This is a genomic window from Canicola haemoglobinophilus (assembly GCF_002015075.1).
GTDB classification, from domain to species: Bacteria; Pseudomonadota; Gammaproteobacteria; order Enterobacterales; family Pasteurellaceae; genus Canicola; species Canicola haemoglobinophilus.
Genome location: NZ_MUXZ01000016.1, coordinates 1 through 57,671 on the forward strand (window position 1 = coordinate 1; position 57,671 = coordinate 57,671).

General features: G+C 36.7%; 59 protein-coding genes, 4 tRNA genes and 1 pseudogene (1 of these 64 running past the window's edge). 23 read left to right on the forward strand and 41 right to left on the reverse strand.

What is annotated here, in order from left to right:
* From B0186_RS05475 to B0186_RS05510, 9 genes are all read right to left on the reverse strand, one after another.
* A partial coding sequence (locus B0186_RS05475; protein WP_211272421.1) for a phage tail-collar fiber domain-containing protein occupies positions 1–1,052 on the reverse strand: 1,052 nt, incomplete at its 3' end.
* Positions 1,053–1,069: 17 nt separating this feature from the next.
* Positions 1,070–1,624: a phage tail protein I gene (locus tag B0186_RS05480; protein ID WP_078218374.1), complete on the reverse strand. Its 555-nt coding sequence runs from the start codon at positions 1,622–1,624 to the stop codon at positions 1,070–1,072.
* Positions 1,614–2,528 (reverse strand): baseplate assembly protein, encoded by a 915-nt coding sequence (locus tag B0186_RS05485; protein ID WP_078218375.1) that lies wholly within the window; start codon positions 2,526–2,528, stop codon positions 1,614–1,616. The genes B0186_RS05480 and B0186_RS05485 overlap by 11 nt, the downstream gene beginning before the upstream one ends.
* On the reverse strand, positions 2,512–2,868 hold the full coding sequence (locus B0186_RS05490; protein WP_078218376.1) for a GPW/gp25 family protein: 357 nt from the start codon (positions 2,866–2,868) through the stop codon (positions 2,512–2,514). Before B0186_RS05490 ends, B0186_RS05485 begins: the two co-directional genes overlap by 17 nt.
* Entirely contained in the window at positions 2,861–3,475 is a 615-nt protein-coding gene (locus tag B0186_RS05495; protein WP_078218377.1) for a phage baseplate assembly protein V, read from the reverse strand. The genes B0186_RS05490 and B0186_RS05495 overlap by 8 nt, the downstream gene beginning before the upstream one ends.
* Positions 3,476–3,659: 184 nt before the next feature.
* The gene (locus tag B0186_RS11780; protein ID WP_169832918.1) at positions 3,660–3,827 is read right to left on the reverse strand and encodes a hypothetical protein; all 168 of its coding nucleotides are present in this window, start codon (positions 3,825–3,827) and stop codon (positions 3,660–3,662) included.
* A gap of 365 nt (positions 3,828–4,192) precedes the next feature.
* A complete protein-coding gene (locus B0186_RS11990) occupies positions 4,193–4,330 on the reverse strand; it encodes a hypothetical protein (RefSeq protein WP_235817185.1) in 138 nt (45 codons plus the stop codon).
* Between the two features lie 5 nt (positions 4,331–4,335).
* Entirely contained in the window at positions 4,336–4,917 is a 582-nt protein-coding gene (locus tag B0186_RS05505) for a hypothetical protein (protein WP_078218378.1), read from the reverse strand.
* 118 nt (positions 4,918–5,035) lie between these two features.
* Positions 5,036–7,684: a phage tail tape measure protein gene (locus tag B0186_RS05510; RefSeq protein WP_078218379.1), complete on the reverse strand. Its 2,649-nt coding sequence runs from the start codon at positions 7,682–7,684 to the stop codon at positions 5,036–5,038.
* A gap of 558 nt (positions 7,685–8,242) precedes the next feature.
* Here B0186_RS05510 and B0186_RS05515 point away from each other — a divergent pair.
* The gene (locus B0186_RS05515; RefSeq protein WP_078218380.1) at positions 8,243–8,635 is read left to right on the forward strand and encodes a hypothetical protein; all 393 of its coding nucleotides are present in this window, start codon (positions 8,243–8,245) and stop codon (positions 8,633–8,635) included.
* Between the two features lie 36 nt (positions 8,636–8,671).
* On the opposite strand, the gene B0186_RS11995 is transcribed toward B0186_RS05515, so the two are convergent.
* From B0186_RS11995 to B0186_RS05575, 13 genes are all read right to left on the reverse strand, one after another.
* A complete protein-coding gene (locus B0186_RS11995) occupies positions 8,672–8,875 on the reverse strand; it encodes a phage virion morphogenesis protein (RefSeq protein WP_328587431.1) in 204 nt (67 codons plus the stop codon).
* Positions 8,876–9,112: 237 nt separating this feature from the next.
* Entirely contained in the window at positions 9,113–9,574 is a 462-nt protein-coding gene (locus B0186_RS05525) for a phage virion morphogenesis protein (protein WP_169832920.1), read from the reverse strand.
* Positions 9,571–10,059 (reverse strand): phage tail protein, encoded by a 489-nt coding sequence (locus tag B0186_RS05530; RefSeq protein ID WP_078218383.1) that lies wholly within the window; start codon positions 10,057–10,059, stop codon positions 9,571–9,573. The genes B0186_RS05525 and B0186_RS05530 overlap by 4 nt, the downstream gene beginning before the upstream one ends.
* A gap of 22 nt (positions 10,060–10,081) precedes the next feature.
* The gene (locus B0186_RS05535; protein ID WP_078218384.1) at positions 10,082–10,297 is read right to left on the reverse strand and encodes a TraR/DksA family transcriptional regulator; all 216 of its coding nucleotides are present in this window, start codon (positions 10,295–10,297) and stop codon (positions 10,082–10,084) included.
* Complete coding sequence (gene lysC, locus B0186_RS11650) at positions 10,290–10,496, reverse strand: Rz1-like lysis system protein LysC (protein ID WP_235817186.1); 207 nt, start codon at positions 10,494–10,496, stop codon at positions 10,290–10,292. Before lysC ends, B0186_RS05535 begins: the two co-directional genes overlap by 8 nt.
* Positions 10,417–10,869 (reverse strand): hypothetical protein, encoded by a 453-nt coding sequence (locus B0186_RS05540; protein ID WP_078218385.1) that lies wholly within the window; start codon positions 10,867–10,869, stop codon positions 10,417–10,419. The genes lysC and B0186_RS05540 overlap by 80 nt, the downstream gene beginning before the upstream one ends.
* A gap of 10 nt (positions 10,870–10,879) precedes the next feature.
* Positions 10,880–11,407 (reverse strand): lysozyme, encoded by a 528-nt coding sequence (locus B0186_RS05545; RefSeq protein ID WP_078218386.1) that lies wholly within the window; start codon positions 11,405–11,407, stop codon positions 10,880–10,882.
* Positions 11,400–11,612, reverse strand: coding sequence for a phage holin family protein (locus B0186_RS05550; RefSeq protein ID WP_115073106.1), 213 nt, complete (start codon positions 11,610–11,612; stop codon positions 11,400–11,402). The genes B0186_RS05545 and B0186_RS05550 overlap by 8 nt, the downstream gene beginning before the upstream one ends.
* A 15-nt stretch (positions 11,613–11,627) precedes the next feature.
* Positions 11,628–11,843 carry a tail protein X gene (locus B0186_RS05555; protein WP_078218388.1) on the reverse strand — a complete coding sequence of 72 codons (216 nt, stop codon included), beginning with the start codon at positions 11,841–11,843 and terminating at the stop codon, positions 11,628–11,630.
* Positions 11,843–12,355, reverse strand: coding sequence for a head completion/stabilization protein (locus B0186_RS05560; protein WP_078218389.1), 513 nt, complete (start codon positions 12,353–12,355; stop codon positions 11,843–11,845). Before B0186_RS05560 ends, B0186_RS05555 begins: the two co-directional genes overlap by 1 nt.
* 97 nt (positions 12,356–12,452) lie before the next feature.
* The gene (locus tag B0186_RS05565; RefSeq protein WP_078218390.1) at positions 12,453–13,115 is read right to left on the reverse strand and encodes a phage terminase small subunit; all 663 of its coding nucleotides are present in this window, start codon (positions 13,113–13,115) and stop codon (positions 12,453–12,455) included.
* A complete protein-coding gene (locus B0186_RS05570) occupies positions 13,115–14,152 on the reverse strand; it encodes a phage major capsid protein, P2 family (protein ID WP_078218391.1) in 1,038 nt (345 codons plus the stop codon). Before B0186_RS05570 ends, B0186_RS05565 begins: the two co-directional genes overlap by 1 nt.
* Before the next feature lie 23 nt (positions 14,153–14,175).
* Positions 14,176–15,006, reverse strand: coding sequence for a GPO family capsid scaffolding protein (locus tag B0186_RS05575; protein ID WP_078218392.1), 831 nt, complete (start codon positions 15,004–15,006; stop codon positions 14,176–14,178).
* Between the two features lie 163 nt (positions 15,007–15,169).
* Between B0186_RS05575 and B0186_RS05580 the strand changes: the two genes are divergently transcribed.
* Positions 15,170–16,918 carry a terminase large subunit domain-containing protein gene (locus B0186_RS05580; protein WP_078218393.1) on the forward strand — a complete coding sequence of 583 codons (1,749 nt, stop codon included), beginning with the start codon at positions 15,170–15,172 and terminating at the stop codon, positions 16,916–16,918.
* A 13-nt stretch (positions 16,919–16,931) separates the two neighbouring features.
* A complete protein-coding gene (locus B0186_RS05585; RefSeq protein WP_078218394.1) occupies positions 16,932–17,918 on the forward strand; it encodes a phage portal protein in 987 nt (328 codons plus the stop codon).
* Between the two features lie 640 nt (positions 17,919–18,558).
* Here B0186_RS05585 and B0186_RS05590 read toward each other — a convergent pair.
* The 3 genes from B0186_RS05590 to rbsK are packed head-to-tail and all read right to left on the reverse strand — an operon-like array spanning position 18,559 to position 21,820.
* Positions 18,559–19,575, reverse strand: a complete 1,017-nt coding sequence (locus B0186_RS05590; protein WP_078218395.1) for an aldose 1-epimerase family protein — start codon at positions 19,573–19,575, stop codon at positions 18,559–18,561.
* Between the two features lie 9 nt (positions 19,576–19,584).
* A complete protein-coding gene (gene fucP, locus B0186_RS05595; protein ID WP_078218396.1) occupies positions 19,585–20,886 on the reverse strand; it encodes an L-fucose:H+ symporter permease in 1,302 nt (433 codons plus the stop codon).
* Positions 20,887–20,896: 10 nt separating this feature from the next.
* Complete coding sequence (gene rbsK, locus B0186_RS05600) at positions 20,897–21,820, reverse strand: ribokinase (protein WP_078218397.1); 924 nt, start codon at positions 21,818–21,820, stop codon at positions 20,897–20,899.
* 156 nt (positions 21,821–21,976) lie between these two features.
* Here rbsK and deoC point away from each other — a divergent pair, with 156 nt between their 5' ends.
* From deoC to ansB, 6 genes are all read left to right on the forward strand, one after another.
* Positions 21,977–22,642 (forward strand): deoxyribose-phosphate aldolase, encoded by a 666-nt coding sequence (gene deoC / locus B0186_RS05605; protein WP_078218398.1) that lies wholly within the window; start codon positions 21,977–21,979, stop codon positions 22,640–22,642.
* 28 nt (positions 22,643–22,670) lie between these two features.
* On the forward strand, positions 22,671–23,357 hold the full coding sequence (gene deoR, locus B0186_RS05610; protein WP_078218399.1) for a DNA-binding transcriptional repressor DeoR: 687 nt from the start codon (positions 22,671–22,673) through the stop codon (positions 23,355–23,357).
* Positions 23,358–23,566: 209 nt separating this feature from the next.
* The gene (gene nagB, locus B0186_RS05615) at positions 23,567–24,373 is read left to right on the forward strand and encodes a glucosamine-6-phosphate deaminase (protein WP_078218400.1); all 807 of its coding nucleotides are present in this window, start codon (positions 23,567–23,569) and stop codon (positions 24,371–24,373) included.
* A 13-nt stretch (positions 24,374–24,386) separates the two neighbouring features.
* Complete coding sequence (gene nagA / locus B0186_RS05620; RefSeq protein ID WP_078218401.1) at positions 24,387–25,526, forward strand: N-acetylglucosamine-6-phosphate deacetylase; 1,140 nt, start codon at positions 24,387–24,389, stop codon at positions 25,524–25,526.
* 112 nt (positions 25,527–25,638) lie between these two features.
* Positions 25,639–26,388, forward strand: a complete 750-nt coding sequence (locus B0186_RS05625; protein ID WP_078218402.1) for an SDR family oxidoreductase — start codon at positions 25,639–25,641, stop codon at positions 26,386–26,388.
* A gap of 109 nt (positions 26,389–26,497) precedes the next feature.
* Entirely contained in the window at positions 26,498–27,547 is a 1,050-nt protein-coding gene (ansB, locus tag B0186_RS05630; RefSeq protein ID WP_078218403.1) for an L-asparaginase 2, read from the forward strand.
* Between the two features lie 54 nt (positions 27,548–27,601).
* Here the strand turns inward: ansB and folK are convergent, their stop codons facing one another.
* The 3 genes from folK to dksA all read right to left on the reverse strand — a co-directional run bounded on the left by folK (position 27,602) and on the right by dksA (position 30,100).
* On the reverse strand, positions 27,602–28,078 hold the full coding sequence (gene folK, locus B0186_RS05635) for a 2-amino-4-hydroxy-6-hydroxymethyldihydropteridine diphosphokinase (protein ID WP_078218440.1): 477 nt from the start codon (positions 28,076–28,078) through the stop codon (positions 27,602–27,604).
* Positions 28,078–29,433 carry a polynucleotide adenylyltransferase PcnB gene (gene pcnB, locus B0186_RS05640; protein WP_235817190.1) on the reverse strand — a complete coding sequence of 452 codons (1,356 nt, stop codon included), beginning with the start codon at positions 29,431–29,433 and terminating at the stop codon, positions 28,078–28,080. Before pcnB ends, folK begins: the two co-directional genes overlap by 1 nt.
* A 229-nt stretch (positions 29,434–29,662) precedes the next feature.
* The gene (gene dksA / locus B0186_RS05645; protein WP_078218405.1) at positions 29,663–30,100 is read right to left on the reverse strand and encodes an RNA polymerase-binding protein DksA; all 438 of its coding nucleotides are present in this window, start codon (positions 30,098–30,100) and stop codon (positions 29,663–29,665) included.
* Positions 30,101–30,403: 303 nt separating this feature from the next.
* Here dksA and B0186_RS05650 point away from each other — a divergent pair, with 303 nt between their 5' ends.
* The 10 genes and pseudogenes from B0186_RS05650 (at position 30,404) to qseC (ending at position 41,124) form a co-directional block, all read left to right on the forward strand.
* Complete coding sequence (locus B0186_RS05650; protein WP_078218406.1) at positions 30,404–32,824, forward strand: DNA internalization-related competence protein ComEC/Rec2; 2,421 nt, start codon at positions 30,404–30,406, stop codon at positions 32,822–32,824.
* 50 nt (positions 32,825–32,874) lie between these two features.
* The gene (msbA, locus tag B0186_RS05655; protein WP_078218407.1) at positions 32,875–34,623 is read left to right on the forward strand and encodes a lipid A ABC transporter ATP-binding protein/permease MsbA; all 1,749 of its coding nucleotides are present in this window, start codon (positions 32,875–32,877) and stop codon (positions 34,621–34,623) included.
* Between the two features lie 46 nt (positions 34,624–34,669).
* The gene (gene rlmKL / locus B0186_RS05660) at positions 34,670–36,823 is read left to right on the forward strand and encodes a bifunctional 23S rRNA (guanine(2069)-N(7))-methyltransferase RlmK/23S rRNA (guanine(2445)-N(2))-methyltransferase RlmL (RefSeq protein WP_078218408.1); all 2,154 of its coding nucleotides are present in this window, start codon (positions 34,670–34,672) and stop codon (positions 36,821–36,823) included.
* Between the two features lie 168 nt (positions 36,824–36,991).
* Positions 36,992–37,068, forward strand: a tRNA-Met gene (locus tag B0186_RS05665).
* Positions 37,069–37,073: 5 nt separating this feature from the next.
* Positions 37,074–37,158 (forward strand) — tRNA-Leu (locus B0186_RS05670).
* Positions 37,159–37,185: 27 nt separating this feature from the next.
* Positions 37,186–37,260: transfer RNA gene (locus B0186_RS05675), tRNA-Gln, on the forward strand.
* Positions 37,261–37,306: 46 nt separating this feature from the next.
* Positions 37,307–37,381 (forward strand) — tRNA-Gln (locus B0186_RS05680).
* Between the two features lie 314 nt (positions 37,382–37,695).
* Positions 37,696–38,961: an NRAMP family divalent metal transporter gene (locus tag B0186_RS05685; RefSeq protein ID WP_078218409.1), complete on the forward strand. Its 1,266-nt coding sequence runs from the start codon at positions 37,696–37,698 to the stop codon at positions 38,959–38,961.
* A 99-nt stretch (positions 38,962–39,060) separates the two neighbouring features.
* On the forward strand, positions 39,061–39,729 hold the full coding sequence (locus B0186_RS05690; protein ID WP_078218410.1) for a response regulator: 669 nt from the start codon (positions 39,061–39,063) through the stop codon (positions 39,727–39,729).
* A pseudogene (qseC, locus tag B0186_RS05695) lies at positions 39,726–41,124 on the forward strand (quorum sensing histidine kinase QseC). Before B0186_RS05690 ends, qseC begins: the two are co-directional and overlap by 4 nt.
* 63 nt (positions 41,125–41,187) lie before the next feature.
* Here qseC and B0186_RS05700 read toward each other — a convergent pair.
* Together B0186_RS05700 and msrP are read right to left on the reverse strand one after the other, a co-directional pair.
* Positions 41,188–41,787, reverse strand: coding sequence for a protein-methionine-sulfoxide reductase heme-binding subunit MsrQ (locus tag B0186_RS05700; RefSeq protein WP_078218411.1), 600 nt, complete (start codon positions 41,785–41,787; stop codon positions 41,188–41,190).
* A complete protein-coding gene (msrP, locus tag B0186_RS05705) occupies positions 41,787–42,740 on the reverse strand; it encodes a protein-methionine-sulfoxide reductase catalytic subunit MsrP (protein WP_078218412.1) in 954 nt (317 codons plus the stop codon). The genes B0186_RS05700 and msrP overlap by 1 nt, the downstream gene beginning before the upstream one ends.
* Before the next feature lie 79 nt (positions 42,741–42,819).
* Here msrP and B0186_RS05710 point away from each other — a divergent pair, with 79 nt between their 5' ends.
* Positions 42,820–43,401, forward strand: coding sequence for a sigma-70 family RNA polymerase sigma factor (locus B0186_RS05710; protein WP_115073095.1), 582 nt, complete (start codon positions 42,820–42,822; stop codon positions 43,399–43,401).
* Positions 43,398–43,571, forward strand: a complete 174-nt coding sequence (locus B0186_RS11510) for an anti-sigma factor family protein (RefSeq protein WP_115073094.1) — start codon at positions 43,398–43,400, stop codon at positions 43,569–43,571. Before B0186_RS05710 ends, B0186_RS11510 begins: the two co-directional genes overlap by 4 nt.
* 32 nt (positions 43,572–43,603) lie before the next feature.
* Here the strand turns inward: B0186_RS11510 and priC are convergent, their stop codons facing one another.
* Both priC and B0186_RS05720 read right to left on the reverse strand, forming a co-directional pair.
* Positions 43,604–44,185, reverse strand: coding sequence for a primosomal replication protein PriC (gene priC, locus B0186_RS05715; protein WP_078218413.1), 582 nt, complete (start codon positions 44,183–44,185; stop codon positions 43,604–43,606).
* 40 nt (positions 44,186–44,225) lie between these two features.
* On the reverse strand, positions 44,226–45,584 hold the full coding sequence (locus B0186_RS05720) for a Na+/H+ antiporter family protein (RefSeq protein ID WP_078218414.1): 1,359 nt from the start codon (positions 45,582–45,584) through the stop codon (positions 44,226–44,228).
* 192 nt (positions 45,585–45,776) lie between these two features.
* On the opposite strand from B0186_RS05720, the gene B0186_RS05725 reads away from it, so the two are divergent.
* Positions 45,777–46,364 carry a DNA glycosylase gene (locus B0186_RS05725; protein ID WP_078218415.1) on the forward strand — a complete coding sequence of 196 codons (588 nt, stop codon included), beginning with the start codon at positions 45,777–45,779 and terminating at the stop codon, positions 46,362–46,364.
* Positions 46,365–46,422: 58 nt separating this feature from the next.
* On the opposite strand, the gene fumC is transcribed toward B0186_RS05725, so the two are convergent.
* The 5 genes from fumC to frdA form a co-directional block, all read right to left on the reverse strand.
* On the reverse strand, positions 46,423–47,817 hold the full coding sequence (gene fumC / locus B0186_RS05730; protein ID WP_078218416.1) for a class II fumarate hydratase: 1,395 nt from the start codon (positions 47,815–47,817) through the stop codon (positions 46,423–46,425).
* A 390-nt stretch (positions 47,818–48,207) separates the two neighbouring features.
* On the reverse strand, positions 48,208–48,555 hold the full coding sequence (frdD, locus tag B0186_RS05735; protein WP_078218417.1) for a fumarate reductase subunit FrdD: 348 nt from the start codon (positions 48,553–48,555) through the stop codon (positions 48,208–48,210).
* A gap of 10 nt (positions 48,556–48,565) precedes the next feature.
* Positions 48,566–48,967 (reverse strand): fumarate reductase subunit FrdC, encoded by a 402-nt coding sequence (gene frdC, locus B0186_RS05740; RefSeq protein WP_078218418.1) that lies wholly within the window; start codon positions 48,965–48,967, stop codon positions 48,566–48,568.
* Positions 48,968–48,977: 10 nt separating this feature from the next.
* The gene (locus tag B0186_RS05745; RefSeq protein ID WP_078218419.1) at positions 48,978–49,748 is read right to left on the reverse strand and encodes a succinate dehydrogenase/fumarate reductase iron-sulfur subunit; all 771 of its coding nucleotides are present in this window, start codon (positions 49,746–49,748) and stop codon (positions 48,978–48,980) included.
* The gene (gene frdA / locus B0186_RS05750) at positions 49,741–51,540 is read right to left on the reverse strand and encodes a fumarate reductase (quinol) flavoprotein subunit (RefSeq protein WP_078218420.1); all 1,800 of its coding nucleotides are present in this window, start codon (positions 51,538–51,540) and stop codon (positions 49,741–49,743) included. Before frdA ends, B0186_RS05745 begins: the two co-directional genes overlap by 8 nt.
* Before the next feature lie 317 nt (positions 51,541–51,857).
* Between frdA and epmA the strand changes: the two genes are divergently transcribed.
* On the forward strand, positions 51,858–52,829 hold the full coding sequence (gene epmA / locus B0186_RS05755; protein ID WP_078218421.1) for an elongation factor P--(R)-beta-lysine ligase: 972 nt from the start codon (positions 51,858–51,860) through the stop codon (positions 52,827–52,829).
* A gap of 80 nt (positions 52,830–52,909) precedes the next feature.
* On the opposite strand, the gene B0186_RS05760 is transcribed toward epmA, so the two are convergent.
* The 4 genes from B0186_RS05760 to acnB all read right to left on the reverse strand — a co-directional run.
* Positions 52,910–53,947 (reverse strand): ABC transporter substrate-binding protein, encoded by a 1,038-nt coding sequence (locus tag B0186_RS05760; RefSeq protein ID WP_078218422.1) that lies wholly within the window; start codon positions 53,945–53,947, stop codon positions 52,910–52,912.
* Positions 53,948–53,980: 33 nt separating this feature from the next.
* On the reverse strand, positions 53,981–54,232 hold the full coding sequence (locus B0186_RS05765) for a hypothetical protein (protein ID WP_078218423.1): 252 nt from the start codon (positions 54,230–54,232) through the stop codon (positions 53,981–53,983).
* A gap of 299 nt (positions 54,233–54,531) precedes the next feature.
* Positions 54,532–55,638: a class I SAM-dependent methyltransferase gene (locus B0186_RS05770; RefSeq protein ID WP_078218424.1), complete on the reverse strand. Its 1,107-nt coding sequence runs from the start codon at positions 55,636–55,638 to the stop codon at positions 54,532–54,534.
* Between the two features lie 111 nt (positions 55,639–55,749).
* Positions 55,750–57,671: the 3' portion of a bifunctional aconitate hydratase 2/2-methylisocitrate dehydratase gene (gene acnB / locus B0186_RS05775; protein WP_078218425.1), read on the reverse strand. It continues 685 nt past the right edge of the window; 1,922 of the gene's 2,607 nt are visible here — the last part of the coding sequence; the start codon falls outside the window, past its right edge — the gene reads right to left on this strand; it ends in the stop codon at positions 55,750–55,752.

The following is a 57,671-nucleotide window of genomic DNA, read 5'->3' on the forward strand; positions in this document are numbered from 1 at the left end:
TCACCGCCAGTATCTTTCCCAGTATCTTTCCAAGAGCTCCAACTTGAGCCATTAAAAAAGCGGGTTTTGATTTTTGTGTCATTAGCTTTTCTGGCGATTTGTCGCACGGCATTAGCCTGTCCACCGCTTACCACTTCAATATGCCAAGCATTGCTATCTGGCAAATTTTGACCGCTAGCAAAATAATAATTACCGTCAGTTTTATAGTCATTGGCATTGCCTGTACTTTGTTCGATTTTAAAATTAGCAATGCCGTAGCCAGCTAATGTATCTGCTGGGGATTGTTTGCTTTCAGCGATTTCTTTAACCTCTTTGACAGCTTTTGATGTAGCGACCGTATCTGAGCTATTGCTATCGGTTGCATCGGATTTTTTGCTGTTAGGGATGTAATTATTTAACGCAAGCCTTAATGCGGCTATCCCTTGGGCTAAAATCTTACCCGCTTTTGCGGTTAAGCCTAGGTTTTCGCTGTCTAAGCCTGTGTCGTTAGTGAGTTGCACAATTCCTTTTTCACTTGTGCTAGCTTGTGCAATGGCGTGAGCATGCCCATTATCATCAACGGTATTTTGGCTGGTCGCATCAATTTTTTTCGGGCTAACCTGTCCTGTTTTGGCAAAGATAACCGTATTATCTACACTTAATTCAAAAGCATCAGATGATGATACGGCTAAAATTAAGCGAATAACTTGCACCTTACCACTACCGCTTGATACCGTGGGTTTAAAACTTTCTGGGCAATTTGCATAAGCAACAAGTCTATTTTGATTATCTAAAAGCCCAATTTCTCTAATCCAGAAACCGCCTTCTGTTTCTGGAATGGTTAATTCAAAGATGACTTGTTTGTTATTTCTTGGATCAACCGAGATTGCACTAACATTATTGCTATAAACTTGTCGTGCTAATCTTGTAGCACTGGGTTCTGGCGTGATAGCTTGTCCATTTCCATCACCAATTGCCATTTTTAATAATTGCAAAGGCTGTTTTTGGGCAATAGCGGAGGTAATCAGCTGTGTACCATATTGTGTTAATACAGAATAATAGGTTTTTGCCATGTTCTTTCCTTGGTTCTCTATGGATAGATTGTGATAATTTCGCCACTATATTGCCCAATAAAATGATTTAAATTGCCTGTTGGCGATATAGCAATGGCGAGTTGAGTTAAGTGGCGTGATACAGGTTTCGCATCATCAATAAGTCGCACTAATTCGTTATAGGTTTGTTCATTTAATCCGCTTTCAGATACCTCAACTGTGATACTAAATGCTCCCGGAGTGCCTTGCGGTTGCATATTGAACCATTCTTTTAATTCCACTAAATAGCCGATTGGCTCAACGACTCGTCTAATGGCGCTAATCGTGCCTTTGTATTTATGAATTAAAAAAGCCTGCTTAATGGCAATGCGTTTAACTTCTTCTGTCCAATGTTCGTCCCATTTATCTACGCTAAATGCCCAAGCTAAATAAGGTAAAAGATTAACAGGGCAACGTTCTGGATTAATTAAATCTGCAATAATAATGGGATTGCGGACAGCGAACTGTAAAACTTCGGCTGCCTTACGCTCTAATTCACTACTGCCTAAAGGCAAAAGTGCGGTTACTTTTGGGATAGTTTCATCAATAATCATCTGCGGTTACCAGTTCAATGTTGATGTTATTGCAAAAGCCCGCTTTATTATTCGGTAAGACAATATCTGCTTGTGGTTGTAATAATTCCACTCGTTGTACCCCTTCGATATGTAAGGCGGCATAGATACCCGATAAGGTAATATCTCGCCCCAATCTGCGCTTATCTTCGGTATATTTTTGGATTTTTGCTTGCGCCTCTTTTTTTATGGGTTCATATTCTGGACCACGATAAATATGTAATTTGGCATGAATTTGGTAATTATGAATAGTTGCACTTTGCACCATGACACGATCTGCAATAGGGCGAATGCTTTCATCATTTAGCCGTTTAGTAACTGCGTTTAATACGTCTTCATTGGCGGTACCATTGCCTTGTTTGGCTAAAATTGTCACTGTCACATTAGCTGGCGAGGGCGATACAACAGAAACATCGGCAACATCAGCATGGGCAGATAACGCATGAAATACATAAGCAGAACGAGGGCCAGCAACAGATAAGCCTTCAAATGCCAATTGGCAACGTAAACGTAAGTCAGTATCACTTTCCAGTTCTTGTTCTATTGGCGGATTAACACTGTAATCTGCCTCCTGTATGACCAAGCGTTTCACGTTAAAATTAGCGGCAATAACGTCAAGATCTGAGCCTGTTGCATAAGCTAGCATGGTTGCTTTTGCTGCCTCATTAATACGTTTGCGCTCCAATAACTGTAAATAACAATTTTCTTGCAATAGTTTGTTAATTGGTTCGCTCTCGAGAGATAACACTGTTTGCCAATAGGCTTGTTTATCCGCTGGATAGAGGGCGATAAATTGCGCCTTGCGTTGCGCAAGAAGTTGTTCAAAATCCAGATTTTCTAGGACTTTTGGCGCATCTAACCTAGATAAATCAACGAGTTCGCTCATTTCTTGTCCCTAATACAATTTGATTAAAGTTTATTTTTTCTTTGTCTTCTTTGCGGATAAAGTCCATATTCGCCGTTATCTTGGCCTGTTCTGGTTCAATATCGACATAAAAGCGAGTCACTTCTATGCGAGGTTCCCATTTTTTTAAGGCAATGACAGATGCCACTGCCAGTTGCAACATTAAGGCTTTTGAAATAGGGCGGTCGATAAGCTCAAAAATATAACTGCCATAATCACGTCGCTGAATACGTGATCCAATGGGCGTAAGTAAAATATCTGAAATGGATTGCCGTAGGTGTGCATTTTCGTTATCGCAATAACGCCCTGTATTTTTATCCATTTGGCGCTCCTGTTATGCCGCCACTATCGCCTTGATGAGTATGGTTTTTAAGCGATACTGTGCCTGCGGTTATGTCGCCTTGTGCTTGAATGTCACCTTGTACATTAACAGAGCCTTGTACTGTCGCTGAACCTTGTGCAGAAACAGAACCTTTAATATTGACATTACCGTCAACATTTACATCTTGCGTGCAATGAACTAATGGCGTTTTGAGGGTTACACTGGTGCTAGCCTCAATAAGTGCGGTTTTTATTCCTCTGACTTTTAGTTCGCCTGTGGCTTGGTTATATTGAATTGTTGCATTATCAGCAAATTGAATAACATGTTCATCGGGTGAATAGCTCGGCGTATCAAATTCAAAAGTATAGAGAGCGGATAAAATAAAACCGCTATTAATTTCGCCAGCTGGGGAGATAAGAATAACTTGTTCGCCTTTTGTTACTGGTGACCAGATTTGAGTGGTTCCAGCACGCCATGCGCACCAAGGCAACCAATCTGTTAATATATTGCCCGTTTTTACTTTTGCACGTCGTTTTTCATGATCCACTTCCGCTACGACACCGTAGCGCACAATATTTTCTAATTTTCGGTTAAATTCCGCTTGCATCGCAATTACCGTTTCTCAATATGAAATAAAGAGCATTTTGAGAAATTTAACCGCACTTGAGTAGTATGGGGAATTGTTAAAATGGAGATAACAAAAAAGCGAGTAAATCTCGCTTTATGGTTGAAGGTAAATTCGGCTGCTATGGATAACAGTTAGGATAAAAATATGATTTGCTTTAATTTCATTAATTTGATTTAAGGCTTTCTACTTCTTTTACTTTACGTTCAATCAGTTTACGTGAATTTTCTTTTGCCTGTTCTAGACTAACACCTAGTCCTGCATCTAATTCATCACGCCCTTTTTGTACGCAATCTTTGACAAAATCATCATAGCCTTTTTCTTTCAGCAACATATAAACCTCCGCTTTAATTTTCACAATCCTAACACTATTTGATTGAGCAGACAAATATGAATCTATTTTAATCTTTGTAATAATGGATTAGGTATATCACTTTCTTTAGGAAAAGGCTCATGCTGTGGCGAATAAGCTAATATAAAGATATGGTTATCACTTATTTTTTGATAATGAATAACTGCGCTTGATGTTTCTCCATTCAAATTAAATTTTAAATGGCGGATTTGGTTTAAGCGAGTGCTTTCAGGATAAGGACCACAATGATAATGCCAAATGTTATGTTGTTCATAAAATTCAGTATTAGGAAGTCTATCAAGGTTATCATTGAGCCAAGATGGTTTATTTTTACCCCGTAATGGTTTTCATGTCCCCACATCTTGCATAAATTGGAAAAGGATTTTTAATTCATCCTCATTCATATACTGAACGTCTTTAAAAAAAGGCGTATTCAAACGCCCTTCCTTAAATTCTCCAGATAAGTCAATTATCATCTCAGCCATAATTGCTACGCTAATATCAATTTTTTGAACTCATCAAAATTATGTTCGGCATTAAATCTATAACCGATACTTTCTTCTCCCTGATAAATGCGAGTAGAAACAACTTTATCTGATATGGCTTTATACTTTACACTTTTAACAACTTGAGAGAATATTGTCATTTTTTGGCTAAGAGACATCAACTTTTCAACAAAGATTTTATTTTTTTCAATAGATTGTGGCATATTCACTTTTATTTGTTGTGTAATTTGATTAAAGTCTTTTAATCTTTGTTCCAACTCAATTAAATCTTGGTCGGTAATTAATGCCCCCATTTCATAGGCAATTTGGGTAGTAAAATCAATAAAAGGATTAATGGTATTAATTAACCCAATCATATTATCAATAAACTGATTTAATTCAGTATTGGTATGTTGCGATATTGCATTAATGCCACGAATTTGAATAGGTTTATTTTCAACAACGTTGCTTTGAGTGGCACTAAATGCCACTGGAGAGAGAATAAAAACGGACATCACGGCTATTTTGCATTGTGCAAATATCGGCTTTAATCCATCAAAAATAGGATTTAATGAAAAATTTGTCATTGTTCCCCCAAAAATTTGCACAATATTATAGCTTTTCGGCTCCTTGAGCAACAAATTACTTGATTTTTTCTATGAAATAAAGACTTTTTTCAATAAAAAAGGGCTTTCGCCCTTTTAATTAATCTCTATCTCTTAAACTGGATCTTACACGAGCTTGTTTTTGTTGCTCAATACGCACTAAGGCTTTTTCCACTTCTCTTGCAATATCTACAGCACTTTGTCCTGTCGTTGCATTGATATTAATAGTCACTTGCATCGGTTGGCTTGTGCTTTGTGGATTATGCGTGGCGCTTGGATTTAATGGCGGTCTGTTATCAATAACAAAAGGTTGTGCCGTGGCAACCGTCATTCCCACGCCAGCCGTCAGCATGGCTTTTTTACCGTAGTTAAGAGCATTAAGTAGAGGTACACCAAGGCGTGATGTTGTTTCTTTGGTCATGACATATTCGCCTTTATGTACGATACCAGCTGGGGCGTATTTGCCACCGTTGCCAGTATAACCACCCGAGCTAAAACTAAAAAAATCTTTAGTTCTTTGCCATTTGTCACGAGCCCAATTACCTGCCTGAGTCGCTTTTTCATCAGCATAGTTTTTGATGTTATTGCCAAGGTCTTTTGCACCTTGCTTAATGCCGTCCCATGAAATTTTACTGAGATTATCTATAAGCCATTGCACACCACTTTTTAGACTTTCAAGCGGTTTTAAGGCATCTGCAAACCAATTTTTAATATTTGTCCATACCTCACTTGCTTTGGTTTTGAGTTTTTCCCAAGCACCGCTGATTGCATTACTTACTGTATCAACAATTACCCCCCAATTTTGAATTACCCAGATAATACCTTTAATAAGTGGCACAATTGGGAATAACACATTTAAAATCGGATTTTGTTCAAAGATTTGGCTAAGCCAATTCCAACCAGCAATTAAGGCTTTTTTGACTTTGTCCCAATGTTTCCAAAGTAAATATAATCCAGCGATTAAGGCAACAATTCCCGCAATAACCCAAAAGATTGGATTAGTGAAGAGAGCGGCACTAAATGCCATAATTTTAGGTATCACGCTAATTAAGGTTTTGCCAAAGAGTAGGATATATTTAACGAAATTTTGTCCAAGCATTACCACAAATTTCCATGCGGTAGAAAATACTTTAGGAACCGCTTTCCAAACTCGCCCTAATAAATTGCCCGCTTTTGCAAATAAGCCTGCTTTCTTTGAACCATCTGCTAGGGTTTTGCCGAATAATAATACCTTACCAAATGTCCATGCCTCGCTTAATTTGCTTAAAAGTAAAATCATCCGCCAAACAGGATAAAACAAATAACTCAATGCTAAGTTTAAAGCACCAATTACAACTAGCCCTAAGCCTAATCCAGCAAACCATTTCATAATAGTTGCGGTAAGTTTGGGATTTTGCTTTATCCATTCATTGATCTCCCTTAAGGCTCCACTTAACAGCTGGATCATTTCTCTAATTTCGCTATTTGTTTCATCAAAAATAGAAATTGAGATAGACTCAGCTACACTTTGTAAATTTTTTAAATCACCAATGACATTATCTGACATTGTTTTAGCTACTTTTTCTGCTGTTCCAGACGCATTTTTTAATTGTTCTGCAAATTCTTGAATTCCTTTTGTCCCTGCTTGATTTACTAATTCAACCATTGCCGTGGCTGCTTCAGCTCCAAAAATGGCTTTGTAGTACTCCATTTTTTTAGCACTACCCATTTTTTCGGTTTTTTTGCTGACATCAATTAAAATATCCGTCATTGAACGCATATTACCTTTTGCATCTTTAGCGGATACACCTAACTTATCTAATGCCTCTTTAGCCTGTTTAGGAGGACCCGCCAATCGCAACATTGCCGCTCTCAACGATGTACCAGCTTGAGAACCTTTTATCCCCACATTACCCAGTAATCCAACCATAGCAGACATCGTTTCAAAATCTTGTCCTGTTGATGATGCGATTGGGCCGAGATATTTCATTGTCTCACCCAATAATTCAAGATTTGTATTCGATGACGTAAAAGTTAAAGTTAGCACATCAGCAACTCTATTCATTTCTTCTGCTGGTATCTTAAATCCAGAAGATATATCAGAACTAATATCAGATACTCGTCCCATTTCCATTCCAGCAGCTTTAGTCATATTTAGTATTGACGGCATAGAATCTAAAATTTGACGTTGGTTAAACCCAGCCATTGCTAAATAACTTTGTCCTGCTGCCACATCACCAGAAGTAAAAGATGTTGTTGCACCTAAGTGCTTAGCTTGGTCGCGTAGTTGTTTTATTTTTTCTGCGTCTTTTGTTTTATCGAGTCTAGTCAGCGACTGCACTCTGGAAAATTCTTCTTCAAAATTTAAAGCTGGTTTCATTGCAAATGAACCACCTCCTAATACCGCTGCGCCATGCATCATTGAACTCTGTCCAAAGTTAGAAGTAAATTGGTTCGCCTTTTTTAGTAATTTTACATTTGCATCATATTGAGCTTGCTTTTTGGCTTGTTTATTTAATCTATCAAGTGCTTGGTTTTGTTTCTTTATCGCTTGAGTGGTTTGCTCAATTTTATTTTTTAGCCTTTCTTGCGCTTGTGGTAAACCTGTTTTTTTAACTCGTTCTTGCGCACTTTCTAATTTTTTTAATAAGTTTTTATTGGCTTTTATTGCTGATGATGTTGATTTTATTTGTTTTGATGCACTGCGAAAAGGAGCTGTCAATTTATCAATCGCATTCAGCAATATTTGTATTTTTAGATTTTGACTCATGGTTTTCTCTCTTTATCAATAATAATTGACATATCTAATAAAAATGGCGTAATCTCTTTCAAAAAAAGGAGGATATATGTCTGGACTATTTATCTTATTAGTACCTATTTTAATATTCTTGGCTCTCTGCTTTACCTTATCCATTGGTATCTCATTTCTTTCTATACTCTTAGAAACCCTTTATTTTTGTATAAAACATTGGCATATTGGGCTATTAGTGAGTGTTTTACTCCTAACTTTTATTTATATTGATAGTTGGCTGTTGAGTGTTATTTGCATCCTTGCTACATTGTTTTTTATTGGTAAATTCGGGCCTAACTATAATTCCCTTCGATAGTTTAGTAGGGGGCGCTTTAGCGCACCATTATCAAATAGATTAATTTAATTGGTGCGCTAAAGCGCACCCTACGCATCTAAATTTTTGTTCATTCTTTTTCTCCCATTTGATGTGGAATAATCTATTTATTGGCTAAGAATGCTAGGCACTTAGTTCGTTTAATCCGTATTGACATTCAATAAAAAAGGAATTAAGTTACCTAAAATAAATAAGGGGTTGTTATGTTACAGTCTGATTTTTCTTCTCAACAGAACAAGGAAAACTTTACACTATTTTGGCTTGGGCATATTATGCATATTTCTATGTTGTTTACGCTGATTGCCTGTTTGATTATGGGACATTATGCCTTGGATTTCTCCGATCTTACTTGGTCAAAATTAGCAGCGACATCCGTTATCTCTCTTTTTTTGATGATTCCCATTGGGCTTGCCTGTTTGTTTTTAGCTTTAGCCTTTGTGCCTGTGATGATGCTATTTGATTTTCTATTAATGCTTTACCAGAAAAAAACAGGACATTATGACCTTGATGCACAAGCTAATTATGGTTTTAGCATGGAAATGGGTGCTTCGCTTACCCTTTTTCTGTTGTTATTTGGTTATTGGGTTCTGGGTTAATTCTCGTTTCAGAGTAGTTATTGATCTGACTGCTTTTTATGTTCCATCAGCCAACGCCTTAACCACAAAATTTTCTATCATTTCTCTATCTTGTTCTGTAAAGCCCAGTAGTTCACGCTGGGCGTATTGCACTTTATGTGCCTTGTTCCGTTCTACTCTTGCTTTTAAGCCGTACTGATGAATATTGGCGATATAGGCGGTATTACCACTAAAGCCGAGTTCAATGCCTTCTTTTTGCAGCTCGTCCCATTGGAGCTGTAAATTTATCCATTGCAGATAAAATAACTTGAATTTTTAAATCTTTGCTCATATAGTGTCCCTATAAAGATGTGGAGAAAGGAAATTTAAAGTATGCTTGCTGTATTAATTGATATATTTGCTTGGCTTGTTATTGCTGGATTGGTATTTACATTTATTGCTGAAATATCCGATTTTTTCAAAAGCCTACTCTAAAAGCGGTCAACTCTGACCGTTTTTTTATATTCCATCAGCCAACGCCTTAACCACAAAATCTTCTATCATTTCTCTATCTTGTTCTGTAAAGCCCAGTAGTTCACGCTGGGCGTATTGCACTTTGTGTTCTTTGTTCCGTTCTACTCTTGCTTTTAAGCCGTACTGATGAATATTGGCGATATAGGCGGTATTGCCACTAAAGCCGAGTTCAATGCCTTCTTTTTGGTAGCGGAGTTTCATGTGTTTGGCTTGGCTAATTTTTTTGAACATGGTCTGCGCTTTTATTCTGCCTTTTTTTGACCGCACTTTTTTCTTGCGAGGTGCATAAGCAGAACCGTCGGGATTTTGCTGTGCTTTTATGCGTCTGCGTTGACTTTGTGCAAGTGCTCGTCCGATTTGTTGGTAGAGCAATCTGCGGCGTTCTTTTGAGATATTTTTTAATAAGGCATCAAAAGCCGTTTTGACTTGTAACATTTCGTCCATTATGGGCGCTCTTTATTTTCTGTTTGCCATGTTTGCACTAGGTTATTACCAATAAATAATTGCCATTCTGTAATGTCTGGGTATTCATTTAGGCGTGGTTCATCTAGGTGTTTAATGATATTTTTTCCGTTTTCTTCTTTTACGAGTACTCGCTCTGTAAGTTTTAGATAAATAGATAGATCTATGCTGTCGTGGTTGTTATGGTCTGCGATAAAGCGGAAACCGTCTTTTCTTCTTTCTGGGTTATCCACTAAATCGGGTTGGTTTTCGCGGATAAAGTCCATTAGGGGCGCAAAAATCATATTAGGTGAGCCAGTAAAATCATTTACGATAATATTTAAGGTATATTGGAGTTCATAAGATGCGGAATGGGCGCCAGCACCAACAATAAGCCCTTCATCAATAAATAGCTCTAATTTATCTGGGTTTTTGCGTAGATCTTCTGAAACTTGTTGTAATAGACTGCGTATTAATTCGGCTTTGAGCATTTTCTATTTCCTTTTCTTTACCTTATCTTCGATAAATGCGTTGGTGTTTTTCGAAAATGATTTGACAATTTACGCAACGAGAACACCCCATTTTTTGACGGATTACTGGAATTTCTTCATCACAATCTAAGCAAAATCGCACCGCACTTTTGTCTGTCATTTGTTGCTGTTGTTTGCGGATTGCATGTTGGCGCATTTGTTCTTCTATTTCACTTGCTCGGTCAAATTGATCAGTCATTGTTTTTTTCCTGTAAAGTGCGGTTGTAATTTTCTATGCATTGCGTAAGTGCTTGTTCTTTAAGGCGACATTGTTCAATGGCGTTCAGTGATTTATCTAATGCTAAGACGAGATCACTGTTATTTTTTAGTTTTATCTGCGGCATTTGGCACAGTTGATCCATTGGGCAAAGTAGGGGAGTGGGCTTGATTAATCGCACGGGTTCGTTTGTCGAACAGGCGGATAATGTTAGTAGGCACAGGCTGATTGCTCCAAGTGGTAACATTTTGTAATTCTTGCATAATTTCATTGGTTCTATTCTCTGCTTGTTGTAAATGGTTTAGGACATTTTCATGTAGCGCTTTAACTTGCGCTTGATATTGGTTTATTTGCCTTTGTGCATGTTCTAATTGATAGCTTAATTGCTGATTTGTGGCTTTTTCTTGCTTAATGATTTCGCTTGCGTTGATTAACTTTTGTTCTTTCACTTTGTTACTAAAACATAAATAGCCATTAACACTGACCAGAATTAATACTGCTGCTATCATGGCTTTGCTAAATGCACCGATAAAAAAGGTTTCAAATTTACTCATGATTATTCCCTTACAATCCTAAGCAGAGTACTTTTTCTTTTGCTCTGCGTTTGATTAAGCCATTTAATTTTTGCCCGCCTGCATAAACCCAGCGATCAAACTGTTGGCACATTTGGGGCTTAAAGCCTTGTTGCGCTTGTTTGAATAAGGTACTTTTTTGCATTTTTCCACAACCGACATTAAAGGTTAGGGAGACGAGGGCATCAAAAGCGCCTTGCGGTAGATTTTTTCCGTTGCCATATTGATTTACACATTGTTCTGCTCGGCGTAAATCATGCGCCCAGCGTTGCGCTATTTCTGTGTCGTTATAACGTTTTTGCGGATTAATTGGTTCGCCACTCGCTGCAGTTGAGCCTATGCCAACGGTTAATACATCAGCTGGGCAATGATATGGATCTCTGCGACAACCTTCTGCTTGTCCGATAATTTCTAAACCTTGTTGGCTAATTCGCAAGTCTTGATGCGTTGTTTTTACTAGGGCAATAATTGTGGCCACACTGCAAATAGCCCCTGCACTCCATTTTGTTAATTTATTCATTCTCTGTATCCGTTAAGTCAATTTGATGTTTAAGAGCTTTTTCTTTTAATTGCATTTCTTTATGTTTGTAATACCAGTTGATCAGCATGGTAAATAAACCAAATAAAATACCAAAGATAGCCGCCCAATCTGCTAAGGTGAGTCCGCTGTAAATAGCAACTACGGATCCAAAATATGCGCCTGTCGTTTCGCTATTTTTTAACATTCCTTTTCCTCTCATTTAGTCCCACAAGCTCAAGGTTGTTTTGTTGGTCGTTGGCTGTATATCTTCTATATTTGGTAAGATGACTTCTGTGCCAATGGCTAATACAGGTAACTTGGCAAGATGTGGATTGCGTTCTAATACTTGTTCCACTAAGCCGAGTGTTTTGCCAAAATAGCGGTAAACAATGGCATCAAGTGTGTCGTTTTGCTGTGCGTAAATCACTCTTGGCATTAAATTAACTCCACTGTCATGCGATGCTGTCCCAATATGTCACGGATAGCGAAACGAGCATCTCGTCTTAAATCATCTACGCTTTCTTCAAATTCTTGTGCTTTTTCTGCGCCTTGCTTTGTGGTGTCATACGAACGATAGCGTTCGTTTAAGTTGGCAATCGTGAGACAATAGACGGCTCTTTTGTAGCGGTTGATTACGATACTTTCACCGTTGATTTGTTCTTCATCAATATCATCAAGGCTATCTATCCCTTTTTCTTTTATGCGTTTTTGGTAATTTTTTAAAGCATGGTTTACGGTTGCCATTGCCTCAATTAATTCCATTTTGAGCCGTTCATTTGTGACTGTGCCGTCTAGGCGCATGGTGTTGCGTACATCAAGCACGCTAATATCTGGGAAAAATCCGTTATTTTGGATAAATTCATTATCTATTGCTTGTTTATCTGCATGGCGTTTTAAGTCGTCCATGGCGTAATTTTTGACTTTATTTATGGCAATGGTATTACTCATGATTTTCCTTAAACTGTAAAAAAAGCGAGGTGAGGAAAGTGAGTAGGCAAAAAGCCGTTACTTTCCGCCTCGCTTGGCGTGCTGCGCTTTGCTCTGTTTATTGGTCGTTGGGTTTATTTTCTTGCTCAAGCTGTTTGCGCAATTTTTTGATTTCCCCTTGTACACCAATATTTAAATTTAGCTCTAATGCCCGTTCTAAGTAGGTTAAGGCAGTTTTTGGTTCTGATGTGAGCTTTAATAAGCCGATTTCACGGTAAAGTCTTGCCCGACTTTCGTCTGGCATATCTTGTTCATCAGTGAGTTTCGCTATTCGCTCTAAATAGGCAACGTCAAAAGTGCGGTTAAGTTTTTGTGCAATTTTGGCTTTATCCGCAAATTCTTCCACAAGCGCAGAACATAATGTGCGGTTAAAGTTTTCTGGCAATACAAGCCCTTGATGAATAGCATATTCGGCAATTTGTAACGCAAGATGATATTGCTCACAGTCAATTGACCAAATTAACCATGTCATTAAGACATTATCTTGTTTACCACTCGCACTACTTAAAGCGCCTTCTATCCATGGTAGGTAATCAGGCAGAATTTTCTTTTTATATTCTGCCTTTAGCTCCATAGAATGAATTTCTTTTAAATCCTTTTTATGACGAGCAAGAAGATAGAGCATTTTTTCGTATTCCGTGGCACCAGCGAGTAAGTGCTCTTCTTGCATATGCGCCTTTTTCGCTGATGCCTCTAGAAAATGCCTTTGGGTTGGTCGCATTAGCTATCTCCTTGCGGAGCATCAACCATCTTGATATTTTTTAGCAATGCAACACTTTCATAATTTTCAACAACAAAGTCATCATTAGAAGATGTGTAATCTTCGTAGCGATCATATTCTGCGTTGTCTTTCAATGTTCTACGCATTGCACCAGATTGATAATAAATGGAGAGATTATCAAGTCGGGTAATTAAGATTGTGCCTTTTGGTACAAATGGAGCTTGTACTGCTGGTAATCCGCCTACTCGTTTTGTACTCATAATAATATCGCCAGACACTTGTTCACTTGCCTTACTTTGATTGACCAGAGGGAAATATTTATCCGCTAGTAAATCACGGCTCATGATGGCAACTAATTTTGTATCATCTTGGAATTGAGGGGCAATTAAGTCGCTAACCGCTGAGAAAACAAGGGCATCTAAATTTTTATAGGTTTTACCTTCACCGACTTCAATTTTTCCGCTATCTCTTGTTTCTTCTTTCATTACTCGCTCAGGTGCGTTATCTTCGATTTTTTTCAACCAGCCTACAGCAACGTCTTGTAATAATGGATTACTTACTCTGTTTGACGTTGCGGCACGACTTGTTCCATTAAAACCAATCATAATTCGGTCTAACGCCATTCTTTCTGCTTTTAATGCACCAATACGTTTAGCAAAATCAGGGAATTTCGCCCACATATCTAAGGTTGCATATTTGAGATGTGTGTCATAGTTAATTTGTTGACAGTGATATGGAATTTTGCTTAAAGCATGAATTGCTTGCGTTTTACGTCCTGCAGAATTTGTGTCTGTTGTCCCTGCAATTGTACCTGCAACCCCTAAGCCCAAGATTTCGCCCTGTTGTTCATCTACTGGCACAATGTTGATCAATTTGAGGAAATCTGAACTTTCTTGTACTGCATTTTCAAGGCGCTGTTGAACACTTGGCTCAACCGTAAATTTTGCACCCATGGCAATTCGAGAAAAATCTTCTTTGTTATCTTGTGAAATGCCTTGTAGGTAATTCATTAATGTTACTGCGGTTGTTTTTTTCATATTTTAAAATCCTTAACTATTGATTAAAAGAAACGCCCATCGTTAACGCTATCCCCATTCGCTAAAGGTCGCTTACGATAATTTTCTGCTGGCTGTTTTTCTAACTCAGCAAATTTTTCACTGTGTTCTGTAATTTTTGCTGAATATTCATCAAGTCGCTGTTTTAGTGTTTGATTTTCCGTTTCAAGTGCGGTGTATTTTTGGCTGATGTTTTGTACTTCTTCGGAAAGTAACATGACTGCGTTATCTACATCGGCAAAACGTTGTTGTTCAGTGCGTTCTCTTTGACCAAACATAGCCGCAATGCGCTCAAATAGACTTGGTTTTTCTGGTTCTACTTCGTTAAATTCCAAAATGGTTTCTACTGCCTCCGTAAATAAATTGTCGGCTTTTAATTTGCGTGCGTTAAATGGGTTGGCTTGTGCCGTTGCAGCAAATTGCAACATTTCTGTGCCTAAACTAGCTGGGTTATCTGTTACGGCTAATCCGACGAGGTAGGCTTTTCCTGTTTCGCCAAAATTGGTATCTACTTCAATGGAGGTGTACACTTTTTGGCGCTTATTATTTAGCGCAATAAGGTCATCTGTTGGATCTATTTGTGCTAATAACTGTAATTTACCTTCTTCATTTTCTTGCGTTTTAAGTGCAAGTACATCGCCGTAGGCTTGGGCATGTGGCTCATCTTTGCGATAAAGCCATGTTTTGATATGGTCTAAATTAATGCGTGCGCCATAGGTTTTAGGATTGTAGCTTTCTGCCATTTGTTCAATCCAAACCCGAGCAATATTACGTCCGTCTGTCGTTGCGCCTTCAGTCGCTACAACAAACCATCTTGATTTAAATTTTTTAAACATGGACTTATTCCTATTTTTGTTTTTCAAATTGTTGTCATATTGCGTAAGTTCTTTTTTGTTGTCATTTTCTTGGCTATGTTAAAGGCTGTTTGACAGTGAACAGCGATCATTCATTTCTTTGCTTTTCCTTATTATGCAGTTAAGCAAAATCAAGGATTAATAGATGACTGAGATTACTTTGGATAATAAGCGTGAAAGCCGTTTGCTTTACTTTGCTGGTTGGCGTATTACGGATATTGCCGAGAAATTAGGCTTGCCTATTTCTACTATTTCAAGTTGGAAAGATAGGGAGAAATGGGACGATATTGCGCCTGTTGGTCGGGTTGAAAATACGTTAGAAGCAAGGATGAATTTACTTATTCTGAAGGAGAATAAAACGGGCCATGATTTTAAGGAAATTGATTTACTTGGGCGCCAAATGGAAAAAATGGCAAGAATTAAGAAATATTCCAATGGCGGCGGTAATGAAGTTGATTTAAACCCTAAATTAGAAAAACGTTATAGCGCAGAACGGAAATATCGAGATAAAAATCCGATTACCGCAGAGCAAGAAGAATTACTGATTAATGGCTTTTTTGATGGTATTTTTCAGTATCAGCGCCATTGGTTTGATGCGGGTAATCATTATCGCATTCGGGAAATTTTAAAAAGTCGCCAAATTGGAGCGACTTATTATTTTGCTCGTGAGGCTTTTGTTGATGCGTTAAAAACGGGGCGTAATCAGATTTTTTTATCAGCAAGTAAAAAACAGGCTTTGCAATTCCGTTCTTATATTACGGCTTATGCCAAAGAAAAAGCAGATTTAGAACTTAAAGGCGAAACGATTTTATTACCCAATGGGGCTGAGCTGATTTTTTTAGGAACAAATTCTGCTACGGCACAAAGTTATCATGGCAATTTATATTTTGATGAATACTTTTGGGTGCCTAAATTCGGGGAGATGCGCAAGGTGGCGAGTGCTATGGCCGCACAAAAGCAATATCGTCAAACTTACTTTTCTACACCTACCACAAAAGCATCTGATGCTTATAAATTTTGGTCTGGCGAGCTATTTAATAAACGCCGTGCCAATGAAGATAAAGCTGAATTTGATATTAGCCATAAGAATTTGCAATCAGGGCGGCTTTGTGCGGATAGGCACTGGAAACAAATTGTCACGATTTATGATGCACAAAAGGGCGGTTGTGATTTATTTGATATTGAAGAATTGCGCTTTGAGAACTCAACGGAAGAATTTGACCAGTTATTTATGTGTCAGTTTGCTGATGATAATACCAGTATTTTTAAATTTGCTGATTTACAGGCTTGCCAAGTTGATAGCTATGAGGAATGGCAAGATTTTAAACCTTTTTATTCTCGTCCTTTTGGTAATCGTGAAGTCTGGATTGGTTATGATCCTGCTTTTACGGGTGACCGTGCCGCATTAGCGATTGTTGCTCCGCCTAGAGTTGAAGGCGCTGATTTTCGTGTTTTACATTACGATACTTTCCATGGCTTAGATTATGAGCAACAGGCAAGTAAGATTGCTGATTATTGTAAAAATTATCATGTCACTAAAATTACTGTTGATAGAACAGGTATGGGCGATGGTGTTTTTCAGTTGGTCAAGAAATTCTTTCCTTCTGCAGTGGGGCTAACTTATGACTTGAACTTAAAAAATGAGATGGTTCTGAAGACGTTAAACTTGGTGCAGAAAAGACGGATTAAATGGGATGGGAAGGAAATTATTAATAGTTTTATGACAATTAAACGTCAAGCAACGAAAACTGGACGCCAGATGACTTATGTTTCTGACCGTTCGCAAGATGCAAGCCATGGCGATTTAGCTTGGGCAATTATGCATTGTATTTTGAACGAGAATTACGGCGGCGGCAATCATCGTAGCCAATCTACCATTTTTACTTTTGAATAGGATCTAATACAAAATGGATAAATCTAAATCTGTACATGCCTTTACTTTTGGCGACCCTGTGCCTGTTTTAGAGGGTGCTGATATTTTGAATTACTTTGAAAGTGTGTTGCTACACGATAAATATTATATGCCACCCATTGATTTTAATGGGCTATCTCGTGCTTATCGTTCTGCTGCGCATCATCAGAGCGCTATCACTGTGAAGAAGAATATTTTGCTTTCTACTTGTAAAACGACCGCACTTTTACCACGTACGACACTTGAGAAGTTAGTGAATGACTATTTGATTTTTGGTAATGCTTACCTAGAAAAAATTACTAATTCTTGGGGTAAAACTATTGCGCTTGATGTGCCGTTGGCTAAGTATGTGCGTAAGGGGATTGAGCAAGGTATGTTTTACTTCTTACATAATTTTAATGAACATGAGTTTGCAAAAGATAGCATTTTTCATTTAATTAATCCTGATATTAATCAAGAAATTTATGGCTTACCTGATTATTTTTCTTCGTTGCAATCTGCTTTTTTAAATGAGAGTGCCACTTTATTCCGTCGCAAATATTATCAAAATGGCGCACATGCTGGGGCGATTTTGTATCTTACGGATCCGATGCAAAATGAAGATGATATTTTGGCTATCAAAGAGCAATTAAGCCAAGCCAAAGGAAAAGGAAACTTTAAGAATTTATTTATTCATGCGCCAAATGGTAAAAAGGACGGTATTCAAGTTATTCCGCTTTCAGATATTGTTGCTAAAGATGAATTTTTGAATATTAAGAACTCTAGCCGTGACGATATATTAGCGGCTCATAGAGTGCCGCCGCAATTAATGGGGATTATCCCAACAAATGCGGCTGGTTTTGGCGATGTTGAAAAGGCTGGGAAAGTCTTTTTTATCAATGAGATTAAGCCACTACAACAGCGCCTAGAAGAAGTGAATCATTGGCTTGGTGAAACAGTGATTACTTTTACACCTTATGAACTATTAAATGATAAGAACTAATACATAAATAAAATATTAAAGTCTGCTTGTGCAGGCTTTTTTATTGCCTAAAATAAGCCGTTTTATTCCCTCGCAAATAAATATACTTGCCTTAGTCTATTATATAAAACCACAACATAATTCAAACTTGAAAAATAAATTTTTGCTTATTTTATAATCACTCAAGCCCCCCAAAAATCGCAGCAAACCCCACGCCACGCCCGCACATTAAAAGTATATGTTTCAACGCAAAAAATAGATCCTTATATTCCCTTTCCTGTACTAGTCCCATTTAGATCTTTAACTCAGATCTTTAAAACGCAATACAACGCATAAAAACGCAAAATTAGATCTTTCACAGAGTTATTTTAGTTGATTTAAATCAAATAAGTTTAAATTAACAAATGCGATCCAAAACTGATCCAGATAATATTTAACTTATTGATATATTTAGGGTATTGGTTCCAGCTAGTCGCACCAAATTATAACCTCCCTAGTGGAGGTTTTTTGTTGTTAAATTCAACCAGAATTTTGTATTTGAATCTACTTATTAATAAGTGCGGTTGGTTTTTATAAAAATTTTAAGGTGGATATAGATAAAATATGCTCCATAAGTTTAAAAATAAAACTTTGATGGAGCATATTTGTAGGTTGTTAGATACTAATTTTCTAAACCAGTTAAGACACTAAATGAACGAGTAGTATGAGGTTCAAGCATTATTAATGTCCCGCTTTTTTCAGCAGCCAGATAACCTTCAGGGCGACAAGTTGCAGGTAGAGCAAACGCAGCAACTTGTTGATCCTGATTATATAAAATCCAACGAGTGGCAGAATTAAACTGTTGAGAATCAAATTCGGTACGATAACAATGACCTTTTGGCGAATGCATTCTATAAACAAGCCTTTCTTGATATGTTGAAAGATTATCCATAAAAAATACGATTTCAGGATCGTAATACTCCGGTTGATCAAGCTTAGCTAAACCATTTCGATTTGCCTTCAGTTGTTGATTGAAATCCAACCATTGTGCTGTTGGTTTTACATGATCTGGAATTGATTCTCGTAAGGTAATTGCACTATCAGGGATATTTTGTTCGAAGTAAGCATTTTCTTCATAGCAATAGTTCATATGGCACATATATTGCAGTGGCATAGCAACAGAGGCTAGGTTAGTAACATCCATATTAATATGGAATAACCCACTATTCGGATACATCACCACGCTAGGTTTAGCTAAATAATGATGCCCAAATCCTTTGACATATTCGTACTCACTAACGACTTTTAGTGTAGTATCTGAAATTTCTATCCAGCATTTATCCATTGTTGCACAAGGCATTTCGCCATGTAGTGGATGGCTATCTTCTGGAGAAGGGCAACCATTACAAAGTAAACCTGAATGGAAAGCAAAGCATCCGTAAGTATCTATAATGACATTACCCACTTTCGGCGCTGCAAACATATTTTTCATACAGAGATTATGCCCTTCAAATTCAGCATCCCAGATCATTTGTCCATAGTAAGGTAAAATAACTAGCATACCTTTACTATTAGTTAATCTTAATCCCTCAATTCCAGATGAATATTTGAAAGCACTGACTTTAAATTGATTATTGGCAATAATGACCTGTTCTGTTTCTGTAAATTGTTGTTTTGATAAATAGATTGTAGCAGACATAATATTCTCCTATTTATTATTTAAGTTACGGAAACGATACCAGAAGTAATAAGCTATATAAACAAAGCAAACCATTGGGACTATAAATGCGGTTTGTAATGAACCAACTTGATCTGATACAAATCCATGTACAGCTGGCACAACGGCTCCGCCAATAATTGACATAACCACAATAGCTCCAGCAATTTCACGATATTTGTTTTCTACTACTTCAATGGATGCACCGTAGATAGTTGCCCAACAAGGTCCCATGAATACACTTACAATAATAGCAGCATAGACTGCAGAGAAATCTTGTACAAATGCTGTATAAGCAAGAGCTACAGTACCTAATACAGAATATAAGAATAAGATTAAATGCCCATTGAATTTAGTCATTAAGAAATTTGCAATAAGTTTACCAACGAAATAAGCAATGAAACTATATACCATGAAGTTAGATGCATCGCGTTCATTCATATCACTTAAGCTTAACGCTAAACGAATAGTAAATGACCATACAGCAACTTGTAAACCTACATAGAGGAACTGAGCGAAGATACCTTTTTTGAAAGTGCTATGTCCTGCTAGGTATTTGATTGTTTCCATAAATGTTGGACTGCTAGCTTTGCCTTGTTCTTCTGTTGGCTCAACTTTACATTTAGGAAATTGAATAATTAAGAACAGAATTGCAATAACAATTAGAATAAAAATCATGTATTTGTAAGGTTGCAAGGTATGTTCAAGTAAGGTTAATTTGAATGTATGGATTTGTTCTGCTGTCATTCCTGCCATTTGTTCTTCAATAGATGCACCTTCTTGGAAAACCAAATATTTTCCTAATAAAATACCTGCAATTGCACCAACTGGATGGAATGTCTGACTGATATTTAGTCTTAATGTGGCAAATTTTTTACTCCCAATCATCAAACTATATGTATTTGCAGCTGTTTCTAAAAAGCTTAAACCGATAGCAATAGAGAAAATTGCGGCTAAGAACATTGTATAAGTTGCCATATGAGATGCTGGGTAGAACATTGCACAGCCAATGATATACACAATTAATCCGATCAGAATAGCAAATTTATAGGTTGTTTTTTTGATAATTAATGAGGCGGGAATTGCAATTAAGAAATAACCTCCATAGAAAGCACTTTGAACAAGTGCGCTAGCAAAATCACTTAACGTGAAAACACTTTTAAATTGAGTAATTAAAATATCATTTAAACTTGCAGCTGCTGCCCAAAGTGGGAATAAGCAAGAAAGCAAAATAAATTGTAATAATGGTGTTTTATCTAAATAACCATCCGGTAGTTGTTTGAATTTAGCCATAATATGCTCCTTAGTTTGTGATTGATTTTTTAAATTGTTCAAATTGCTCTAGTGAAGGATAGGAAGATTGGGTTCCTTTTCCTATAACACTTTGGGCTGCGAATAAAGATGCTTGCTCTAACGCAATTTGAATATCGCCAGTTTGCACAAAATAGTGAGAGAAACAGCCAATAAATGCATCACCAGCACCACTTGAATCAATCGCATCTACTTTTGTTGGTGGGATATGAACTCGTTTTTCTTGGCTCAGCCATAATGCTCCGCGACTTCCCAGAGTAACAATTAAGTTTTTTAGACCTTTATTTAACAATAGTTCAGCAGCCTGTTCGATTTGTTCTAAAGTTTCAACAGGAAGTCCTGTTAAAATTTCGAGCTCTGTTTCATTCGGCATAAAGAAATCGCATTTACAAGCGTATTCAAGATCTAAATCTGGATGTGCAGGAGCTGGGTTTAAAATTACAGGAATATTATTTTTATTGGCAAAATCAATAGTGTAATAAACCGTCTCCAATGGAACTTCTAATTGTAGAACAAGCAGTTGGCATTGTTTTAAATCTTTACTGGCTTCGTCAATATCAACAGGTTTTAAGTAATTGTTTGCGCCTTTAATAATCAAAATTTGATTTTGCGCATTTTTGTCAACAAAAATCGGGGCAACACCACTTGAACATCCTGTTACTTTTTTAACATGACGATTATCAACCCCATATTTAGCAAAGTTGGCGATAGTATTGTCTGCAAATAGATCATCGCCAACTTTACTGACCATCATTACTTGGCTACCTAGTTTAGCAGCTGCGATAGCTTGATTTGCACCTTTACCTCCACAACCAATTTCAAAGCTTGGAGCTTCAAGTGTTTCTCCCCATTTCGGCATTTGATCTACGTAGGTCACCAAATCAACCATATTAGATCCTATTACGGCAATTTTCATTTTATTCTCCTATTGTGTTAAAATAATAATAAATTTATTTGTTTTTAGTTTATATTGAATTTAATGTTAAAAAAGTGACAAAGATCACAGAAATAAACATTTATTTAATCAATAATGTAAACATTCTTTCATTGTAATTAACTTGAGGTTTAACTTATGAATATTGCTCGTTATATAGATCATACTGCGCTAAGTGCAGACACAACTATTGCTAAAATTAATCAGCTATGCCAAGAGGCAATTTCTCATCATTTTTGGTCAGTGTGTATTAATCCGGCTTATATTTCTTTAGCAAAATCTTTATTAAAAGATACAGATGTAAAAGTTTGTACTGTAATCGGTTTTCCATTAGGTGCAAATATGCCAGAGGTAAAGGCTTATGAAACTAAGCTGGCTATTGATGCTGGTACTGATGAAGTTGATATGGTTGTAAATATTGGTTGGGTAAAAAGTGGTTTATGGGAAGAGGTAAAACAGGATATTTCTCTTGTTTTTCAAGCTTGTGATCAAACACCATTAAAAGTTATTTTTGAAACCTGCTTGCTCACTGATGATGAAATCATTAAATTAAGTAAAATATGTTCTGAAATTGGGGTCGCTTTTGTAAAAACTTCAACAGGATTTAGTCATAATGGCGCAACAATCGAGGCTGTAACAATCATGCAACAACATGTTAGTGAAAATGTTAAAATTAAAGCTTCTGGTGGAGTGAGAAGTAAAGAAACCGCAGAGCAAATGATAAAAGCTGGTGCAAGTAGATTGGGAACCAGCTCTGGAGTTGCTATCGTAACGGGGATGGCGACGCCGAATAGCCAATATTAATCTATATTTTTATTAAGGAGTGAGCCTAATGGTTTCTCGACTAGAAAAATTGTCTTTCTTATTAAAGCAACAACCACAAATTCATTTACGTGATGCGGCGGAACTACTTGGTGTGTCGGAAATGACAATTAGGCGAGACATTAACAGTGGCGATACTCCTTTTAAACTATTAGGTGGCTATATTGTTTTTGCTGAGCCAAGAAAGCATGAATATCAAGTCTTAGAGCAACAAACTAAGCATATTACAGAGAAATTATGTTTAGGAGAGAAGGCTGCGAGCTTGATTGAGGAAGATGATATTGTATTTTTTGATTGTGGCTCAACCATTCCATTTATTGCTTCACAAATTGATCAAAATTTGCATTTTACGGCAATATGTTGCTCACTTAATACATTTACAGTTTTATCAGAAAAACCAAATTGTAAATTAATCTTGATTGGTGGAGAGTATTCTTCTCATAATGCTTTTTTCCAATCTTTAAGTGAGCAGAATGAAGTAGATTTGATTTTTACTGATAAAGCTTTTATTTCTGCGGCTGGATTTAGCCAGGAAAAAGGTGCAACTTGTTTCAGCTTGCAAGAGGCTAAGTTAAAGAGAAAGGCGATTGCTAAATCTAAAAATCCAATTTTAGTGGTAGATAAATCAAAAGAAGATAAGCTAAGTTCTGCTTTTATTGCCCCCCTCTCATCTTTTAATCAAATTATTACTGATTAATGAAAAATTTATAAGCCATCTGAATTTCTTGAAAAAAGAGCGGTGGCTTTTTTCATTTTTTATTTCCAACTTATTTGTGATTTAGATCACTATTTTAGGAAATAGGCTAATTATTATTAGATTTAGTGTATCACTTACTTTATAATTCAGTTTGTGAAATAAAACTTCATTTTATATCGTCCAATATTGAAAATAATTAAGGTGATTTTATGCGTTTAATTCCATTAAAAACAGCACAACAAGTGAGTAAATGGGCAGCAAGACATATTGTTGATCGTATTAATGCGTTTGCTCCGACGGCAGAACGTCCATTTGTATTAGGACTACCAACGGGTGGAACACCATTACAAACTTATAAAGAGTTAATTAGACTATATCAAGCTGGCGAAGTGAGTTTTAAGCATGTTGTTACTTTTAATATGGATGAGTATGTAGGTTTACCTAAAGAACATCCTGAAAGTTATCATTCTTTTATGCATAACAATTTTTTTAACCATATTGATATCCAACCACAAAATATTAATATTTTAGATGGTAATACGTCGGATCATGATGCGGAATGTCACCGCTATGAAGAGAAAATTAAATCTTATGGCAAGATTAATTTATTTATGGGAGGGGTAGGAATTGATGGTCATATTGCTTTTAATGAACCAGCATCTTCCCTTGCATCTCGTACTCGAATTAAGACACTAACAGAAGATACCTTAATTGCTAATTCTCGTTTCTTTGATAATGACGTAACTAAAGTGCCTAAATACGCACTTACTATTGGTGTTGCTACTTTGTTGGATGCAGAAGAAGTGATGTTGTTGGTTACTGGCCATAATAAAGCGTTAGCGTTACAAGCTGGAGTTGAAGGCAGTGTGAATCATTTTTGGACAATTAGTGCGTTACAATTACATCGCCATGCGATCTTTGTTTGTGATGAGCCAGCAACACAAGAATTGAAAGTAAAAACAGTGAAGTATTTTACTGAACTAGAAGCACGGGCTATTCATAGCGTGCTTGATTAAATGGAGAAAAAAAATGAAATATGCTTTTACCAATTGTGTGATTTATACAGCAAAAGAAATATTGTATGGACATGCAGTCGTTGTTGAAAATGATAAAATTTTAGCCATTTTACCAGAAGAACAACTAGAAAATGAAATTAAGCGAGTTGACTTAGAAGGTAATAATTTAACTGCTGGCTTTATTGATTTACAGCTAAATGGCTGTGGTGGCGTGATGTTTAATGAGGACATCAGTGTTCGTACATTAGAGATTATGCAAGAAACCAATTTACGCTCAGGTACAACAAGCTATCTTCCGACTTTTATTACTTCGCCTGATGAAGGGATGAAAAGTGCGGTGCAAGTTATGCAAGATTATTTAGCAAAATACAAAAATCAGGCACTAGGTTTACATTTGGAAGGTCCTTATTTAAGTGTTGAACGTAAAGGTGTACATCGTGAAGAGTACATTCGTGAAATCAGCCCAGAAATGAAGACTTTCTTGTGTGAAAATGCGGATGTAATAACCAAAATTACGTTGGCTGCAGAAAATCCAACAGTAAAATGTATTCCAGATTTTGTACAAAGTGGGATTTTAGTTTCTTTAGGGCACAGTAATGCAACTTATGAGGTGGCTAAGCAAGCAATTCAATTAGGTGCAAAATTTGCCACACATTTACATAATGCCATGTCACCAATTAGCTCTGGGCGTGCTATGGGCGTTGTTGGCGCTGTGTTAGATAGTGATATTTATACGGGTATTATTGCAGATGGCTTGCATGTTAATTTTGAAAATATCAAGTTAGACAAAAAGCTGAAAGGCGATAAACTTTGTCTTGTTACTGATGCGACTGCCGCTGCTGGTGCTGATATTGAATCTTTCCAATTTGTTGGAAAAACCGTCTATGTGCGTGATGGAAAATGCTACGATGCAAATGGCACATTAGGTGGTGCTGCGGTTACGATGATTGAATCAGTGGAAAATATGGTTAAGTATGTTGGTGTTTCATTAGATGAAACTTTACGTATGTGTAACTTATATCCTGCTCGTGCTATCGGTGTAGATGATCGACTCGGTTCTATTGAAGTGGGTAAGATTGCCAACTTAACTGTGTTTAATAATCAATTTAAAGTGATCGGAACCGCAGTGAATGGGGAATGGAAAACTCACTAATTAAGACCGCACTTTTTCTTATACCGCTGGATATTAATATATTCAGCGGTATTGTTTTTAAAGGAGCTTTTTTGTAGTTTAAGAAGGTATTTTTTATCAACAAGGAGGATATATGACGATTTTAGTAACAGGTGCCTCATCTGGCTTTGGTAAAGCGATTTGTCAAAAGTTTGTGCAAGCTGGATATCAAGTCATTGGGGCTGCAAGACGTTTAGATAAATTAGCTTTATTAGAAGAAGAACTAGGCACTTCATTTTATCCATTGGAAATGGACATCTCCGATCCTAACAAAATTCAGACCGCACTCTCTAGCCTTCCTTCCTCTTGGCAAGATATTGAATTACTTGTGAATAATGCTGGGTTAGCCTTGGGCTTGGAGCCGGCTCATCAGGCTAATTTTGCAGATTGGCAAACAATGATAAATACCAATGTGACTGGGTTGGTCTACTTAACTCGTCAAATTTTACCTACGATGGTGGAGCGCAATAAAGGGCATGTTATTAATATGGGATCTATTGCTGGTACCTATGCTTATCCTGGTGGGAATGTTTATGGTGCAACTAAGGCGTTTGTTGAACAGTTTAGCTTAAATTTACGTGCTGATTTAGCTGGAACAGCAATTAGAGTAACGAATGTTGAACCGGGATTGTGTGGCGGTACTGAGTTCTCAAATTTAAGATTTAAGGGAGATAATGCTAAAGCGGCTAATGTTTACCAAGGTGTTGAATATATCCAACCAGAAGATATTGCAAATACGGTTTTATGGATTTATCAACAACCTGCGCACGTAAATATTAATCGAATTGAAATTATGCCAGTAGCACAAAGTTTCTCCGCATTATCTATTAAGCGGAATAGTTAAATATGATGAAGATCATAATTATGGCAAATTCTTATTTTTTGTAATTCTTTTTAGGTAGATAATACGTCCCGTGCTAAATGCACGGGATTTTTCTTTATTTGGAGCATATATGAAATTGAAAAAATTAGCTGTTTTAACAGCATTAGGTCTAGGTATTTCCACAGGCTATGCAGCAAATTTACCAAATATTACAATTTTAGCTACGGGCGGCACTATTGCTGGAAGCGGAAAAAGTGCGGTAACTTCAGCTTATCAAGCTGGACAATTAACCATTGATACGTTAATTGAAGCAGTGCCTGAAATGAAAGATTTAGCGAATATTAATGGTGAGCAAGTTGTTAAAATTGGCTCTCAAGATATGAGCGATGATGTTTGGTTAAAATTAACAAAAACCATTAATGACCAATGTAGTAAAACAGATGGATTTGTGATTACACATGGTACAGATACCATGGAAGAAACAGCTTATTTTCTTGATCTTACAGTAAAATGTGATAAGCCAGTGGTTTTAGTGGGAGCTATGCGCCCAGCTACAGAAAAAAGTGCTGATGGTCCTTTGAATTTATATAATTCAGTGGTAGTAGCAAAAGATAAAAAATCTGCTGGGCGTGGTGTATTAGTTGCTATGAATGGCTTGGTTCTAGGGGCAAGAGATGTGACCAAAACAAGCACAACAGCAGTGCAAACCTTTACTTCGCCAAATTTTGGCGCTTTAGGCTATATTCATAACAGCAAAGTTGATTATGAGCGCTCTCCAGAAAGTAAGCATACAACTAACACGCCATTTAATGTGGATAATTTAGCGCAGTTGCCTAAAGTAGGGATTATCTATGCCTATTCAAATATGCCAACAGAACCACTTAAAGCTTTATTAGATGCTGGTTATGAAGGGATCGTTGTTGCTGGAGTTGGTAACGGTAATATGAATGCAGCTAATTTGGCATTGTTAGAGCAAGCAGCGAAAAAAGGTATTGCAGTTGTTCGTTCTTCACGAGTTCCAACAGGCTACACCACCCGTGATGCAGAAGTTGACGATAGCCAGTATGGCTTTAGTGCAGCTGGAACATTAAATCCACAAAAAGCCAGAGTATTACTACAATTAGCGCTCACAAAAACTAAGGATGCAAAAGTAATTCAACAATATTTTGAAGATTTTTAGATTGAAATTTTATTAAGTAATTAAGGCAAATATAATGATATTTGCCTTAATTTTTTATAATTTTTGCATTTGATGATGAGCAAATTTTGGCATTAAATCCGCTAGCTTTTCGCCATCAGGAAAAATTAGCTCTGGGGCAATTTCATAAAGAGGAACTATGACAAACTCACGATTTTTCATATCGTAATGAGGAATAGTTAAACGTTCAGTTTGTAACATTTTATCGGCATATAACAAAATGTCTAAATCTAAAGTCCGTTCTCCCCAACGGCGCAATCTTACTCGACCTTGTTGGTTTTCAATTTGTTGCAATTGGTCTAATAAAGCGATTGGCTCTAATGTCGTTTGCAAGCAAGCTACGGCATTCACATAATCTGGTTGATCTTGTGGGCCCAGAGGTTTGCTTTGGTAGAAAGAACTGACCGCACTTAGTCTGCAATCTTTGAGTTGAGATAGAGCCTTAAGTGCAGAGTTGAGTTGTTGAATGGGAGTATCAAGATTACTTCCTAATGCAATATAAACAGTATTCATCATGCGGCTAATGGTTTTGGTTTACGGCGTTTTCTGCTGCGATAAAATTTCTTTTTCGGTTTTGGATTAAGGCGTTGTTGCTCTTTAATTAAGCTATCGCGCTGTTCTTGATTGCTTAGCTGATATTCATGCCACCAAGTTGCTAATTCAACAGCCTCGCCACCCTCTATTTGTGCACGCATAACAAGGAGATCAAAGCCAGCTCTAAATTTGGTATGTTCCATGACTCGCATAGGTGCTGAACCTGTACGTTTCAGTAACTGCAATTGCAGAAACCAAATATCGCGAATGACGGTAGTATGGCGGCGTGGGGCAGCAAGTGCGGTGCAAAATGCATCTAAAATATCATTGCTTGCCAAGGCATAGGCGTCATGATTATTGAAACCCCCTTCATTTTTGAGGGTTTCCACTTTTTCCCGTAATGGATACCAAAAGAAAGCAGCAAACAAAAATGCCGGATTAATGGGTAATTTATCCGCCACTCTTTCATCTGTGGATGTAAGCGCAGTCATAATCATTTTTTCAGCAAAACTGTCTGCTTTCTCAGTGAAATAAGGCATAAGAGTTGGGAATAATTGTTCAAATAAGCCATATTCACGCAATAGCTGGTAAGTTTTTACGCCATAGCCTGCTTGTAAAAGTTTCAAACTTTCATCAAAAAGTCTTGCTGGAGGAATGCTTTTTAATAAATAAGCAAGTTTTTTAATAGGCTCTTCGCTTGGCTTATCTAAGAACATATCCAGTTTTGCCATAAAGCGAATAGAGCGCAGCATGCGCACAGGATCTTCTTGATAGCGTTTAACAGGATCACCAATTAAACGCAATTTTCCCGCTTTAAGATCCTCAATGCCATCAAAATAATCACGCAGCGTATTATCTTGTGGATTATAGTAAAGGGCATTAACGGTAAAATCTCGGCGTTCCGCATCTTGTTCGAGGGTACCATAAACATTATCACGCAATAACATGCCAGCATCATTTTGTTTTGCTTGACGTTCGTTGTGATCATCTGAATGGGCAGCACGGAATGTGGCAACTTCAATAATATCGCGTCCAAACATAATATGCGCCAAGCGGAAACGGCGACCAACTAAGCGACATTGTCGTTGGAAAATCGTTTGAATTTGTTCTGGTTTTGCATTTGTGGCAACATCAAAATCCTTTGGCTTTTTACCTAATAATAAATCTCTTAAGCAACCACCTACAATATAAGCTTCGTAGCCATTGCGATGTAGTTTTTCCACAACTGATAGCGCATTACGGCTAATCATACGAGGTGTAATTCCGTATTGAGAGGCTTTAATAATATATTTATTGTGTTGGTTTTTTTGTGTAGGTCGTTTTTTCGTTGTAATAAAGGTTGGCTCAGAGCCTATTTCCTGAGATGTTTTTTTTGTTTTGGCTAAAGTTGAATCTGTTAAAGGTAAATTTGAATTTTGTGATTGAGTTGTTTTATTTTTTTTTCTTAACAGATTTTGAATGAATTTTAAAATAATAAACCCCTTTCCTATGTCTTTGCTTTTATAAAAAGTTAAAAGTGCGGTAGAAAAGACCGCACTTTACTTGTATTTGGGCTAATCAATATTAACCAACCATTTGTTTTTCACGAATTTCTGCCAATGTTTTACAATCAATGCAAAGATCTGCCGTTGGGCGAGCTTCTAAGCGACGAATACCAATTTCTACGCCACAAGAGTCACAATAACCAAAATCATCGGTTTCTAATTTTTTTAATGTGTGCTCAATTTTTTTCATTAATTTACATTCACGATCTCTTGCTCTTAACTCTAAGCTAAATTCTTCTTCTTGCGTTGCACGATCTGCTGGATCTGGGAAGTTTGACGCCTCGTCTTGCATATGAGCTACTGTACGAGATGTTTCTTCTTGAATTTGCGTTTGCCAAGCCTGTAAGATTTTTCTGAAATGAGTACGCTGCTCATCATTCATATATTCTTCGCCTTCCTTCTCTTTATAAGGTTCAACACCGGCGAGCGCTAATAAACTTAAAGATGCCTTAGACATTTAAATCTCCTAATAAAATAATAATTCATCCTGTAATTTACGATAGATCGTAACTAAGAAGGCGGTTTACAAACTGGTTATGATTGTTCAGAAACTCAAGGAAATTGAGTCGCTGATTTTTGAAGGCGCTATAAATATCAGAAGTCGCAAAAATAAGCAAATAAATTTACGTTAACAGCTCATTTTTCTCCATTATTTTTTTATTTTGTGATCTCTATTCCAGGATTGATTTAGCTAGCTTGGTTTTTAGTATGCTCTTTTTCATATTGTGAGTTAAGAATAAATAAATTTTGAAGCATATAAATGAAATTAAATTTAGATTATTACTTGCTTGTTATTTTAATTAGTGCTCTTACATTGCTCATTAGTCCTCAAAGTTTTTTGCTAAGTTGGCAATGGATATTTCTTCTAGCCCTACTTTGCGGATTGCTGTATGTGTGCATTAACAGGCAATTTTTTCGTTCTATATTGAAGCTATTTCTCATTTTTATTTTAGGGTTAGGCTATTTTCATGCACAAGCATTAAATTTATTAGAACAAAGCGAACGAGTTTCTCAGTTACCTAAAAAGCAGCAAGTCAATGTTAAAATCGTTGAAGTGATTCAACAGCAAGAATATCAAGCGGTCATCGCAGAAGGTAAATTAGCGCCCTCTTGGTCAACTCAACGGCTTTACCTAAACTGGCGGGCTGAGTCAAAGGTAAAAGTTGGGGAAATTTGGCAGACAGATCTACAAATCCGTCCTATTTCTTCCCGATTAAATTTTGGTGGTTTTGATCGTCAAGCATGGTATTTAGCGAGGGAGATTACTGCTTATGCGACAGTTAAAAGTGCGGTGAAAATTGGTGACGATTTTTCTTGGCGTGATGATAGGTTAAATCAAGCTTTACAACAAACCTCTTCATTGCTTTCACAAGGCTTATTGATAGCCCTTGGTTTCGGAGAAAGGGCATGGTTAGATAAGGCTCAATGGCAACTTTATCAACAAACCAATACCGCACATTTAATCGCAATTTCTGGGTTGCATATTGGGCTAGCAATGTTTATTGGCTTTATCTTCGGGCGAGCCGTTCAAGTACTATTCCCAACGCGTTATATTGAACCCTATTTCCCTTTATGTATGGGGCTTTTATTTGCCTTGCTTTATGCGAGTTTAGCCGGATTTTCTATTCCCACTTTTCGTGCAATGATTGCTTTATTGATGATTTGTTTATGTCGTATGTGGCGCATTTCCTATAATGTGTGGCAATTATTTCTCCGGGTTATTTGTGTCTTGTTAGTACTGAACCCATTTATGTTGTTATCGGCGAGTTTTTGGCTGTCAATTGGTGCCGTAGGTTGCTTGATAATGTGGTATCACTGGGTACCGCTCAATTTATTTCAATGGCGAGAAAAAACGTTGCAACAATCCCCTTTACGCAAAGTGCGGTATTTTATTAGCCTTTTTCATTTGCAATTTGGACTTTTGTGGTTTTTTACACCTATTCAGTTGTTGCTTTTTAATGGTTTAGCCGTAAATGGATTTGGGGCAAATTTGTTATTGTTGCCTATATTTAGTTTTTTGTTGGTTCCTCTTATTCTTTTTGCTGTACTAACGGAGGGCTTATTCAAGAGTTGGGCTATTGCTGATCAAATTGCAATATGGGTTAACCAACTACTGATGTTATTGCCAAACCAATGGATACCTATTTCTTTGTCCATGAGCTATTTTGTATCATCAATATTGGCATTTTTGTTTATTTTGTGGTGCAAATGGCTGATGAAGCGCTCCTCTCATATTTCTATTGTATTAGGCTATACAAAGAAAACATTTTTCCCTATTCATTTATCTTTTACTCAAGATTTCTCTATTAAAAAATATCAACTTGGCATGGTATTGGGCTCGGCTCTTTTTATTCTTTTCTTATGTTTGTGGATTTTTTCCCTATATGAACAAGGGAAGTTTAAACAGCGCCAATGGCAGTTAGAGACTTTAGATGTAGGGCAAGGTTTGGCTACATTGCTAGTGAAAAATCAACGTGGAATTTTATATGACACAGGGGCAAGTTGGCAAAATGGCAGTATGGCAAAAATTGAGATTATCCCTTACTTACAAAGGCAAGGAATTATTTTAGATAAAGTGATTTTAAGTCATGATGATAATGATCATGCTGGTGGTGTAAAAGATATTTTACAGGCTTATCCGCAAGCTGAGTTTATTAGCCCATCGTTGAAAAAATATGAGAAACATCCAGAAAAGAGACCGCACTTTTCTTGTCAACGGGGAGAAATATGGTATTGGCAAGAATTAAAAATAGAAGTGTTGTCGCCGAATAAAGTTGTTAGTCGGGCAAATAATCCAGATTCTTGTATTTTAGTTATTTTTGATGGGCAACATAAGGTGTTGTTAACCGGCGATGCTGATGTTGCGACTGAAGATAAAATCTTGCCAGATTTGGCACAAATTGATGTATTACAGGTTGGGCATCATGGTAGTAAAACTTCGACAGGAATAAGATTGGTGCAGCATATTCAGCCAAAAATTGCGTTAATTTCTAGTGGGCGCTGGAATACTTGGGGATTTCCACATAAGGATGTTGTTAAGCGCTTAGAACAAGCTAAAAGTTCGATTTATAACACCGCACTTTCAGGGCAGATTCGTTTAATCTTCAAAGAGAAATCGATTCAAATTCAAACCGCAAGAACGGAATTTAGCCCTTGGTATCGTGGATTAATTGGCTTATAGCCTAAATAAATGTACAATACCGTCCAATTTTTTATCATAGAAGTATGAATATGCAAGATAAAGATCTTTCTACATTACAAACCTTCAAACGCCTTTGGCCAACAATTGCACCTTTTAAATTAGGTTTAATTGCTGCTGCTGCTGCACTCGTATTTAACGCCTTATCTGATGCGGCATTAATTCAAATGTTAAAACCATTGCTAGATGATGGCTTTGGTAAAGCTGACAATTCTTTCTTAAAAATGATGGCTGTTGTCGTTGTTTTGTTAATCTTTGTACGTGGTGTTACCAGTTTTATTTCAACTTACTGCTTGGCTTGGGTTTCGGGGAAAGTAGTGATGACAATGCGTCGTAAGGTATTCAAGCATTTTATGTATATGCCAGTGACTTTTTTTGATCAGAATTCATCTGGTCGACTACTTTCACGTATCACTTACGATAGCGAGCTAGTTGCAAGTTCATCATCAGGATCATTAGTCACCATTGTGCGTGAGGGTGCTTATATTATCTCGTTACTAGCTGTGATGTTTTACACCAGTTGGCAACTGACTTTGGTGCTTTTTATTATTGGACCAATTATTGCGATCATCATTCGTATGGTGTCCAAGAAATTTCGTCAATTAGGAAAAAATCTGCAACACTCTATGGGCGAATTAACATCTTCCGCAGAGCAAATGCTTAAAGGACATAAAGTTGTTTTATCTTTTGGCGGTCAACAAGTAGAAGAGGAGCGCTTCGACAAAGTCAGTAACGATATGCGTCGTAAAGGCATGAAAGTGATGATGGCTGATGCGATTTCTGATCCTGTTGTGCAAATCATCGCCTCTTTTGCCCTTGCCGCTGTTTTATATTTAGCAACGTTACCAGAAATCATGACGCAAAACTTAAGTGCGGGCTCATTTACCGTAGTTTTTTCATCTATGCTTGCGATGATGCGCCCTTTGAAATCCTTAACTAATGTCAATGCACAATTTCAGCGAGGAATGGCGGCTTGTCAGACTTTGTTTGCATTATTAGATATGGAAACAGAAAAAGATACTGGAACTTATGCTACTGATAAAGTGGAAGGAGAGGTTGAGTTTAAAAACGTTTCCTTTAGTTATAGCGGAAAAGAGCAACTTGCTTTAAATAATATCTCTTTTGCTATTCCGAAAGGAAAAACAGTGGCATTAGTAGGGCGTTCTGGTTCCGGTAAATCCACCATAGCTAATTTGGTCACTCGTTTTTATGATATTGCGAAAGGCGAAATTACTTTAGATGGTATCAATATCCAAGATTATACTTTGGCAAATTTACGTGAACATTGTGCGGTGGTTTCGCAACAAGTGCATTTATTTAACGATACTATTGCCAATAATATTGCCTATGCAGCAACGGAAAAATATACAAGAGAGCAGATTATAGAGGCAGCTAAAGCCGCTTATGCTATGGAGTTTATTGAAAAATTAGAGAATGGCTTAGATACGGTGATTGGTGAGAATGGTGCAAGTTTGTCTGGCGGACAACGTCAACGTTTAGCTATCGCTCGAGCCTTATTACGTAATTCGCCAGTGTTAATTTTAGATGAAGCAACCTCTGCTTTAGATACAGAATCAGAGCGTGCAATTCAGGCGGCTTTGGAAACTTTACAGAAAGATAGAACTGTATTAGTTATAGCTCACCGTTTATCAACAATTGAAAAAGCGGATGAAATATTGGTGATTGAACAAGGTGAAGTCAAAGAGCGAGGCTCTCATCAAGAGCTGCTCGCCCTAAATGGCGCTTATAAACAGTTACATAACACACAATTTAATCATTAATTTTAATTGGGCATATTGCCCAATTTTTACTTTTTAGAGAGAAATAATGAAACAACTTTTTGCTACTACATCACGTGGTTTTGAAGAACTTTTAAAAGTTGAATTAACAGAACTTGGCGCTCAAGAGTGTCGAGTAGCGCAAGGTGGCGTTCACTTTAGTGCAGATGATGAAACTCAATATCGAATTTTATTATGGTCGAGATTAAGTTCTCGTATTTTGTTGCCACTGATTACAACAAAAATTTACAGTGATTTAGACCTTTACTCAGCTATTGTTGGACAAAATTGGTTAACTCATTTTGATGAGCGAGTGACCTTTCTTGTAGACTTTAATGGGACAAATAGAGAAATTCGCCATACGCAATTTGGCGCAATGCGTATTAAAGATGGTATTGTGGACTATTTTGAGCGTAACGGAAAAATGCGTCCAAATGTGGATAAAGATTATCCCGATATTCGTATTCATGCGTATTTAAATCGAGATGAATTAGTGGTATCTCTTGATTTAAGTGGGGAAGCCTTGCATTTAAGAGGTTATCGAGAAGATACAGGCAAAGCACCACTGAGAGAAACATTGGCTGCTGCAATCGTATTACGCTCTGGCTGGCAGCAAGGAACCCCTCTTGTTGATCCTATGTGTGGCTCTGGTACTTTATTGATTGAGGCGACTCAAATGGAGGCACAAATCGCACCGCAGTTACACCGCTTACATTGGGGATTTGATTTTTGGAAAGGGCATAATCAAGCAGCTTGGGATAAAGTGAAACAAGAAGCGATTGAGTGTGCTGAACAAGCATTTCATCGAAATTTGGCACCGCACTTTTGGGGCTTTGATTTAGATCATCGAGTGTTACAAAAAGCTAAGAAAAATGCACAAAATGCTGGTGTAGCACATTTAATTCAATGGCAGCAAGGCGATGTTGCTGGACTAAAAAATCCAAGTAAACAAGAGAAAGGCACTGTGATTTGTAATCCGCCTTATGGTGAAAGATTAGGCACTACGCCGGCTTTAATTGCTTTGTATTCTGTATTTGGTCGTCAATTGAAAACAGAATTTTCTGATTGGAATGTGTCAGTTTTTAGTGGTGAGCCAGCACTACTTGATTGCTTACGCTTACGTTCTCATCGCCAGTTCAAAGCAAAAAATGGTCCTTTAGATTGTATTCAGAAAAACTATCATATTGCAGTACGTAGTCCAGAAAGTGCGGTTGAAAATTCGCAAGAATTAACATTAAACTTCGCACCAGAAAATACTCAAGTTGCACAAGATTTTGCTAACCGTCTGCAAAAAAACATTAAGAAAATTGATAAGTGGGCAAAGCAACAGGGTATTGATGCTTATCGTTTATATGATGCGGATTTACCCGAATATAATTTGGCAGTTGATCGTTATGCGGATCATATTGTTGTGCAAGAGTATGCAGCTCCAAAAAATATTGATGAAAATAAAGCTCGCCAACGTTTGCTAGATGCTGTGAGTGCAATTTTGTCGGTTACTGGTATTGAAACAAATAAGCTGATTTTAAAAGTACGCCAAAAGCAAAAAGGCACTAATCAATATGAAAAACTCGCAAATAAAGGAGAGTATTTTTATGTGCATGAATATGGTGCAAAATTATGGGTTAATCTCACCGATTATTTAGATACAGGATTGTTTTTAGATCATCGTTTAACGCGTAAAATGCTTGGTGAAATGGCAAAAGGAAAAGACTTCCTTAACTTATTCGCTTATACGGGTTCCGCAACAGTGCATGCTGCTTTAGGAAAGGCAAAATCGACTACCACAGTGGATATGTCCAATACTTATTTAAATTGGGCAGAACAAAATTTATTATTAAATGATATTGAAGGGAAACAGCATAAATTAATTCAAGCGGATTGCTTGCAGTGGTTAGATAAATGCGATCGTCAGTTTGATTTGATTTTTGTTGATCCTCCGACATTTTCCAATTCTAAGAGAATGGAAGATAGTTGGGATGTTCAACGTGATCATATTAAGCTAATGGCAAATTTAAAACGTATTCTACGCACAAATGGCACCATTGTTTTTTCTAATAATAAACGTGGCTTCAAAATGGATATGGAAGGATTGCAAGAGTTAGGATTAAGTGTGGTAGAAATTTCAGCAAAAACCTTACCTTTGGATTTTGAACGTAATAAACAAATCCACAATTGTTGGATTGTGCAGCATCAGTCATAACTGGCTGCTGAAAATGAAAGCAAGAAAAGATGCTTTTTTGTATGAATTGTATAATCTATATGCGAACAACATTGAAATACAAAAAAACATGAAAAAGTAGTTGACGAGTAGGGCAGATATCAGCATAATTAGCCCCGCAAAGCCGATGAGGGTAATGCAAATAATTATGGCTATGTAGCTCAGTTGGTTAGAGCACAACACTCATAATGTTGGGGTCACAGGTTCGAATCCCGTCATAGCCACCATATTTGCGGGACTGGCGAAATTGGTAGACGCACCAGATTTAGGTTCTGGCGCTGCGAGGTGTGTGGGTTCAAGTCCCTCGTCCCGCACCATTCATTAGCTTGCAAGTCTTTAGTAGGTGGGGTATCGCCAAGCGGTAAGGCACCGGGTTTTGATCTCGGCATCCCTAGGTTCGAATCCTAGTACCCCAGCCATACTATCTTAAACACTTCTTGATTCATTCAAATCTAAAATATCTGTTGGGGTATCGCCAAGCGGTAAGGCACTGGGTTTTGATCTCAGCATCCCTAGGTTCGAATCCTAGTACCCCAGCCATATAATTCTCTTGTTTCTAATCTAATCGTTGAAAATCCTATTTTTCTTTTGCTATTTGTATATATCCTACTTACTTTTTATGTGATTTTTTATTTGTATTATATATTTTGCTAAAGAGCTAATTAATAGGATTTATTTCTTTTATTATTTTAAATAATGATATTTATAACTTGTTTTTGCTTTTATTTTAGAGTTTTTAGCCTTGATTTTGTTTATTTTATGATTTGAATTAGCATTTTATTTTGATTTTTATCTTGTTTTTATATTTAAATATTCTAGAATTCAAAAACGTTAATTCGTTATTAGGAACATTTATGAAGGAAAATAAACAAGTAAATCAATCTTTTTGTGCACATAAATTAAGCGCATTAGGTCCCGGTATTTTAATGGCATCCGCAGCTGTTGGTGGTTCACATATTATTGCTTCAACTCAGGCTGGGGCAATCTATGGCTGGCAATTGGCTATTATTATTCTTTTAGCTAATTTATTTAAATATCCATTTTTCCGTTTTGGCGTGCAATATACCTTAGATAGTGGTAATACCTTACTTGAAGGCTATCGTCAAAAAGGGCGGGGTTATTTATGGGTATTTTTCTTACTCAATGTTTTTGCCACAGTGATTAATACGGCTGCTGTAGGTTTACTTTGTGCTGCAATTTTGACTTTTGTGCTGCCAATTTCTGTTCCTGTCCCAACATTGAGCTTGATTGTTATTGGGGTTAGCTTGCTAATTCTATTGTTTGGGCAATATCGTTTATTAGATAACTTATCTAAACTTATTATGATTGCACTAACTGTAACCACAGTAAGCGCAGTTGTTATTGCGTTAATGCGTAATGGTATTAATGGCGTTGCGACACAAGATTATATCTCCCAAAATCCATGGAGTTTAAGTGCGCTTGCTTTTATTGTTGCGTTAATGGGCTGGATGCCTGCGCCAATTGAGATTTCAGCTATCAATTCTATGTGGGTTGTAGCTAAGCGCCGTATTTCAAAAGTTTCTTATGAAGATGGTATTTGGGATTTTAATGTTGGTTATATTGGCACCGCTATTTTAGCTATTGTGTTTCTTGCTTTAGGCGCATTAGTCCAATTTGGTTCTGGCGAAACAGTACAAATGGTGGGTGGAAAATATATTGCTCAATTAATTAATATGTATGCATCCACTATTGGTGAATGGGCAAGAGTACTTATCGCATTTATTGCTTTTATGTGTATGTTTGGTACCACAATTACTGTCATTGACGGATATTCTCGTTCAAATGTGGAAAGTTTACGCTTAATTTTAAATAAAAAAGAAAGTAGTTTAAGAACATTAAATTTGGCGATGTTATTCGCTGCACTTTCTGGGCTAGCGATTATTTTCTATTTCAATAATGCAGTTGGACCAATGTTAAAATTTGCTATGATAGCCTCTTTTGTTTCGACCCCTGTTTTTGCTTGGCTAAATCTTTCATTGGTTTTAAAAGGGGAGCATCGAGTTAGAGGTGGATTATTTTGGCTTTCAGTAATTGGTTTGTTGTATTTAACTTCATTCACTTTATTATTCATAGCTTATCAAGCTGGTTGGCTTGCTTAAACGCAAAAGTGTTTTATTATAAAATAGATAAGCGACACATAGTTGTCGCTTTTTTGTGTAAAATAATCAGCAAATTAACAAAAAAGTGCGGTGAAAATAATGAGAATTTTATTAATTGAAGACGATCCTTTGATTGGTGATGGACTAAAGTTAGGTCTAACTAAGTCTGGTTTTAGTGTAGATTGGTTTACTGATGGAAAAACTGGATTAGATGCGCTTTTTGCTGCGCCTTATGATGCAGTTTTATTAGACTTAACCTTACCTACAATGGATGGGCTAGAAGTATTACAGCAATGGCGTAAAAATGCCAAGGATGTTCCTATGCTGATTTTAACGGCGAGAGATACATTAGATGAACGAATTAGTGGTTTGCAGCATGGAGCAGATGATTATGTATGTAAGCCATTTGCTCTTGGGGAAATTGTAGCTCGTTTACAAGCATTAATTCGTCGTCGCTATGGACAAATTAGCCCTACCATTGAGCATAGTTTAGTGAGGTTTGATCCTAGCCAGCGTAAAGTTTTTTTACGTAACGAAGAAATTGCACTCACAACTAGAGAATATAAATTATTAGAGTTATTTATGTTTAATAAAGAACGTGTGCTGACTCGAAACTTTATAGAGGAAAAACTCTATACTTGGGATGATGAAGTTAGCAGCAATGCGCTAGAGGTTCATATTTATAATTTACGCCAAAAGTTAGGGAAACAATTTATCCGTACAGTACATGGTGTAGGCTATGCTTTAGGAAAAAATGAAAACTCATGAAACTCATAAAAAATACTAGTTTACGCATCAGACTAATGATTATTTTATCTTGCTCAGCATTGGCTATTTGGCTTATATCGACCATGGTTGCATGGTTGCATGGTTGCATGGTTGCATGGTTGCATGGTTGCATGGTTACAGGTTCGCAGTGAAGTAAATGAGGTTTTTGATGCACAGCAAATTCTTTTCGCTAAACGTTTGGCCTCTTCAGATTTAAGAACAATATTAATTGAAAAGCAAAATATAGATTTACTCCCTCGTCATCAAAATCGGGAAAAGGTTACAAAAAAGGTAGGGTATGATGATGCATTCGCTTTTGCTATTTTTACTGAAGATGGGAAAATTACATTAAGTGATGGACGAAATGGCGATAATTTTCTATTTGAGTCTAAAGGAGGTTTTTCTCATTCTAAAATTCGCAATGATGATGACTTGTGGCGTATTTTTTGGCTACCAGCAGCTAATGGACGTTTGACTATTGCTGTCGGGCAGGAGATCGATTACAGAAACGATCTTATTTACTCCATGGTTTTTGGACAAATGTGGATTTGGTTTGCAAGCTTACCATTTTTATTAGCTTTGATTATTTGGGTTATTAAGCGAGAATTGGAGATTTTATCTTTACTTGGTGATCAATTAAATCAAAGGACGCCAGAAGATAATAGCTTGCTGGCAACGGAAAATGTACCAAGAGAAATTATTCCTTTTGTGGATAATTTAAATAATTTTTTTGACCGCACTTCACTTATGTTATTACGTGAAAGACGATTTACTTCTGATGCTGCACACGAATTACGTAGTCCTTTGGCAGCATTACAAATTCAAGCTGAGGTTGCAAAGTTATCTAGCGAGGATCCTATTTTACGTGAGAAAAGTTTAGATAATGTAATGCAAGGTATCCAACGAGCAACTCAACTTATTGAGCAATTACTGACATTATCCCGTTTAGATAATTTGCAAGAAATTCATTGGCAACAGCTGATCACTTCATTAATTGGCGAGCTTTATTTTTCCGCACAAGAGCGAAATATAGAGTTAATTTTTGAACATAAAGGTTCACCTAAATTACAGCAAGGACAGCCATTATTACTTGCCTTAATGTTAAGAAATCTCATTGACAATGGTATTAAATATTGCAGAGATGGCAGTATTATTAAAGTGATTTTAACTGCTGAAAGAATTATTGTAGAGGATAATGGTGGTGGTGTTGGTGAAGATGAGTTAATCAAATTAGGGCAACGTTTTTATCGACCTGCAGGACAGAATGAAAAAGGCAGTGATTTAGGGCTTTCAATCGTGATGCGCATTGCAGAGCTGCATGGATATAAAGTGCGGTTAGAAAATGTAATGAGTGAGAGTCAACAAAAAGGATTGAAAGTTGATATTTTATTGTAGTCATCATTAGGGGAAAGATTTTCCCCTCATTCTATAGGATTAGATTTTATCTAATGATAACGCCTATTTTTTAGGCGAAAAATGCGGTACATGCTTTCCAAGATATTTCCAAATAATAATAACGATTACAACAGCACCCACTAAAATTGGTGATAGAGTTAAACTTTTTGATGACCAGTAGTAATGAATAGCTGCACAGGCAATTGCTACATAAGCAAATTGATGTATTTGAAACCAGCGTTTACCTAGCCATGTTTTTATTTGAGGCAAAGATGTTACTGCCATGACCAACAAAATCAAAAAAGCAATGCCGCCCAAAATTAAATAAGGACGGGTGAGTAGTTCGCTGACAAAAAGCGAAAAATCTAGTCCTAATTCTAAGAACAAATAGCTTGCAACGTGGAGTAAAGCCCATGCAAATGCCCATAATCCTAGAGGGCGACGTAAAATTTGGTATTGGTTTTTATTTAGCAGTTGTAACAGAATGCCGAGTACAAACATGGCACAGAAAATCAAAATAGCGGTATAGCCTAAGAAATGTTCAATTTCTTTCACTGGATCTGCGCCAAGTGCAGTGTCATTTTCAGAAAAAAGCACGAACAACAGCCACATTAATGGCATGAAACAACTTAAGTGAATGATGGTGCGTAACAGTGTCAACATTAGTAATTTGTCCTTAAATCTAATCCCGTATATAAATGTGCGACTTCTTGTTCATACCCATTGAACATAAGGGTTGGTTGGCGTTTTACACTTAGTAATCCACCTGCGCCAATAACACGTTCAGATGCTTGTGACCAACGAGGATGATCGACCTGTGGGTTTACATTCGCATAAAATCCATATTCGTTGGGTGCAAGGCTTTCCCAAGTAGTACGTGGACGAGTTTCTGATAAGGTAATTTTGACAATGGATTTAATGCTCTTAAAGCCATATTTCCAGGGAACAACTAAGCGGATTGGTGCACCATTCTGTGCAGGTAATGCTTTACCGTATAAACCAACAGACATCAATGTTAGTGAGTGCATGGCTTCCGCAATTGTTAATGCTTCTACATAAGGATAGTTAATACCGCCACCAAAGAAATGGTTTTTTTGTCCAGGTATTTGTTCAGGATCATATAAGGTATGGAATACCACATATTTTGCCTTGCTAGTTGGTTTTGCTTTAGCGAGTAATTTATTGAGTTCAAAGCCTATCCAAGGCACTACCATTGACCAAGCTTCAACACAGCGGAAACGATAAATTCGTTCTTCTAATGGAAACTGAGTGAAAAGCTGATTGTAGTCTAGAATGAAAGGATTCTCGACTTCACCGCCAATTTCCAGTTGCCAAGGATCCACTTTAAAGTTTCTTGCATAATGAGCAGGAGAACCTTTATCTACGCCAAATTCATAGAAATTGTTATAACCTGTTACTTTATTTTCAGGGGTTAAAATTAAAGATGAGTCAGAGGATTTTTGATATTTAAGCGCTTTTAGACTATTTGTGTGTTGTGCAAAGCTCAAATTTGGCAATGTCGCTGCAACTGCACTTAAACCAAATGCTTTAATAATTTTGCGGCGTTGGTGGAAAATATCTTCTGGTGTAACATCATTTTCGGTTAATTTTTTCATTCTTAACTCCTGTGTTATTAGCGTATAATTTGTATAGTCGGAGAATGACAAAAAATCTTACATTATTTTGTAAAGGAGAATGGTTGTGAATGAAATAAAATATATTTCTCAAGTAGATCTTGAAGAAATTCGCTTACAAATGGTTAAATTTTCTGTTTTGCAGTTAAAAGATATTGATTTAGCTGAAGATGTTGTGCAAGAGGCATTAGCAAGTGCTTTAAAGAATATTGACTCTTTTAGAGGAAAATCTGCGCTAAAAACATGGATATTTGCAATTTTAAAAAACAAAATTATTGATCTAATTCATAGTCGTAGCCGAGTGATTAATGTTTCTGAAATTTGTGAAGAAGATGCTCCGAATGCTTTTTTTAATGATAAAGGGCATTGGGATTTACATCATTTTGAGCCTAATGAATGGTCGGATATTCACAGTACTACCTACAAAGAAGAATTTTGGCTTATTTTTGATGCCTGCTTAAATCGTTTACCTGCACTGCAAGCTCGTATTTTTATGATGCGTGAGCATTTGGAACTAGATAGTGAACAAATTTGTCAGGAATGTGATATTTCCACGTCTAATTTACATGTGTTGCTATATCGAGCTCGGCTTCAGTTACAAGCATGTTTGTCAAAAAATTGGTTTGGAGGAAAAAATAAATGAAAAATTGTCAAGAAATTACCGAGCTTATCTCTTTGAATAATGAAAAAAAATTAGCTTTTAATCAACGCTGTGCTATTAGTATTCACTTATTATTTTGTCCTTATTGTCGAGCATTTAAGAAAAATGATCAGCAGATAAAGCGCTTAATGCAAGAGTTTAAAGAAAAATAGGATATATAGGTATATGTTACTGTATGTACTCACTATTTTTCTGTTAATGCTAAGTATTCCTCTAGTTGTTCAATTGCCTCAGAGCATCGCGCTTTACGCTGTTGGGTAATGGTCATTTGTTGGCTATAAACTTGTTTTTCTTGTAATGATGTAGCTTGTGTGAAGCGATCTCTTTGTTGCTCCAACTTCGTATTTAATGCTTGTAAAGCCTCATAATATTTACTTAAACGTTCTCTTGGTGGGAGTTTGTTTAATTCAATTCTTTGATTTTCTCGTTGTGCTTGTATAGATAGCGGATTTGTCTTGCTATGTTGAAATTGTTTTTTTTCTTGAGGTTTTATCCATTTTAATGCCTCTGAGAGAGCTTTACATTGCCCTGCTAATTTTGCACTGTAAAAGTCATATTTTTGTATATTGTTATCATCAATTTTTTCTAATTGAGATAGAGATTGCTGAATTTCTTTGAAATAAAATTCGACTGTCCCAAAGTCTTGGCTAAATAAAGTGCGGTCAAATTTAGCGTAAATTTTTTGCTTTTTGGGAATATGTGAATAATGAGAAAAAAAACTTTCGACTTGTTGCTTTAATTGAAGAATAAGAAGTGATTTTTGCATAAGTATAAAATTTGGGTGCTATAAGCACCCAAGGTCATGATTAAAGGGTCATTGCGGCAATCCAGCCAAAAATAATGAGAGGAATATTATAGTGAATGAATGTTGGCACTACAGAATCCCAAATATGATCGTGTTTACCGTCCATATTTAAACCAGATGTCGGTCCTAAGGTTGAGTCTGAAGCAGGTGAACCCGCATCGCCCAATGCAGCTGCGACACCAATAATTGCAACAGTTGCCAATGGTGAGAAACCAAAGGAAATACATAGTGGAACATAGATCGATGTAATAATTGGTACTGTTGAGAAAGATGAGCCAATTCCCATGGTAATAAACAAGCCAACAAGTAACATAAGGAAGGCTGCTAAACCTTTATTATCAGTTCCTAAGCCTTGGCTGAAACTATCTACTAAAACAGTTACACCACCTGTTGCTTTAATTACAGCAGCAAAACCAGAGGCGGCGATCATTACAAAGCCGATCATTGCCATTAATTTTAAGCCTTGTTGGAAAATATCATTGCTTTCTTTTAGTTTAAAAATACCAAATACAGCAAAAATAACTAAGCCAATAAGACCAGCAATAATTGTTGAACTAGTGATAAGTTGTAATGCAAAAGTAAGTACAATAGCGACCGCACTTACAATTACATGGAAAGGTTTAATATTGGCGATATGTTGTTCGATCTCTTCAGTAGTCACATTTAAGCCAGTTGAAACATATTCACGAGGTTTACGATATGTAACAAAAACAGCTGTTAATAAACCGATAACCATCCCAATAACAGGGATTGCCATAGCCAAAGATACCTCTGCTACACTGGTTTGTAAGCCTAACGCTTCCCCAGCCTGATTAATATTTTTTACCAGAACACTCTCAATAAAGATTTTACCGAACCCTACTGGTAATAGCATGTAAGTTGCCGTTAAACCAAATGTAAGTACGCAAGCAACAGCTCGGCGGTCAATTTTTAGTTTGTTAAAAATGGCTAGAAGCGGAGGAATAACAATTGGAATAAATGCAATATGTACTGGTAATAAGTTTTGTGAAGAAATAGAGAACAATACTAATATGGCAAGAATAAAGTATTTAAATCCAGCCATTGAGCTACTTGTTGGCGATTTTCCTAAACGTTTAATTACTTTAAATGCAAGTAGATCGGTAATTCCTGATTTAGAGATAGCGATAGCAAATGCGCCTAAAATTGCATAATTCATTGCAACTTCAGCACCACCACCTAAACCGCTTGTAAAAGTTTTGATCGTTTCATTAATGGTTAAGTCACTACATAAGCCTGCAACTAATGCTGAAATAATTAATCCCATTACAACATTGATACGTATAAGGCTTAAGGCGAGTAACACAATAATGGAAATCACTACTGGGTTAGTTAATAACATTGTGTTTATCCTTAATTTTTGTGAGAAAGTTTTTAATTTACTCGAAAAAATCCCATATTAAAAGGAAAAATTAATATAAATTTCTTTCTAAAATTAAAAAAGTAGGAAAATTTGTATTTTTATAAAAATGGCTGTGCTTAAATCAATAGTATTCGTTAGAATTGTTAAAATTTTTCTCTTATAAGATTAACTATGACAAAAGAAATAGAGATACACCCTTTCCCTGCTATTTTGCCTCCCGATGCTAAAGTTATGATGATGGGAAGTTTTCCACCTAAAGATGAAAAACGCTGTATGCAATTTCATTATCCTAATTTCCAAAATGATATGTGGCGTATTTATGGAAAAGTCTTTTTTAATAATGCTGAGCATTTCCAAGTGACTGGAGAAAAACGATTTGATGCTGAAAAGATCCAACAGTTCCTTTTTGAGAAAGGAATAGCCTTGTGCCCAACAGTTAAACGTGCAATTCGTGAACAAAATAATGCAGCTGATAAGTTCTTAACGATCATTGAGGCGGTTAACTTGACAGAGGTTTTACCTTTAGTTCCTGATTGTCGTTGGATATTTACAACAGGTGGAAAAGCAACAGAGATTTTGTTGAGCTTATTAGATACCCAAATTAAATTACCTAAAACAAATGAATTTATCCCTTTTGAATATTCTGAACGATCCTTAAATTTATATCGTTTGCCTTCTACATCAAGGGCATACCCTCTAAGCTTTGAAAACAAAGTAAATTCATACCGCACTTTTTTTGAATTAGCTGGATTGATTTGAATTGATAAAAAATAAGGCGAGAAGTTATCTCGCCTTAATTAGATATTTGATGATGAAACTATTTTAAGCTACCAACCATATCTTCTGGGCGTACCCATTCATCGAATTGTTCTGCAGTCACAAGTCCAAGATTGATTGCTTCTTCTTTTAAAGTTGTGCCATTTTTATGTGCAGTTTTTGCAATTTTAGCGGCATTTTCATAACCGATATGAGTATTAAGTGCGGTCACTAACATGAGAGATTGATCCAATTGCTGCTTAATACGTGGATAGTTTGGCTCAATACCAACTGCACAATGCTCATCAAAGGATACGCAAGCATCACCTAATAATTGTGCTGATTGTAAGAAGTTATATGCCATTACTGGTTTATACACATTTAATTGGAAATGCCCTTGTGTGCCAGCAAAAGAAATAGTCACATCATTACCTAGCACTTGTGCACAAACCATGGTCATTGCTTCACATTGTGTTGGGTTCACTTTACCCGGCATAATTGATGAACCTGGCTCATTTTCAGGAATGAGAATTTCACCGATACCAGAGCGAGGCCCTGATGCTAATAAACGAACATCGTTGGCAATTTTGTAAAGAGAAACGGCTAATTGTTTTAATGCCCCATGAGTCTCAACAATAGCATCATGAGTCGCAAGTGCTTCAAATTTGTTTTGTGCAGTAACAAAAGGTAAGCCTGTAAATTTCGCAATATATTCTGCCACTTTGACATCATAGCCTTTTGGTGTATTTAAGCCTGTGCCAACTGCAGTACCGCCTAAAGCAAGTTCACGTAAATGTGGAAGGGTGTTTTCTAATGCTTTGATACCAAAAGCAAGTTGTGCGGCATAAGCAGAGAATTCTTGGCCTAAAGTTAATGGTGTTGCATCCATTAAGTGAGTACGACCAATTTTAACTACATCTTTAAAGGCGTCTGCTTTTTCTGCTAAGGTTTTTTGTAAACGTTTTACACAAGGTAACGTATGCTCAACGACTTTTTTATAAGCAGCAATATGCATTGCAGTAGGGTAGGTATCATTTGAAGATTGTGATTTATTGACATCATCATTTGGGTGAATAACCGATTTTTCCCCTAATTTTCCGCCTTGGATAACATGAGCACGATTAGCTACCACTTCATTGACGTTCATATTGGATTGCGTACCAGAACCGGTCTGCCAAATGACAAGAGGGAATTGATCATCAAGTTTATTGGCTAGAATTTCATCACAGGCTTGAGCAATTAAATCACGTTTTTCTGCGTTTAACACACCTAAATCATGGTTTGCGTAAGCTGCAGCTTTTTTCAAATAACCAAAGGCTTCGATAATTTCTTTTGGCATTGATGCTTCAGGACCAATTTTGAAATTATTGCGAGAACGTTCAGTTTGTGCAGCCCAATATTTATCTGCTGGAACTTGAACTTCGCCCATAGTGTCTTTTTCAATACGAAATGCCATTTTGTACCTCTTTATTAAAGTGAATTTAAAATTGGCAAGGATTTTAACACTTTAGTGGTATGCAGAAAACTAGATGAATAAGTAAAATCTTTGTTTTGTGATTTAGATCATAAATCTAAAATATTTAGTATTTTAAGCAAGAAAACTTATTTGATTTTAGCTATTTATATTAATTTAGTTTAATAAAATCAATATGTTAATTTTAATGCATGTAGTGGTGAAGATTGTTTGTAGAAATAATCAATCGTGATATAGCGTTAGTAAAATCTAATTCCAAAAATATTTTGTTTTATTTAGAAAAGAGAATTGATTGAAAAAACTAAGAGCTGAATTTGATATAGATATTCAAAATCAGCCCTTATTTTAGTTTAGCTTCTTAACGCTAGTGGATTAAATATTCAGTACCGCGATTACGGCTAAAACAGAGTAAAGCACTGATAACCCGTAGAAGATAATTCCACCTGCTGGAATATGAAGTTTAAAATCATGTGCTCCATGGTGAATTCTGTGCATTGCTCCCCAGACTGGGAAAATTAACACAACTAATAATATTAATTTACCTAGCCAAGAACTTGCAAAAGCAAGAATGTTGTCTGCACCATGTTCGATTAATCCAAAAGGTAGTAATAAACCTAGGATAAAAATCAAAATAGGGAAGACGATCGCGCTAACCGTAGTACCAGCACCGAACAATAACCATACAACAGGCTCATTAGAACGTTTTGGGGCTTCTTTCATCTTAATCTCCCTATTTCCAGTAAATTAGAACTAAAGTAAGAATGCTTACTACCGCAGTAACAGCCCACATACCAATAGTAATTACATTCGGATTTAGTTTTTCATTTTTGTATACAATATTGAGCACTTTTGGTGTCATAAAGAAATATGTCACGGTATTTAAAAGTGCGGCTGCTAAAGCGATAATATTTAGAATAATCACAATCGGATTTTGTAAGAAAGGAATAAAATCCAATTGTAATCCATCTTTTTGACCTAGGCAGATTACGCCATAAAGCAATACTAAGCTAAACCATAGGGATGGGATTGCTGTTGCTTCACGCACAATATAAAGTTTGTAAAAATCTAACTTTTTCCACCAAGTTGGAGTCATTTCACGTACATATTTTTTACGTTTACTTGCTGTTGTCATTTTACTCTCCTTACTTCTGTGGTTTTAACATTGCAATGACGAAATCTTTTGCACTTTCGACTTTACCTTGGTTGACACCTGACGCAGGATCAACATGTTTCGGGCAAACCTCGGAACAATAACCTACGAATGTACAGCTCCACACACCATTTTTACCATTAAGAATTTTCATCCGCTCAGCTTTACCATGGTCGCGGTTATCAAGGTTATAACGGTGAGCTAATGTTAATGCTGCTGGACCAACGAATTCAGGGTTTAAACCGAATTGTGGGCAAGCTGCATAGCATAAACCACAGTTAATACACATTGAGAACTGACGATATTTCTCTAATTGAGCTGGTGTTTGTTTAGTACGGCTTTTCGCTAATTCTGATGATGGATGTGGTTTGCCATCTAATTCAGGGGCTTTATTGCCGATAATATAAGGTTTGATACTTTCCAGACTTTCAATGAAGTGGCTTAGATCAACCACTAAATCACGCTCGATTGGGAAGTTTGCAAGTGGTTCAATACGCATATGACCGCTGTAATCACGTAAGAATGTTTTACAAGCAAGTTTTGGTTTACCATTAACCATCATACCGCAAGAACCGCAGATTGCCATACGGCAAGACCAACGATAAGAAAGTTCAGGTTCAAGTTGATCTTTGATATAACCTAATGCATCTAATAGAGATGTTTGGCTATCGTAAGGCACTTGGTAAGTACGTAAGTATGGCTCTTTATCTGCTTCTGGATTATAACGCAATACTTCAACATTCATTATTGCTTGATTAGCCATTTGCTTGCTCCTTAGCTTTTGCAGCCGCTTCTTGTGCTTCTGCTTCCGCACCGTAAACACGTTTTGCTGGTTGAGATTTAGTGATTTTCACATCACTATATTCGATACGAGGTGCGCCATCAGCATTGTAATATGCCAATGTATGTTTTAAGTAATTCACATCATCACGCTCTGTATAGTCTAAACGTTGGTGTGCACCACGAGATTCTTTACGCTCAATCGCAGAGTTTGCAATAGATTGAGCAACGTCAAGGATATAACCTAATTCAACGGTGTAAAGAACGTTTGTATTAAATACACTTGAACGATCTGCAATACGGATACGTTTATAACGTTCTTTCAATTCCGCAATTTTATCCACGGTTTGTTGCATACTTTCTTGTGTACGATAGATACCGCAACCTTCTTCCATTGAGTCGCCCATTTCATCACGAATTTGTGACCAAGATTCAGTTCCTTCTTGGTTATACAAATCTTCTAAACGGCGAATAACGTCTTGAGCTTGAGCATCGACCGCACTTTGATTTGCTGGTTGAGCTTCAACTGCACGTTGTGCTGCATATTCACCAGCAACACGACCAAGAACAACTAATTCAGCTAATGAGTTAGAGCCTAAGCGGTTTGCTCCATGTAAACCAGAAGAAGCACATTCACCAACTGCGAATAAGCCTTTAATGCGAGTTTCGCTATTGAAGTCAACTTCGATACCACCCATTGTGTAGTGAACTACTGGGCGAACAGGAATTGGTGCTTTAGCTGGATCTACACCTTCGTATGCACTTGCTAATTCACAGATAAATGGTAAGCGCTCATGTAAATATTTTTCACCTAAATGACGTAAATCAAGATGAACAACATCAACACCTTTTTCAGTTTTTAGCGTGTTACCTTTGCGCCATTCTTGCCAGAATGCTTGTGATACTTTGTCACGAGGACCTAATTCCATATATTTGTTTTCAGGTTTACCGATTGGCGTTTCAGGTCCTAGACCATAATCTTGTAAATAACGATAACCGTCTTTATTCACTAAGATACCGCCTTCACCACGGCAACCTTCGGTCATTAAGATACCTGTATTTGGTAAGCCTGTTGGGTGATACTGAACAAATTCCATATCACGAAGTGGAACGCCATGACGATAAGCCATGGATAAGCCATCACCAGTTACAATACCACCATTGGTATTGAAACGGAATGCACGACAACCACCACCAGTTGCAATGACTACCGCATTAGCATTAATTTGAACAAGTGTACCTTCCATCATGTTCATGGCTACCATACCACGAGCATGGCCATCATCAACAAGAATATCTAATACAAAATGTTCATCAAAACGTTGAATTTGTGGATATTGAATAGATGTTTGGAATAAAGTGTGTAATAAATGGAAACCAGTTTTATCTGCAGCGAACCAAGTACGTTCAATTTTCATCCCACCAAAACGGCGAACGTTTACATCACCATCTGCTTTTCGGCTCCAAGGACAACCCCAACGCTCTAATTGAGTCATTTCCACTGGAGAATGTTGAACAAAGTATTCTACAACGTCTTGTTCACATAACCAGTCGCCACCAGCAACAGTATCATGGAAGTGTTTATCATAAGAATCTTCTTCTTTAATTACAGCCGCTGCACCACCTTCTGCCGCAACAGTATGGCTACGCATCGGATATACTTTTGATACCAAAGCAATTTTTAAATTTGGGTTTGCTTCCGCTGCTGCAATAGCTGCACGTAAACCGCCGCCTCCTGCACCAACAATTGCAATATCGACATTAACAGTTTGCACGATATTCCTCCAATAATAGATAATAGTAAAAATTAAATCCCTAGTGGGAAATCATAAAAGCTGTGTTATTCTGCCATTATTTTAAAAGAGATATAACTCTTTTTTATTAATTTTCACTAGAAAATCTTAATTTCGTGATCTAACTCAAAACTATATTTCAGATAAATAATAAATGTTCTCATTAAGCTATAAATAGATGATAAGCAATATCATTTATTGAGAAAAATTATATAGTTATCATTAGAAAATTTGATTTTTCGCATTATTATTTTTTCAGGTAGAATAGTTCATAAACTTTATTTATGAAGGATTTTATTATGTCTTTAAGTGAACAATGGCAACCTAGCGCCCCAATTCAAAACTTACTCACAAGAGCAAAAATTATTGCAGATATTCGTCGTTTTTTCACAGATAGAGGTTTATTAGAAGTTGAAACGCCCGTTTTAAGTGAATTTGGTGTAACAGATATTCATCTTGCGACATTTAGCACTGAATTTACTTCTCCTTTTGCGGAGCAGTCAAAAACTTTATGGTTAATGACAAGTCCGGAATATCATATGAAACGTTTATTAGCAGCTGGGAGCGGGGCTATTTTCCAATTATGTAAAGTATTTCGTAACGAAGAGAGTGGTAAGAAACATAATCCAGAATTTACCATGCTTGAATGGTATAGACCGCACTTTGATATGCATCGTTTAATTAATGAAGTTGATGATTTATTGCAACAAATTCTTGACTGTGAACCAGCGGAAACTGCAAGTTATCAATTTGTTTTTCAAGAATATGTAGGATTAGATCCTCTATCTGCATCCATTAGTGAGTTAATTGAAAAGGCGCAAGAACACAATTTAGAAGGTGCTGAAAATGAAGATCGTGATACTTTATTACAATTTTTGTTTAGTGAAGTTGTAGAACCTAATATCGGGCAAAATAGACCTATTGCAGTTTATCATTTTCCTGCAACGCAGGCTGCACTTGCTCAGATTAGTTCCGAAGATCATCGTGTCGCAGAACGCTTTGAGTTCTATTACAAAGGGATTGAATTAGCGAATGGCTTTAATGAATTGACTGATGCTCGAGAACAAGAACATCGTTTTAAGCAAGATAATCGTTTACGAGAGCAATTAGGTTTACCTCAACGTGAGATAGACCAACGTTTCTTAGGGGCGCTACAGGCTGGTTTACCAAATACTGCTGGTGTTGCATTAGGTGTTGATCGATTAATTATGATTGCCCTAGGTGCGGAAAAAATCAGTGAAGTGATTTCCTTTAATATTGATTGCGCTTAGATTTGCACAATAAAACTGTCAAAAAAGAACCGCTCTTTATAGCGGTTCTTGGTAGAAAATCAGGCTATCAACGCATACTTTTAATATTGTTTTAATTTTATTTCTTTCACCCAACGTTCGATTAAGCGTTTTCCTTCCTCTGCTTTACCAAAACGTTCAAAATCAATATCAATTAATTTTAGAGTTTTAGGATCCACTGATTGAGGTGCAGCTTGAGCATTAACATTGGTTGGAATTTGATAAACTCCCGTATCACGCCAAGGAATTTCTTGCGCTTCTTTACTTAAAGCCCAATCCACAAAAAGTTTAGCATTATCTAAATTTCTTGTACCTTTAATGATACTTAATCCACCAAGTGAATAACTATCGCCATCACAAGGTAAAATACTTTCAATTTTTGCCCCTTTTTCTTTTTCTGTCGCATAGCTGTGAACAAAGCCAACACTGACCGCACTTTCCCCACGAGCTAGATTGGTTGTTACTTGAGCACTTTTAACATATTGAGATACATTCGCATCTAATTTGCGTAAAAATTCAAAGGCTTTTTCTTCGCCCCATAGCTCAATTAAGGTTGCGATGACTGTGTAAGTCGTCCCTGAAAGTTGTGGATCTGGCAGTTGAACATGACCTTTTAAGCGAGGATCGAGTAAATCATTCCAGCATTTAGGATAATCTGTTTTAGGGATTCCAAGTTGCTCAAATTTTTCGGTATTAACACCGAAACCTAGAACAAGCATATAAAGTATGGAAGTTAAATCCCCTTTCTTATCCAATAATGATTGAAATTGTTTCATTGTTTCAGATTGTTTAGGTGAACGATAAGGCTCTAGCAATCCAAGATCTCCAGCTTGAAAGTGTGGTTCAATTGTTCCACCAAACCATACGTCAGCTTGAGGGTTATGTTGTTCTGATTTTATTTTTGAGAGTGTTGCACCTGTACTATTACGAACAAATTTTGTGTCAATATTATATTTGTTGCCAAATGTCTGTACTATTTTTTCACAGGTACTATGTTGAGCACTACAATATACGGTCAATTTTCCTTCTGCTTGTGCATTATTCGCTAACAAGAAGGGCGTTATAAGACAAAGAGCGGTAGGAATTAATTTAATTTTCATAATTTGACTCCAATAGACATTTTACGATTAGTATCAATAATGATTAAAAAAACCATTTTGATATAGATCTTCAATAACGCTTGTAATAGTTTTTTTGATTTCTTTGTTTGGTATATCTTCTAATGCCATTTTTACGCCATCTACCTCCCAAATAAGAATACCTTTTTTAATATCTTCCTTAACTAGTTTTATGAGATCTGTAATAGTTCTTGTTCCATCAAGATATTTGAGAATATATTGAGAAAAGAAATCTGTATTTAATCTTTGATATTTATGGTTAGACAAACCCGTAACATCAGGATTATTTTCAATAAAAATAGCTAATTTTCTATATTTTTCGTTTGCTTTCGGTTTGTTAGTATATTTGTTTAGAGGTGTGTCATAGAACGAAAAATACGTACTATCGGAATAAATAATATGAGCTAAAACACTATTGACCTCTTGCTCATCGTATTCTGAAAAATTATTTTCTAAATGTTTTTTGAGTTTTGAAATGGAGCACAGCTTATTTTTTTTATTTTGGATATATGTAAAGATACAATCTATTAATGGAGCAGATAGAAAAGTTGTGTCTTGACTATCAGTTATCCAATAAGCAGGCTTTGTTTGTTTGTTTGTTTGTTTGTTTGTTTGTTTGTTTGTTTGTTTGTTTGTTGCTCATTTGTTGACTCAGAATATTTGATTTTGGTTGTAAAATACAATTTGTTGAATTCATAAATTAAATTAAGCTGTCTAATATCTTTGCTAATATTATGACTAGACAGGTTGTTTTGATGAGTAATCATACTGCATCTAAACTGTTTGTTATGAATGAAATCAAAATATTGTTCAATTTCTTCCACGTTATAGTCAAAATAACTGCATATATCATTATATTCTTGTGGTTCTAAAAAGGAGCATCGATCTTTCCAAAGATCAATAGCACTACTATCGTTGATATAAGCTAAATCATATTTACTGATCCTTTTTAGGAATTCAGAAAAATAGAGCGGAGTATTATGTTCTTCAAAATATTCATGTGAAACATAATATTTAGGTTTGCCCAGTATACTGGTGAAGATACTATGAATTTTTTGATTTCTAGGGTTGTCTGTTCTTTTTAAGATATTACCAGTAAATTTCAGTAATTCAAAAGCTTGATCTGTTCGGCTAAAACGCTCAAGTCTAGGGTTAGTGCCAAATTGCATTAAATTTTTAGCCGCTTCAAAATTATGCCAACCAGGATAGGCATTATAGCTGATAAATGCGATGCCATTTGGTGATAAATTATCTGCAATAACTTTTAAAATAGCTTCTTGAACAAATTGTGGAACCCAGCTAAAAACACCATGGCAAATAATATAATCGAATTGAATATTTTCAAAATTTACGTTGCTAATATCGGCACAAATAAGATTAAGATTATTAACCCCAACTTCTTGTAGCATCTGTTTACCAATACTAATTTGTTGTTCAGATAAATCGATACCGATGGAATAACTATTGGGATATTGAATTGCGAAAGGTAATAAATTACCTCCAAAAGAGCAACCAATCTCTAATACTTTTGCAGTTTCAATTGGAGCGGGATTTAATCCTTTTAACGTTGCTATTGCATGTAATCTAGCAGGTTGACAATGGGAGAATACGTAAGACGTATAAGGGTGTTCATCATAGCTAGTTGCTAATATAGTATTTGAATGTGTAGTCATGATATACAGTTTTTTGTGTTTTCAAAAGGCACTATTTCTGTTACAGAAAGATAGTGCCGTAGTATAAATTTTTGTTTTATAGAATGTATTTTACTTCTTTTTGGAAATTATTTAAATCTTGACTTGAAAAATCACCTCATCAGCTTTTTTCATATAACTATTAATCTGATCAAAATTCATATAGCGATATGTATCTTCCTTATCTTGTTGAAGGCTTTGTACAAAATCTAAATACTCAGATGGCGTAGGTAATTTGCCCAATAAAGCTGCAACAGCAGATAGTTCGGCTGAGGCAAGATAGACATTTGCACCTTGTCCTAAGCGATTTGGGAAGTTTCTCGTGGAGGTTGAAACTACGGTCGCACCATCAGCAACACGAGCTTGGTTACCCATGCAAAGCGAACAGCCTGGTACTTCAATTCTTGCTCCACTTTTACCATAAATACTGTAATAGCCTTCATCGCTAAGCAATTTCGCATCCATTTTGGTTGGTGGCGCAAGCCATAATCTTGTTGGAATAGTACCTTTAAAGTTAGCCAGTAACTTACCAGCTGCACGGAAATGTCCAATATTTGTCATACAAGAACCAATAAAGACTTCATGAATTTTATCGCCTTGAACTTCAGATAATAAACGAGCATCATCAGGATCATTCGGGGCACATAAAATTGGCTCCTTGATTTCATTGAGATCAATTTCAATTACGGCTGCATATTCTGCATCTTTATCAGCTTCTAACAAGTGCGGTTCAGCTAACCAATTTTCCATGGCTTGAATACGGCGTTCAAGAGTGCGAATATCGCCATAGCCTTCGGCAATCATATATTTAAGTAACACAATATTGGATTGTAAATATTCAATAATGGGTTCTTTGGCTAGTTTAATGGTACAGGCTGCAGCAGAACGTTCTGCAGAGGCATCTGATAGCTCAAAGGCTTGCTCCACTTTTAATTGTTCCAAACCTTCAATTTCTAAAATACGACCTGAGAAAATATTCTTTTTGCCTTTTTTCTCAACGGTCAGTAAGCCCTGTTTAATTGCATAATAAGGAATAGCGTGCACTAAATCACGTAAAGTAATGCCTGCTTGCATTTCACCTTTAAAACGCACTAACACGCTTTCTGGCATATCCAAAGGCATGACACCTGTGGCAGCAGCAAAAGCAACTAGTCCTGAGCCTGCGGGAAAGGAAATACCGATTGGAAAACGAGTATGGGAATCGCCACCGGTGCCAACGGTATCAGGCAATAACATACGGTTTAACCATGAATGGATTACACCATCCCCAGGACGTAAAGATACGCCACCTCGATTCATAATAAAGTCTGGTAAAGTGTGATGAGTGACTACATCAACAGGTTTTGGATAAGCGGCTGTGTGACAGAAAGATTGCATCACTAAATCTGCAGAAAAACCTAAACAGGCCAAATCTTTCAGCTCATCTCTGGTCATTGGTCCTGTGGTATCTTGTGAACCCACAGAGGTCATGCGAGGCTCGCAATATTGTCCTGGGCGAATACCTTCCACGCCACAAGCTCTCCCCACCATTTTTTGTGCCAAAGTAAAACCTTTTTGATTTTGTACCGCACTTTGTGGCGTTGCAAATACATCGGTTTCAGGTAAGCCTAATTCCACTCTGGCTTTATGAGTTAAGCCTCGTCCAATAATTAATGGAATTCGTCCACCAGCATGAACTTCATCTAAGATCACATTGGTTTTTAGGCTAAATTCGGCTAATACTTCATCGCTATCATGACGACAAATCTTGCCAGCATAAGGATAAATATCAATCACATCGCCCATATTCAAACTGCTGACATCGACTTCTATCGGCAAAGAACCTGCATCTTCCAAAGTATTAAAGAAAATCGGTGCAATTTTACCGCCAAGCACTACGCCACCCGCACGTTTATTTGGAATATAAGGAATATCCTCGCCCATAAACCATAACACAGAGTTTGTAGCTGATTTACGTGAAGAGCCTGTACCTACGACATCGCCTACATAAACTAATGGAAAACCTTTTTGTTTCA

Coding starts and splice junctions, on each gene's coding strand:
- frdC (WP_078218418.1), bottom strand. CDS start 48,967: ATGACAACAGCAAGTAAACGTAAAAAATATGTACGTGAAATGACTCCA.
- B0186_RS05690 (WP_078218410.1), top strand. CDS start 39,061: ATGAGAATTTTATTAATTGAAGACGATCCTTTGATTGGTGATGGACTA.
- B0186_RS05505 (WP_078218378.1), bottom strand. CDS start 4,917: ATGACAAATTTTTCATTAAATCCTATTTTTGATGGATTAAAGCCGATA.
- B0186_RS11510 (WP_115073094.1), top strand. CDS start 43,398: ATGAAAAATTGTCAAGAAATTACCGAGCTTATCTCTTTGAATAATGAA.
- B0186_RS05650 (WP_078218406.1), top strand. CDS start 30,404: ATGAAATTAAATTTAGATTATTACTTGCTTGTTATTTTAATTAGTGCT.
- ansB (WP_078218403.1), top strand. CDS start 26,498: ATGAAATTGAAAAAATTAGCTGTTTTAACAGCATTAGGTCTAGGTATT.
- rlmKL (WP_078218408.1), top strand. CDS start 34,670: ATGAAACAACTTTTTGCTACTACATCACGTGGTTTTGAAGAACTTTTA.
- fucP (WP_078218396.1), bottom strand. CDS start 20,886: ATGGCTAAATTCAAACAACTACCGGATGGTTATTTAGATAAAACACCA.
- dksA (WP_078218405.1), bottom strand. CDS start 30,100: ATGTCTAAGGCATCTTTAAGTTTATTAGCGCTCGCCGGTGTTGAACCT.
- B0186_RS05580 (WP_078218393.1), top strand. CDS start 15,170: ATGACTGAGATTACTTTGGATAATAAGCGTGAAAGCCGTTTGCTTTAC.
- B0186_RS05575 (WP_078218392.1), bottom strand. CDS start 15,006: ATGTTTAAAAAATTTAAATCAAGATGGTTTGTTGTAGCGACTGAAGGC.
- B0186_RS05725 (WP_078218415.1), top strand. CDS start 45,777: ATGACAAAAGAAATAGAGATACACCCTTTCCCTGCTATTTTGCCTCCC.
- B0186_RS05710 (WP_115073095.1), top strand. CDS start 42,820: ATGGTTGTGAATGAAATAAAATATATTTCTCAAGTAGATCTTGAAGAA.
- B0186_RS05570 (WP_078218391.1), bottom strand. CDS start 14,152: ATGAAAAAAACAACCGCAGTAACATTAATGAATTACCTACAAGGCATT.
- B0186_RS11780 (WP_169832918.1), bottom strand. CDS start 3,827: ATGTTGCTGAAAGAAAAAGGCTATGATGATTTTGTCAAAGATTGCGTA.
- frdD (WP_078218417.1), bottom strand. CDS start 48,555: ATGAAAGAAGCCCCAAAACGTTCTAATGAGCCTGTTGTATGGTTATTG.
- B0186_RS05760 (WP_078218422.1), bottom strand. CDS start 53,947: ATGAAAATTAAATTAATTCCTACCGCTCTTTGTCTTATAACGCCCTTC.
- B0186_RS05685 (WP_078218409.1), top strand. CDS start 37,696: ATGAAGGAAAATAAACAAGTAAATCAATCTTTTTGTGCACATAAATTA.
- folK (WP_078218440.1), bottom strand. CDS start 28,078: ATGAATACTGTTTATATTGCATTAGGAAGTAATCTTGATACTCCCATT.
- B0186_RS05485 (WP_078218375.1), bottom strand. CDS start 2,528: ATGAGCGAACTCGTTGATTTATCTAGGTTAGATGCGCCAAAAGTCCTA.
- B0186_RS05585 (WP_078218394.1), top strand. CDS start 16,932: ATGGATAAATCTAAATCTGTACATGCCTTTACTTTTGGCGACCCTGTG.
- B0186_RS05550 (WP_115073106.1), bottom strand. CDS start 11,612: ATGTTAAAAAATAGCGAAACGACAGGCGCATATTTTGGATCCGTAGTT.
- B0186_RS05770 (WP_078218424.1), bottom strand. CDS start 55,638: ATGACTACACATTCAAATACTATATTAGCAACTAGCTATGATGAACAC.
- B0186_RS05530 (WP_078218383.1), bottom strand. CDS start 10,059: ATGCTCAAAGCCGAATTAATACGCAGTCTATTACAACAAGTTTCAGAA.
- epmA (WP_078218421.1), top strand. CDS start 51,858: ATGTCTTTAAGTGAACAATGGCAACCTAGCGCCCCAATTCAAAACTTA.
- B0186_RS05540 (WP_078218385.1), bottom strand. CDS start 10,869: ATGAGTAAATTTGAAACCTTTTTTATCGGTGCATTTAGCAAAGCCATG.
- B0186_RS11990 (WP_235817185.1), bottom strand. CDS start 4,330: ATGGCTGAGATGATAATTGACTTATCTGGAGAATTTAAGGAAGGGCGT.
- nagB (WP_078218400.1), top strand. CDS start 23,567: ATGCGTTTAATTCCATTAAAAACAGCACAACAAGTGAGTAAATGGGCA.
- B0186_RS05490 (WP_078218376.1), bottom strand. CDS start 2,868: ATGGATAAAAATACAGGGCGTTATTGCGATAACGAAAATGCACACCTA.
- B0186_RS05565 (WP_078218390.1), bottom strand. CDS start 13,115: ATGCGACCAACCCAAAGGCATTTTCTAGAGGCATCAGCGAAAAAGGCG.
- B0186_RS05495 (WP_078218377.1), bottom strand. CDS start 3,475: ATGCAAGCGGAATTTAACCGAAAATTAGAAAATATTGTGCGCTACGGT.
- B0186_RS05560 (WP_078218389.1), bottom strand. CDS start 12,355: ATGAGTAATACCATTGCCATAAATAAAGTCAAAAATTACGCCATGGAC.
- B0186_RS05545 (WP_078218386.1), bottom strand. CDS start 11,407: ATGAATAAATTAACAAAATGGAGTGCAGGGGCTATTTGCAGTGTGGCC.
- B0186_RS05515 (WP_078218380.1), top strand. CDS start 8,243: ATGTTACAGTCTGATTTTTCTTCTCAACAGAACAAGGAAAACTTTACA.
- priC (WP_078218413.1), bottom strand. CDS start 44,185: ATGCAAAAATCACTTCTTATTCTTCAATTAAAGCAACAAGTCGAAAGT.
- msrP (WP_078218412.1), bottom strand. CDS start 42,740: ATGAAAAAATTAACCGAAAATGATGTTACACCAGAAGATATTTTCCAC.
- B0186_RS05745 (WP_078218419.1), bottom strand. CDS start 49,748: ATGGCTAATCAAGCAATAATGAATGTTGAAGTATTGCGTTATAATCCA.
- msbA (WP_078218407.1), top strand. CDS start 32,875: ATGCAAGATAAAGATCTTTCTACATTACAAACCTTCAAACGCCTTTGG.
- B0186_RS05510 (WP_078218379.1), bottom strand. CDS start 7,684: ATGAGTCAAAATCTAAAAATACAAATATTGCTGAATGCGATTGATAAA.
- fumC (WP_078218416.1), bottom strand. CDS start 47,817: ATGGCATTTCGTATTGAAAAAGACACTATGGGCGAAGTTCAAGTTCCA.
- B0186_RS05480 (WP_078218374.1), bottom strand. CDS start 1,624: ATGATTATTGATGAAACTATCCCAAAAGTAACCGCACTTTTGCCTTTA.
- B0186_RS05625 (WP_078218402.1), top strand. CDS start 25,639: ATGACGATTTTAGTAACAGGTGCCTCATCTGGCTTTGGTAAAGCGATT.
- nagA (WP_078218401.1), top strand. CDS start 24,387: ATGAAATATGCTTTTACCAATTGTGTGATTTATACAGCAAAAGAAATA.
- B0186_RS05535 (WP_078218384.1), bottom strand. CDS start 10,297: ATGACTGATCAATTTGACCGAGCAAGTGAAATAGAAGAACAAATGCGC.
- deoC (WP_078218398.1), top strand. CDS start 21,977: ATGAATATTGCTCGTTATATAGATCATACTGCGCTAAGTGCAGACACA.
- B0186_RS05700 (WP_078218411.1), bottom strand. CDS start 41,787: ATGTTGACACTGTTACGCACCATCATTCACTTAAGTTGTTTCATGCCA.
- rbsK (WP_078218397.1), bottom strand. CDS start 21,820: ATGAAAATTGCCGTAATAGGATCTAATATGGTTGATTTGGTGACCTAC.
- B0186_RS05590 (WP_078218395.1), bottom strand. CDS start 19,575: ATGTCTGCTACAATCTATTTATCAAAACAACAATTTACAGAAACAGAA.
- deoR (WP_078218399.1), top strand. CDS start 22,671: ATGGTTTCTCGACTAGAAAAATTGTCTTTCTTATTAAAGCAACAACCA.
- B0186_RS05555 (WP_078218388.1), bottom strand. CDS start 11,843: ATGCCAAGAGTGATTTACGCACAGCAAAACGACACACTTGATGCCATT.
- B0186_RS05720 (WP_078218414.1), bottom strand. CDS start 45,584: ATGTTATTAACTAACCCAGTAGTGATTTCCATTATTGTGTTACTCGCC.